This is a genomic window from Candidatus Omnitrophota bacterium, from assembly GCA_021735655.1.
GTDB lineage: Bacteria > Omnitrophota > Gorgyraeia > Duberdicusellales > 4484-171 > JAHKAJ01.
In genome coordinates, this window is record JAIPGM010000002.1 from 157,672 (window position 1) to 215,342 (window position 57,671).

Genomic DNA, 57,671 nt, shown 5'->3' on the forward strand with positions numbered 1-57,671 from the left:
GTTTTACGACAAGGAGATACCGAGAATAATTAGTGCTGTATTTGCAATTTTAGAACCTTTAATAATTGTTGGTTTGGGAGTAGCAGTTATGGCCCTTGCTTTTATTGTATTTTTACCATTGACGCAACTTTTATCAAAAGTAGGTTAAGATGAAGCAAATTATAGCCGTTGATATTGGTGCCTGTCTAACTAAGATTGCTATTGCTGAGCCAAAGCGCAATGTGTTAGAAGTTACTAGTTTAAAGCACTTTTCGACACCTTATCAAAGAGAAGATGAATTTGATGAGGAGGCTTTTTTTGAAAAACTTTTTTCACTCGTGCCGCAAAATAAAATTAAAGCGGCTCAACTAGCTATCGGGCTTCCCTCGCCAACTACTAATTTTGCCTTTTTTGAAATACCGGCCATGGCTCGTTCTGACTTGCAAAGAGCAATTATTAGCGAAGCCCAAAGAACCATTCGTCCGACCCCCACCGACACTGATATTTTAAGATACGTTGTTATTAAAAACCCAAAGTCTAAAGAAGCTCACCATACTAGCGTTTTGGCTGGGGCCGGAATTGAGGCTGATATTTTGCGTCATTATTCTTTATTTGAGCATCGAGGCATTGCTCCGAGTTTTGTTGGTTCCTCGGCTTCAAGTTTAATGGTCTATCCTTTAGGTTACTATTCGGATTTACCGGAGAACTGGTGTTTTGTGGATATTGGTTACACCAATACCACGATTGTTATTTTTTCCGGAGCGATACCGACTTTAGTACGGACAATTCTTTTTGCTAGTCGAGATTTTATTCGAGCAATTTCAACTGATAAAAAAATAGAAATGGAGGAAGCTCATCGGCTATTCTTGAAACGTGAAGCCCAGGAAGTGGTTAACACCAGCTGGGAATACCTTGTTTCAGAAATCAGGCGTTCCTTTGCTTACTATAAGGAAATTTCAGCCGGCAAGCCAATTGAGGGCGTGTATTTTACCGGAGGTATATTTTCGGTAGCGCCTTATATTGATGTTTTAAAAAAGAATGTTGGTGGAAAAGTTGAATTGTTCAATGTTTCTTCGGTAAAGAAGCTTTCACTGGAGGGGATTAATCCGGAAGAACGATCAGCGGCTAACTATTTCTTTGCAAATTCTTTGGGTTTAGCCTTATCAGTTGAGGAAAAAAAGCAAACCTTAAACTTTTTACCTTCGTCGGCCTTAAAGGAAAAACAGACTGAAACAGTTAAGTCATTGATTCAACAGGTTTTAACCTTTGTTGCTATAGGGTTAATCGTTATTCTTTGTCTTTTGCTATTTGGAGTTATAGCTGCCAAAAGTAAACAAAAGTTCGAGACTAAAACATTTTCTGAGGAAGAATATAACCAAGTTGTCGCAGCCGAGCAAGATATCTTAGCCCTTGAGAATGAGATTTCTGCTCAGAATGCTTTTGTTGAAGCGAAAAGTAAACTAAATCAATCACGGCGAAAAGTGTTTATGACTATTGCTAAATATATACCTACCAATGCTTATTTAACTACAAGTGAGATTACTAAAGGCAGTTCATCATCCGGAGGTGGCCGCGGGGCACAACGCGGAAGTCGAGGTAGTAGCTCAAGCTCGAATGAAGGGGAGTCTTTAAAGTGTGAGGGTTGGATTCAGGGAAGCTATGAAGATACTATCGAGCAGCTTAAACTTTTTATTAAAAAACTTTCAAAATCAGGTGTTTTTAGTAAGGTTGTGCTTAGCGAAGTTCCACCGCTTGAAGATGAGGTTTTCCAGCCTTTTGACAGTGATTTTACAGTCAAAGCAAGAAGGCCATTTAAATTTGAACTAGAGTTAAAAAATGAGTGAAAAAAAGCAGTTAAAAATACCCAAGTTGAACCTTGAGACATTAAAACAAAACTTTGTAATAGTTGTGGCTATTGTTATGGTTTTTGTTTTTGTTATTGATCTTTTTATTTTTAGCACTATTCGAAAAACCAATGCTCAGATTAAAGTTTTACAAGATAAAAAAGCAAAGGCAGAATCAGCAAGTGCGAAGATTGGAAAGTTTGCTAATGAAAAATTATATCTTAGCACTGAAAATTTCGAAAGAAAGGTCCCTTACAATGCTATTCCGCCGGTAGCAGCTATGCAGCAAGCCGGAATTATTATTAGTAGGGTTGGCGCTCGAGGCACATTAATCATCAGCAAAAAGAAAAGCGAGCCGTCTAGCTCTCAAGGTCAGTCTAGCTCTAATGAGGACCAGGACATAAGTGCTGTAGGTTCTAAAACGCTTAAGGAAACGGAGTTTTCTTATAAATTTAAAAGTAATTATGAAAATTTAATGAAAATTTTAGAGGAGCTATCAGTTGCTGAACCGTTATTAGTTATCCGAGGTTTTGTGATTAAGCGTATTGATTCCGACGCCCCACTCGGTGAGCCTATCGCCGGGACACCTTTTTTTAAAATACCGGAAGTTACCGGAGATGAGCGTAATTTAGAGGTAGAGCTGATTTTATCTTCTTTCTCAGAACTTTCACCCGATGGGGGGATATAGATGATAGAGTGGCGTTAATTTTAAATTTTTTCATACCTGCCTTTTTGGTTTACATTTTCCTAGAAAGATGAAATTAAAAACAAGCAAAACCCAAACTTTACTTTATGTCGGGTTTGTTCTTTTGGCTGTTGCTATGATTACGACAATAGTCATAACCGGTACAATAAGCAGCATAAAAACCGCCAATCAACAGGGCAAGGGGGCTGAAGCTTATCAATTGGCTATGGCTGGTATTGAACGAGCTAAGACCGAATTAACTGCTAATTGGGATACTTGGACTATGGATACTCTTTTGGATGAGGATCCACATCGCGGAGATACAACTGGTTTAGATGAAACCGAAGCTCTCGGAGAAGGACAATATTGGGTTCGGGTTTTAGACACTGTTCCGGCTGATCCTGATAAGTTATGGATTATTTCTCATGGCTGGGTGGATGATGCCCATCGGATTATTGAGGTCGAGTTCCAACGGCCTACGGTAGCTGCGCTTGATCCGAGCTTGGTTGCTCACTACCCCTTTGAAGGCGATGCAACTGACTTAAGCATTTATGAAAATCACGGAATTGAAGCTGGAAATATTGCCTATGGCGTTGGTAAATTTGGCCGAGCTAAAAGATTTGACGGAAACGGTGACTATGTTGATTGCGGCACTGATCCAAGTTTGGACTTAGGGGGTTCTTTTACCATTAGCGCTTGGGTTAATCCTACTGTTTTAGAAAGTTATGCTGGCATTGTTAGTAAAGATTCTAATAGATGGTCTCCCTACAGTTATATGGCTGTAACTCATGGTTCCTATATGGGTATTTTTGATAATGCCGCCTGGCGGTTCTCTGCCCCAGGGGTGATCAGCGCCAACACTTGGCATCATCTTGTTTGGGTTCATCAATCTGGTACGGTCACACTTTATGTAGACCGAGCACTTGTCGGCACAAGTCTTATGCTTGACACTGACGACCCCAATGATAATACTTATATCGGTAGTTGGTATTCAGGACACACGGCTTATGATTTTAATGGTTATATCGATGAAGTTAAGATTTGGAACCGGGCGCTGAATATAGCTGAGATTGAGGCAGAAAACCGGCGCACAGACCCGATCGCCCACTACCCCTTTGAAGGTAATGCCTTTGATGCTAGTGGTAATGGAAATAACGGAACCGAAGGCGGAGACATTGCCTATTCTACCGGTAAAATTGACCAGGCTAAAAATTTTGATGGTAGCGGAGATTATGCCTTAATACCGGCAACAAGCAATTTTGATCTTCAAGATATGACTATTTCTTGTTGGACCTATTCTGATAATTATGATGCTAATATGTTTATGTTTGAAAAAACTACCAATGACAGCGTTAATACTCAGTATTCGTTATTTTTTAATGGTGGTGGAAGCAGTAGTCAAATTTATTTTCGTACCTACGGCCTTTCTGCCGTAAATCTTGTAGCTACCGATCATGCTAACGGTCCAGTAGATGGTCAATACAATCATATTGCTGCTACCTATACTTCGGCAACTGGCACAAAGAAGATATATTGTAATGGTAACGAAATAGCCACGGTTAGCGGCCTTAGCGGAACAATCAATACAAATCCGGCTGGTACGTCTTGGATTGGAGCTTATGGCGGTGGAGCAGGATATCCTTTTAATGGCCAAATTGACGATCTTAAAATTTGGAACCGAGCATTGACTGCCGATGAAGTTAGGGCCGAATTTATCGAAGGAAATGATGGTTTGGTCGCTTACTATCCTTTTGAGGGGAATGCCAATGATCTAAGCGGCATCGGAAATCACGGAACTCAATTTGGAAACGTTTCTTATGGCACTGGAAAGTTCGGTCGAGCTAAATTTTTTGACGGAAGCGGTGATTATGTTGATTGCGGCAGCGATTCAAGTCTTGATTTTAGTAACGCTTTTACGATTAGCGCCTGGATTAATCCAACTACCTTAAAAAACTATGCTGGTGTTGTTTCTAAAGATTCTAATCGATGGTCACCTTATAGTTATATGGCGGTTTCTCATGGTTCCGGGTATATGGGGATTTATAGTGGTGGTTGGCTGTGGGCTGCAGCTAGTCCCGGATTAATTCAAGTTAATAACTGGTCTCATCTTACCTGGGTTTATCAGAATAACCTAATTTATTTTTATATTGATGGGGCACCGGTAGGCACAAGTGCTATGGCCTACACCGATGACCCCAATGATAATACTTATATCGGTAGTTGGTATTCCGGTGGTACTGGTTATGATTTTAGGGGTTACATCGATGAAGTTAAGATTTGGAACAAGGCTCTAAGTGCTGATGAAATTGCCGAGAATTATCGTGGTGGGGTGACTGCCCAATCAATAAGGCAGGGCTTAGTCGCTGACTATCCTTTTGAAAATAATAGCTGGGCTGATTTAAGCGGTTTAGGAAATGATGGTACAGCTCAAGGAGGTGCTTCTTTTGTCGCTGATGGACAAGTCGGCCAGGCTGCTAGTTTTGATGGTATTAATGATCGTGTAATTGTTGATGATGACCCGTCCATATCTGGATTAAATGCGGTGACAGTTTCAGCCTGGATTAGGGCTCAAGATTTTGGTGTCGGCGGTGATTATAATTTTGTTGCTACTAAATCTAATTGGGATGACAATCGGGAGTATAGGATAAGAATTGAGAATGGAAATACCCTTGTCTGGCATATAAGTAATGATGGTAATGATCCAGGAGGTGCAGAGAATTCGATCCCGGTCGCTGGAAACCTAAACCTTAATCAATGGCACCATCTAGTCGGAACTTATAGTGATACGGATTCTTTATGTAGACTTTATGTTGATGGTAGTCTTAAAGACACTGACACCTGTGAAGCTGGAGGTATTTTTAATGGTACGGCCAATCTTGCTATTGGTGGCTCCGGCGATAATGGGGCCAGCGGGAATCAAGATGACTTCCATGGTCGAGTCGATGAAGTTAAGATTTGGAACCGAGCTTTAGGGGTAGATGAAATTGAATGGCTTTATGCTAATGAGGTTGGAAATAACGGCTTAGTTGCTTATTATCCTCTTGAAAATAGCCTCGCTGATCTAAGCGGTAACGGAAATACCGCAACTACCAATGGCCTTAGCTTTACTTCTGGCAAATTCGGCCGGGGGGCCAGCTTTGACGGAAATGATTACATGCAAGTTCTTTCTTCAGCAAGCCTACCTTGGGGCGGGGCGTTACGGACTAACTATTCAATTGCTTATTGGTTTAAGACTAGTGATCCGTATTCTGGTTTGCATGGTGTATATTCATTAGCTGCCGGAAGTAACGGGCATGATCGGCATCTTTATCTTTGGGCTGGTAATACTTATCAAAGAGTTTGGAGCAATCAGGTTATCAATACCCTAGGGGAGAATTATGCTGATAGTAAGTGGCACCATGTTGTTCAGTGGCTTAAATCTGGTGTTGCCCAAAGGACTTATATTGATGGCAAAGCAGTAGCTGCCGGATCAAAACATACCTCAGATTTCACCTGGCCGGATCGAATTTGGTTTGGTCATTCGGCTGACCGGGGTTATTTTACCGGGCTTCTTGATGATATCCGAATTTACAATCGGCCTTTATTCGATTTTGAAATTAAAAACTTAGCTAGCGGTTTAGTCGCCTATTACCCTTTTGAGGGCAATGCAACTGATGCTAGCGGGAATGGAAATCATGGAACTGAAGAAGGTGGCGTTTCTTATAGTGAAGCTGAGCCTGATCGGGCTGCTGTTTTTGATGGTAGTAATGATTGCGTCAGCGTGAACAGTTTTGGTAATTTTGAAACAATGACCGTGTCAGCTATGGTTTACCGAACCGGCGCTACCAGCGCCCGAGAAAGCATAGTTTCCTACAAGGAAGGAGCTGGAGTAAATCAAGGTTTTGTGCTTTGTCTGAATGAAAACGGCTCTAGTCAATATCCACGAATTTATGTTCAGGTCAATGGTGTTTGGCGAGCAGTCGAGCAGACCGTAGCGATCCCTCTGAATACTTGGGTCCATTTGGCAGCTTCTTATGATGGTACAACCATAAGACTTTATCGAGACGGTGTTCAAGTTGCCTCTGGTAACTATGCCGGGAGTATGACTAATGATGGCTCACAGATGATCGGTATTGGTGCCCGGGCAAGTTTAAATACATATTGGTTTCCTGGGCAGATTGATGAGGTTAAAATTTGGAGCAGTGCTTTGGGTGCTGATGATATTAAAACTGAATATATTGAAGCAAATAATGGTCTAGTTGCTTACTACCCATTTGAGGGTGATGCGACTGATTTGAGTGGCTTGGGAAATCATGGAGTTGAAAGTGGGAATATTGCTTATCTTCCCGGTAAATTCAGCCAGGCTAAGAATTTTGACGGAAACAATGATTATGTTAATTGTGGTAGTGATTTAAGCCTTGATTTAGGCGATTCTTTTACGATTAGTGCTTGGATTAATCCCACGGTTTTAAAAAATTATGCTGGCATTGTTAGTAAAGATTCTAATCGAGGGGCACCCTACAGCTATCTGGCTGTTTCTCATGGTTTAGGGTATATGGGTATTTATAATAATGCTGTCTGGCAGTGGTCTCATCCAGGATTAATTAGTACTGGTAAATGGCAGAATGTTATTTGGTTGCATAAAAATGGTCAGCTTGGCTTTTTTGTCGATGGGGTATTATTTAATGTGATTTCGATGACTTATCCCGATGATCCTAGCGACAATACTTACATCGGCAGTTGGTCTCCCAGTTATGATTTTAATGGTTTAATTGATGACGTTAAAATTTGGAATCGAGCTATTTCCGATAAAGAAATCGGTGAGATAGTGGTGGATCCTTCATCAGTTTCTACGCCGGCAGAAGGCCTTAAACCAGTATCTGGTACTTGGGGGGAAAGGTAAGTTAAGCTAGTTTTATAAATTTCGGTTGTAAATTACTCCTGCCTATTATATAATCCCTTTGATTAGGTACAGGTTCTATTTTTTTAACTTTAAATATGGAAATTTCTTCACGCTACAACCACAAGGAAATTGAGCCAAAAATTCTAAAAAAATGGCTCGAGAGCACACTATTTAAGGCGACTAAGTCTAAACAGCCGGCCTATTCAATAGTCATTCCGCCACCGAATGTTACCGGAATTCTGCACATGGGCCATGCTTTAAATAACACTATTCAGGATATTCTAATTCGCTATAAGCGAATGCAGGGGTATCAGGCGCTCTGGATGCCAGGCACTGATCATGCTGGAATTGCTACTCAGAATGTAGTTGAAAAAAAATTAGCTAAACAAGGGCTAAAAAAAGAAGATATTGGCCGAGAAGAGTTTTTAAAGCAGCTTTGGGCCTGGAGAGATCAATACGGTTCAACGATTATTGATCAGCTTAAAAAGCTTGGTTCTAGTTGTGATTGGTCAAGAACCCGGTTTACTATGGATGAAGGTTATTCTAAAGCCGTAACTCGAGTTTTTGTTGAGCTTTGGAAGAAGAAGCTAATTTATCAAGGTGATTATATTATAAACTGGTGTCCGCGCTGTAAAACCGCACTCAGTGATGAAGAAGCTCCTCATCAGCAACGAGAAGGATCTTTGTATTATATAAAATATCCGATCAAAGGATCTGATGATTTTGTAGTTGTGGCTACAACTCGTCCGGAGACTATGCTTGGAGATACCGCGGTTGCGATAAATCCTAAAGATAAAAGATATAAGTCGATTTTAGGTCAAACCATAATTCTTCCTTTGACTGGTCGGGAAATTAAGGTAATCAGCGATGAATTTGTTGATCCGGGGTTTGGAACTGGAGCAGTCAAGGTAACCCCGGCCCATGATCCTAATGATTTTGAGATTGGTCAACGACATAAATTACCTTCAGTTTTAGTTATGAGCCCTGATGGATCGATGAATGAAAATGCTGCTGGTTATCAGGGTATGGACCGATTTGAGGCCAGAGAAGCGATATTACAGGAGTTAACTAAGCAAAAATTACTTGAAAAAACCGAGCCTCATTCTTATTCGGTCGGCCAATGTTATCGTTGTGATACTTTAGTTGAGCCATATTTGTCGCGTCAGTGGTTTGTTAAGATGAAACCTTTAGCCAAGCCAGCAATTAAGGCAGTCAAAAATGGTGAAATTAAATTCCACCCTTCTAGATGGACTAAAGTATACCTTAATTGGATGGAAAATATTCGTGATTGGTGTATCTCACGGCAAATTTGGTGGGGCCATAGGATTCCGATTTATTATTGTCGAGATTGCCAGAAGGAAGTGATCGCTGCCGAAGTAAAGCCAAAAAAATGTCGTCAGTGTGGATCAACGAATTTATGGCAAGATGAGAATGTTCTTGATACTTGGTTTTCATCCTGGCTTTGGCCGTTTGCTACTTTTGGCTGGCCGGAAAAATCGTCAAAAAAAGAATTAGACTATTTTTATCCGACTGATGTTTTAGTTACCGCGCCGGAAATAATTTTTTTCTGGGTAGCTCGGATGATTATGGCCGGGTTTGAATTCACCGGCAAAAAGCCGTTTAGTGATGTTTTTATTCACGGAACGGTTAGAGACAAGACTGGAAAAAAGATGTCTAAGTCTTTAGGTAATACTATTGATCCTTTAGGGGTTATTGATAATTTTGGCGCCGATGCTTTGCGCTTTTCTATAACTCTTTGTGCTGCAAGTGGTTCCGATGTTTATCTTTCTGATGAAAAATTTTTGGTTGGTCGAAATTTTTGTAATAAAATTTGGAATTCGGTTCGATTTATTTTCTTAAAAATTGAACAGGCAAATTTTAAAATTGATGATTTAGAAAATGTCGAAAAGGCAGCAGTTGATAAATGGATATTAGATAAATTATCTGAGGCGATCGATGAAATTTCTGCTAGTTTAGATAAGTATCGCTTAAATGATGCCGCTAAAAAGATATATGATTTTTTTTGGCATGATTTTTGTGATTGGTATATCGAAATAATAAAAGATGACTTTAACTTAACCCGGGCAAAAGTTTCTCTAAAAGTATTGCTTTCGGCAATGAAGCTGCTTCATCCGATTATGCCTTTTATAACTGAAGAGGTGTTCAGTTTAATTAAGCAAAATACTAACCTTAGTTTAGATGAGAGCATAGTGGTTTCTAGCTGGTCTAAACCGGATAAGAAAATCAGCCAAAAAGAAATTATTGAAATTCAGACTTTGGTCGCAACGATTAAGGAAATAAGAAATATCAAGGCGATTTTAGGTATCACTACTAAAAAAACAGTTTTAGAGGCGAGGGCTAGTGATAATCGACTTTCTTTTTTGAAGGAAAACCAAGCTTGGTTAAAGCGGTTAACTTTTTCAGAAAGCATTGAATTCAAGAATGCTGCTGGTGCGGAAAAATTATCGCGAGTTCTTTATGATTCTGGTTTGTGGGAGATTAATTTAGCAGTTAAGGATATTGAGAAGTCAAACTTTGTCGCTGCACTTAGTAAGAAAATTGAGTCAAAGACAGTGGTTTTAACTAAGATTCAAAAAAGACTTGCTAGTGAGCAATTTAGAAAAAATGCACCACTCGATAAAGTTCAGGAGGCAGAAACAGCAGTTACAGATTTATTAACTGAGGTTAACCGAATTAAGGATTTAAAAAATGCTTTTAACTAAAGAAATCAGAAAGACTATTGTTTTGGCTTTAAATGAAGATTCGGCGAGAAGAGATATTACTACTAGCTTAGCGATTCCAAAAGCCACTAGGATTAAGGTGGAGATCATTGCTAAAGAAAAGGGTTTACTCTGCGGCATCGAGGTAGCAAAAGCAGTTTTTAAGCAGATTAATAAAAAAGTAATTTTTAAAGCACTAAAGAAGGACGGTGCGACTTTAAAGCCTGGACAAAGAGTTGCAATAATTGCCGCCAGAGCTAGGGATATTTTAGCTGCTGAGAGAGTAGCTTTAAACTTCCTTTCGTTTTTATCGGCTGTAGCAACTAACACTGAAAAATTTGTTCATCAATCAAAGGGTAATAAAGCGATAATTATGGATACCCGTAAAACCATACCTAACTTGCGCCAGTTGCAAAGATATGCAGTTTTAGTAGGTGGAGGCCGCAATCATCGTAGTTGTTTATCGGGAGCGGTTTTAATTAAAGATAATCACTTAAGAATTGGCCGATATCTAAATAAGGGTAAATTAGACGATAAAAAGATTGCTAAGTTAGTTAAAAATTTTAGAAAGAAATCTTCTGGCAAAATTGAAATTGAAATTGAAGAATTATCTGAATTCCGCCAGGTTGCTCAAGCTAAGCCGGATATTATTATGCTTGATAACTTCTCTTTAGCTGATTTAAAAAAAGCGGTAAGTATGCGCAATGAAAGTTTCCCGAGACTAAAGCTAGAGGCTTCAGGCGGAATAACCTTAAAGAATGTCCGGGCGGTTGCTCGTAGCGGAGTAGACCGGATATCTATTGGTTGCCTAACGCACTCCCTAAAATCTATCGATTTCTCATTAGAAGTAATATAGTTTAGATGGACCGATTTAAGCTGGTCAGTAAATTCAAGCCTACCGGAGATCAACCTCAGGCAATAAAGAAGCTCATTCAGCGGATAAAGTCTGAGAAGCGTTTTTCTACTCTTTTGGGTGTAACCGGATCAGGGAAAACCTTTACTTTGGCTTGTGCAATCGAGAAGTTGAATCGTCCGGTTTTAGTGATTTCTCACAATAAAACCCTAGCTAGTCAGCTTTATGCTGAGTTTCGCGAGTTTTTTCCTCAAAATGCGGTTGAATATTTTGTTAGTTATTACGATTATTATCAACCGGAAAGCTATATTCCTCAAACTGATACCTATATTGAAAAGGATGCATCAATTAATGATCGTCTTGATCGCTTAAGGCTTTCATCGACAAGTTCACTTATTGCTCGCCAAGATGTTATAGTAGTCGCATCGGTATCTTGCATTTATAACTTAGGTTCTCCAGAAGATTATCAGAATTTAACGTTAAATTTAGTCTCGGGTCAGGCTTTACAAACTGAAAGTGTTATTAAGCAGCTTACCGAGCTTCAGTATGAGCGCAATGACTTTGATTTTCAAAGAGGAACCTTTCGCTTGAAAGGTGATACTTTAGATATTTTCCCATCTTACAAGGAGCGGCCACTGCGAGTAGAGTTTTTTAATCAGGAGTTAGAGAAAATTTATGAGTTTGATCAGGCCAGTGGAAAAAAGATTAGCGACTTGGAGAGAGTAAGTATCTATCCGGCAAAACATTTTATCATCGAGAAGGATAAAATTGAGGCAGCTTCAAGAACGATTTCTTTAGAGCTTGAGGATCGTTGCGATTTTTTTAAAAAAGAAGGAAAACTCCTTGAAGCTCAGCGTTTGAGGCAGCGAACTCTTTTTGATCTTGAAATGTTGAATGAGTGCGGATATTGTCATGGCATTGAAAACTATTCTCGCCATTTAACTGGTCGCCCGACTGGATCAAGGCCATTTTGTCTTTTAGACTACTTTTCTAAAGACTTTATTACTATTATTGATGAAAGCCATGTGACTGTACCTCAGGTACGGGGAATGTATGAGGGCGATAAGTCGCGAAAAAAAACCTTAGTTAACTATGGCTTTAGGTTGCCGTCTTGCTTAGACAACCGGCCGCTTCGTTTTGATGAGTTTACCAAATTAATTAACAAAGCAGTTCATGTTTCCGCAACTCCGGCAGAGTATGAATTAAAACTTTCTGACTACAAGGTTGTCGAACAAATTATTAGACCCACTGGGCTACCTGACCCGGAAATAGAAGTTCGCCCAAGTGAAAATCAAATCGAAGATATAATCGCGGAAGTTAAAAACCGGATTAAGAGCAAAGAACGAACCTTGATTACTACTTTGACTAAACGGATGGCTGAGGAACTTTCACGATATTTGGCTGATGAAGGATTAAAAGTCAGCTATGTCCATTCAGAGGTCAATACTTTTGAGAGGACAAAGATTTTGAAAGATCTCCGGATGAAAAAAATTGACCTTTTGGTTGGAGTAAATCTTTTACGGGAAGGGTTAGACTTACCGGAAGTATCTTTAGTGATAATCCTTGATGCTGACAAAGAAGGATTCTTGCGTTCAGCAACGTCATTAATCCAGGTGGCCGGAAGATGCGCCCGCAATATTAACGGACACGTTATCATGTATGCAGATAGGGTTACTAAATCAATGCAGAAAGCAATCAATGAAAGTTCGCGTCGCCGGAAGGTGCAACTTGAGCATAATCGAATCAATAATATTACCCCTAGGAGTATTCAGAAGGCAATCAATGAAGGTATTGAAATATACTTAAAAGAAGCGAATAAGCTTAATCAGCGACTTGATCTTAAAGAAGAAGTTGGTAGCTTACATGAAGTTATTGGCCAGCTTGAAAAGGAGATGTTTTTGGCGGCTAAGCATTTACATTTTGAAAAAGCCGCTAGTTTACGTGATAAAATAGAAGAGCTGCGCAAAGTTATTGCCAAAAAGGTTAAATAGTCTATAATTATTTAAGTTATGATTGTAGTTGACGTTGGAAACACTAGTATAAGTTTATTTCAGTTCAAAGGAAAAAAAATTACCAAAATTGTATCTTTGTCTACTCGCCAAGTTACTAAAAAGGCAGTTAAGGACGCTTTGGTTAATTTCTCTTCGGGGCCGATTTTGCTTTGTTCGGTCGTGCCTAAGGTGAGCAAGTTGTTTCAATCTTTGAATCGGAAGGTCTACCTCATCGGCAAGGAAATTAAAGTTCCTATCGGTTGTAAATATAAACGTAGTGATGTTGGTTCAGATCGATTAGTCGCCGCTTTAGCAGCTAAAAATTTATTTCCTAAGGTGAGGATAGTGCTTGATTTTGGCACAGCGATTACTTTTGATTTTTTATCGGTTAAGGGTGATTATCAAGGGGGGATTATTTTGCCTGGAGCCGGCTCAACTCTTTCGGTATTTTCTAGCTGCGCCCTTCTTCCCAAGAAAATAAAGATAACTAAAACAAAACGAATTATACCTAAAGATACCGCCGAAAGCATAAGCAAGGGGTTGACTGAAGGGTTTTCAGTGATGATTAATTCTTTAGTTAAAAAATATTGTAAGCTTTTAAAAATTCCTCGTTCAGCAACTATTGTTGTTACCGGAGGCGAAGCTGCTTGGGTTAAGTCTAAGCTCGACTTCAGTTATTCCTATGAGCCATACCTAGTGGCAAAAGGTCTTCAAAGTTTGGCTGCCCAATATCTTTCCCAGTAAAAAAATTTAAAAATTTTCTTGACAAGGTTGTCTACTTAAGTATAATTAGCACTCTTGGGTAGAGATTGCTAAGTTAGTTAATTGCAGTTTTTTCGTTATTTTAGTCAAAAAAGGTTAGGTTTAATTAAAGGAGGTGCTTAGATGAAGTTTAAGCCATTATCTGATCGAATTTTGGTGAAACCGCTTGAGGCCAAGGAGCAGACTAAGGGGGGTATTGTTATTCCCGATTCTGCCAAGGAAAAACCTCAGGAAGGTGAGATCGTCGCTGTGGGTGAAGGTAAAAAATCTGACGACGGCAAGGTAATCGCCGTATCTTTGAAGGTAGGCGATAAAGTGCTTTATGGTAAATATTCAGGAACTGAGATCACCTTAGATGGTGAAGAGTGTCTGATTATTCGTGAAGACGATGTTTTAGGAATTGTAGGATAGGAGGTTATTTATGGCAAAACAGTTAATATTCAGTGAAGAAGCCCGTCGGGCAATTTTAAGAGGCGTTGAGCTTTTGGCCAGGGCAGTTAAAGTTACCTTAGGTCCTAAGGGAAGAAACGCAATTCTCGATAAGAAGTTTGGCTCACCGACCATAACTAAAGATGGAGTAAGCGTAGCTAAAGAGATCGACCTAGAAGATCCTTACGAGAATATTGGCGCTCAATTAGTTAAAGAGGTGGCCGAGAAAACTTCGGATGAAGCTGGCGATGGAACAACTACCGCAACAGTTTTGGCCGAAGCAATTTTTAAAGAAGGAATCAAGAATGTTGCTGCCGGTGCAAACCCGATGGCATTAAAAAGAGGAATCGACAAAGCAGTGGTAGTGGTGATTGAAGAGCTAAAAAAACTATCTAAGCCAGTTAAGGATAAAAAAGAAATTGCCCAAGTTGCAACGATAGCCGCTAACGGTGACTCTCATGTTGGTGAGTTAATTGCTGATGCTATGGAAAGTGTTGGTCAAGACGGGGTAATTACCGTTGAAGAAGCTAAGTCTATGGTAACTGACAAAAAGGTAGTTGAGGGTATGCAATTTGATCAAGGCTATTTGTCCCCTTATTTTGCTACTGATGCTGAGAAGATGGAAACTCTTCTAGAAGACCCTTATATCTTACTTTATGAAAAGAAAATATCCAACCTCAAAGATATGCTCCCCTTATTAGAAAAGATTGCTCGTTCCGGAAAGCCGTTAATGATTATTGCTGAAGATGTTGATGGCGAAGCCTTGGCAACTTTGGTAGTTAACAAGATTCGGGGAACTTTTATTTGTTGTGCTGCTAAAGCTCCCGGGTATGGCGATCGTCGCAAAGCAATGCTTGATGATATTGCTATGCTTACTGGCGGAAAGTCAATAACTGAGGATTTGGGTTTAAAATTAGAGAATGTTTCTTTAGAGGATTTGGGTCGAGCTAAGAAAGTAAAAGTTGACAAAGAAAATACAACTATAGTTGAAGGCGCCGGGAAAACTACAGCTATCCAGGGAAGAATTAAACAAATTAGAGCCCAGATTGAAAAAAGTGATTCTGATTACGATAAAGAGAAGCTCCAGGAGCGGTTAGCTAAACTTGCCGGTGGAGTTGCCGTAATAAACGTTGGAGCAGCTACTGAGACTGAAATGAAAGAAAAAAAAGCCAGGGTTGAAGATGCACTTCATGCAACCAGGGCAGCAGTTGAAGAAGGGATTATTCCCGGTGGGGAAATTGGACTTCTTCGCAGCATCCCAGCGCTAGACAAGATAAAAGTTGAAGGCGACGAGCAGATTGGTGTGAATACTGTGCGTCGGGCGCTTGAAGAGCCTTTACGGCAATTGGTAACTAATGCTGGTTTAGAAGGTTCGGTAATGGTAGAAAAAATCAGGAATGAGAAAGCTAATGTTGGTTTTGATGCTGAAAACAATAGAATAATTGACATGTTTGAAGCTGGCATCATTGATCCAACCAAAGTTGCTCGAACTGCTATTCAAAATGCAGCTTCGATTTCAGGATTGTTGATTACAACTGAAGTAGTCATTGCTGACAAACCAGAAAAAGAAGATAAAGCTCCAATGCCTGGCGGTATGCCTGGCATGGGTGGTGGTATGCCTGGTATGGGCTACTAATTTTATCAAAATTTGACCATAAAATCCCCGTCTTCCTAAAAGAGACGGGGATTTTTTTATGGATTTTTACTTTCGATAGTGTTATAATAAACAATAGTTTTAAAAATTTATAATTTATGCGAGAAGCACCTTTTTCTTTAAGCACAGTTGGCGCCGACAATCTCGAGTTGGGTTTATTTCGTTACTCACTCCTGCCGCGTGAGGGATTTGTTGCTGCAAATAGCACGCTTTTTGGAATGTTGGGCTATCTTAGTCGAAAGTATTTCTTACAGGAAAAGATAGATAAATTGTTTTTTGATTCTAAGGATTGTGAGATTTTTTTTGAAATATTAAATCGTAATCAAAAGATTAAATTTTTCGAGGTTCCGTTTAAGAAAAAGGATGGGAGTCGAATCTGGGTGGCGATAACTGCTTCTTATATCTTTTCTAAGGATAAAACGAAATGCCTAGAAGGGATAATTCAAGATATCTCTTATCAAAAGCGAATGCAAGACCGGTTAATTTTGGAGAAGGATTTTCTCCAGGCGTTATTTGATAATATTCCGGATGCTGTTTATTTCAAAGATCGAAGCAACCGGATAATTAAAGTTAATAAGTTTTATGTTGACGGTACTGGACTTAACGAAAAGGAGATAGTTGGAAAGACTGACTTTCATTTTTTTCCTTATAGCCAGGCTAAAGAAATGTTTGAAGACGACAATCATGTTTTAAATACCGGAAAGCCAATAGTTGGCAAAATTGAGAAGACTAAACTTCCCGATGGTAGTTGGAATCAAGTGATTACGACTAAAATTCCGATGCACGATAGGGGTGGTAAAATCATTGGTAGTATCGGTACCACTCGTGACATGACCGCTCATGGTAATCTGGAAGAGAATCGTCTTTCAATGGCCATAAATGCACTCGAAATTTTAGGAAAGGCTCTAGAAATGCGAGATCCTTATACTTTTAGTCACACCCGACATGTTGCTAAGATAGGCGCTGAGATTGCTAAAGCTTTAGGCTGGGACGATAATCAAATTTTAGCTATGAAGTTAGCTGGAGAGCTTCATGACTTAGGAAAGATAAGTATCCCTTTGGATATTTTAAATAAACCCGGGGTTTTAAGCAGTTTAGAATATAGTTTAATAAAGGAGCACACTACTAATTGTTATAATTTAATAAAAGATGTAGATTTTCCGTTTCCTTTGGCTGAAATTATTTATCAGCACCATGAACGAATTGATGGTTCTGGCTACCCGCGTCAACTAAGCGGTGATAAAATTATGACTGAAGCCCGTATTTTAGCGGTTAGTGATGTCTTGGAGGCCATGACTCATCATCGTCCGTATCGGGCTGCTCTTGGCTTAAAAGATGCCTGCAGTGAGCTGTCAGACAACAAAGGTACTAAATATGACCCAGTGATCGTCGAAGTGTTATTGAGTCTAGTTAAGGATAGCGGCGACAAAGAGTTTTGGCTGGGAAATTAAGACAATGAATCTATCTGCTAGCTAATCCGCTCGTGAATTTATTAAGATTAGATAATTTGTTTGCATAGTTTTAGGTTTTGTGTTATAAAATATATTCCTTTTATTATTACTTAAAAAAGCACTAAAATTGAGGAGGATACCATAATGAAGCGTCGAAAAATTCCCATAGATGGAAATACCGCAGCAGCTCATGTTGCTCATGCTACCAATGAAGTTATTGCGATTTATCCGATAACCCCTTCCTCTGGTGTTGGGGAGATGGCTGACGAAAAGTCAGCTAAAGGCGAGACTAATATTTGGGGTCAGATACCAGTAGTCTCAGAACTTCAATCAGAAGGTGGAGCTTCTGGGGCCGTTCACGGAGCACTTTCAGCCGGCAGCCTTACAACTACTTTTACCGCATCTCAGGGCTTGTTGTTAATGGTTCCGAATATGTTTAAGATCGCCGGCGAGTTAACGCCAACCGTTTTTTATGTAACTGCTCGCACTGTAGCAACTCATGCGCTTTCGATATTTTGTGACCATTCTGATGTTATGGCGGCACGTTCTACGGGCTTTGGAATTTTATTTGCAAACAGCGTTCAGGAAGTTATGGATTTAGCTTTGATTGCCCAGAGTTCAACTCTAAAAACTCGAGTTCCCTTGCTGATGGTTTATGATGGTTTTCGTACTTCTCATGAAATTCAAAAGGTAGAGGAGCTAGCTAAAGAAGATATGTTAGCTTTAATTGATTTTGGAGATATTACTGCTCATCGCAGACGAGCGCTTACCCCAGATTGTCCGACCATAAAAGGTACATCACAGAATCCTGATGTTTTTTTTCAAGAAAGAGAAACTGTAAATGCTTTTTATGAAAATGCACCGGATATTGTTCAAACGGCAATGGATAAATTTTCTAAGCAAGTTGGCAGGAGTTATAGTCTTTTTGAGTATGTTGGAGCGCCCGATGCCGAAAGAATCGTTGTGATTATGGGTTCTGGCGCTGAAACCGTTCATGAGACTGTTGATTATCTAACTAAACAGGGCGAAAAGGTAGGCCTGGTTAAGGTTAGACTTTATCGTCCATTCTCGGTTGATGCTTTTGTTGATAGTTTTCCTAAGACTACTAAAGCAATAGCTGTTTTAGACAGAACTAAAGAGCCGGGGGCAATTGGTGAGCCACTTTATCTAGATGTGCGTTCAGCTATCGGTGAAGCTTTGGAGAATAAAGTTGCCCCTTTTAAAGAGTGGCCTAAAATCATTGGTGGCCGGTATGGTTTAGGTTCGAAAGAATTTACCCCTTGCATGGTTAAGGCAGTTTTTGATAATTTAGCTAAGAGTGAAGTTAAAAACCATTTTACCGTCGGCATTGAAGACGATTTAACCAACCACAGTTTAGAGACTAATAGTTGTTTTTCATCTGAGAATACGCAAAACTTTAGAGGTGTTTTTTACGGTCTCGGTTCTGACGGAACCGTTGGTGCTAATAAGAATTCAATTAAAATAATTGGTGAATTGACTGATAATTATGTTCAGGCTTATTTTGTTTATGATTCAAAGAAGGCTGGAGCTCGCACCGCTTCTCATCTTCGTTTTGGAAAAGATCCAATCCGTAGCACCTACCTTATTCAGCAGGCGAACTTTGTCGCTTGTCATAATTTTTCTTTTGTCGAGAAGTTTGACTTGCTTTCAGTTGCTGAGGAAGGCGCAACCTTTCTTTTGATTAGTCCTTACGGTAAGGATCAAGTTTGGGATCGTCTTCCAATCGAAGTCCAGAAGGAAATAATTCAAAAGAAACTTAAATTTTATGTGATTAATGCAACTAAACTTGCTGAAAGTTTGGGCTTAGGGGCAAGAATTAACACGATTATGCAGACAGCCTTTTTTACAATCAGTAATATTTTACCGATTGATCAGGCAATAACAGCCATAAAAGATGCGATTAAGAAAACTTACGGCAGTAAGGGTGATAAAGTGGTACAGATGAATATGGCTGCGGTTGATAAAGCGGCTGGGGCTATTGAAGAGGTGTTGGTGCCTAGTGAGGCTACTAGTAAAATTTCTATACCTTTGGTTGTCCCTGATAATTCGCCAGAGTTTGTGAAAAAAGTAACTGCTAAAATTATTGAAGGCAAGGGCGATGAATTACCGGTGTCGGCCTTCCCTAATGACGGAACTTACCCGACTGCGACCACTCAAGTTGAAAAACGTAATATTGCCACTCAGATTCCTGAGTGGGATCCATTAGTTTGCATTCAGTGCGGACAGTGTTGTTTGATGTGTCCGCACGGAGTTATCCGAATGAAGATATATAATAAGGACCAATTGACTAAGGCTCCAGCTGAATTTAAGCATACTCAGGCCAAAGGTAAGGATTTGGAAAGTAAGGCCTTTACGCTTCAAGTTGCCCCTGAGGATTGCACTGGTTGTGGAGTCTGCGTTAATAGTTGTCCGGTGTTCAAAAAGGATGATAATAGTAAGCCTACCGACAAAAAGGCAATTAATATGGTTGCTCAAATTCCAGTACGTGAGCGTGAACGGAAAAGCTTCGAGTATTTTCTCTCTTTGCCGGATATGAAGATTGAGGATTTACCGATCCCAATCAGCACTGTTAAAGGTTCTCAACTCATGCGACCGTTATTTGAATTTTCCGGTGCTTGTGCTGGATGTGGAGAAACCGCTTATGTTAAATTGATGACTCAGCTTTTCGGAGATCGAGCCTTAATCGCCAACGCGACAGGGTGTTCGTCTATTTACGGTGGTAACTTGCCGACCACTCCTTATTGTGTTAATAGTGATCAACGTGGTCCAGCTTGGTCTAATTCTCTTTTTGAGGATAATGCTGAGTTTGGCTTCGGTATGCGTTTGAGTTTGGATCAGATTAATGATCGGGCCAAGCAGTTACTTAAAGAATTACTTAGCAAGAAAGCCCTAGGGGATAATTCTACCTTAGCTAATGAAATACTTAATGGCAATCAGGATACTCATCAGGATATCGAAAATCAACGCTTAAGAGTGGCAAAGCTTAAAGATGTTTTGAAGAAACTTTCTAATGATAAGCTGGCTCAAGAGTTATTGTCATTTGCTGATCAACTGGTTAAAAAATCGGTATGGATTTTAGGTGGTGACGGGTGGGCTTATGATATTGGTTACGGTGGTCTGGATCACGTTTTGGCTTCAGGTAAAAATATTAATGTTTTAGTTTTGGACACTGGGGTTTATTCAAATACCGGCGGCCAGATGTCTAAAGCGACTCCGATGGGCGCGATAGCTAAATTTGCTGCCGCTGGTAAGCCATTACCGCGCAAAGATTTAGCAATGCTTGCTATGAGTTACGGTAATGTGTACGTTGCTCGTATTGCCATGGGTGCAAATTCAGCTCAGACCCTCAAAGCATTTTTAGAAGCTGAAAGCTATCCTGGCCCCTCAATAATTATTGCTTATTCTCAATGCATTGCTCACGGTATCAATATGACTAAAGGTGTGGATGCACAAAAAAAGGCTGTTGCTTCTGGTGATTGGCCTTTGGTAAGATTTAATCCTCAGTTATTAAAAGAGAAGAAAAATCCTTTGCAGCTTGACAGCAAGTCGCCGAGCATACCTTTAGAAGAATATATCTACAGTGAAAATAGATTTAAAGCTTTAAAAACTGCAGCGCCGGAAAGAGCAGAGATGCTATTGAAGTTGTCACAGGAAGAAATTATTAGAAGATTTAAGATTTATGAATATCTATCAAAGATGGATTGTTGCAATTCGGACGAATAAAGGAGGGAGTAATGGCAAAGGTTAAAGTTGATGAGAATGCTTGTGTTGGATGTGGGCTATGCGTTAATATGTGTGAGGCTGTGTTTGAATTAGATGGTAACGGTATGGCCAAGGTAAAAACAGATGAATGTGGAAGTTGTGATTTGCATGATATTGCTTCGCAATGTCCGGTTAACGCAATCGTAATAGAAAGCTAAGCGTTAGCTAGAGATTAACTTTAGAAGTTTATAGTTGCCTCGTTTGAAATATTAAATTTTTCAGGCGAGGCAATTTTTTATTTGCGTCTTAGCGAAGCGGGTTTAGGTTTAAATTAGCTTCTTGCTTTACTCTTTGAAGAAATTGTATTCGTTTTGAAAATGCTTTATTTTTTGCAAGTAGTTCTCGGTAGGTATCTTTCTTTTTTTGAAAGTCTGCATCATTGATTTCAGTCAATTCTTTTAGTTGAACGATATAAATTGCCTTTTCTCGAATAAATAACCTAGGTTCAACTTCACCATTTTTGAGTGAGAATATAGAATTACTTATTTCCGGATCGAGTCCAAGACCCTCAATGTAATCATAAAATTTAAATGGCTCAGGTTCTTTATATGTAATATTTTCTTGGCCGGCCAATTTCTTTAGATTTTTTAAGCTTTGATTGTTTATTTTGTCTAAAAGTTCTTGAGAAAAGCTTTTAGCTTGCTTTTTTGCTTCTTCAAGAATTAGTTTTTCCTTAACTTCTGATTCAATTTCTGAAAGGACTGGAATAAAAGCTGATTCTTGGTCAGTTTTTTCAATGAGTAAAATACCTTTTTCGGTTTCTAGCGGGGGGCCTAAGGTATTTTTGTCTAATGAAAAAGCTACTTCGGTAATTTTATATTGCCAGCCGATGTCTTCGATTGGATCGGAGAGTTTGATTAATCCGGTCTCTTTAATTTTTAGGGAAAATTTACTGGCTAGTTCGGCCAAGGTCCTTATTTCTTTGAGGTTGTTAATGATAGCTGAAATTTTCGGATTATCGTTTTCGATTAACACATAAGCTATATTTATTTTTGCTTCTTTTTCGAATAAGGCTTTATTTTCTTCATAGAATGTCTCAATTTCGCTAGGCGCTATCCCAATATCAACTTTAAATTTATTGTAATTAATAGCTAAGTAGGCTATGGTTGCTTTTTGTGTATCGCGCAGATATAGTTCTTTTATTTCTTCAGGTTTCACTTCGACAGTAGCGTGTTCTTGAAATAACTTATCAATTTTAATGAAAGAGCGGATGTGCTCTTCAAACATACGAGCATTTAGGTTTAAATTGTAGCGTCGAGAAATTGCTTGTAGGAAATTTTGATATGTTTCTTGATTGAATCTTTTTTGACCAAAGATGTTGTTTATTACGTAATTTTTAACTTCTTCGTTGGTAACTTTAATTTTTTCTTGATTGGCCTTCCAAATTAGAGTTAAAAAGTCTAAGCCGATGCGCTCAAAATCAAGTGGAGTGAGCGATTGAGAATCGCCTCCGGAAAGTAGTGCTTGTAGCTTAGCCATTCGGATGGCTTCTTGCAGCTCGGAGATAGTTATTTTTTCACCACCGATTTTACCAAGTATATTTTTATCTCTTCCCGAAAGGTAAAAGCCGGCCCCTGAAAGGCCGAAAGCAGCAATGATTACGATTGCCAATATCCAAATTATACGTTTTGTATGGTGGCTGCGAAAGTTATTAAGCATAGAAGTATAGTAACGGGTATTAAAAATTTTTCAAGTAATTTTTTAATCAAGCTTGCAGAGTCGAGCTATTTATGGTATGTATAAAGCGGTATGAGTTATCTTTGCTATTTTCGATCTAGACGAGATTAACTTAATCTATATAATTTTTTTTTAAAAAATTAACGTTTTATTGAAAATTGGGGGTGAACAGGCTTCGACGTAATGGCTAGATGATCGGTTGCATGTCGCGAGGGTAAGTCTCCCGCGTTAACGGAGCTTACAAAACACAAACGCAACACCTTACGTTGCAACATCTCCTGTTGGCTTAGGCTAAGGAGGGCACCGATATTTTTTGCCTCAGGAATTATTGGTGCACACTTATGGGGCTAGAATTAGGCTCTTTTGCTTTGAGGGTTTAGTTTGAAACTAATAAAGCTGCTTTTTGGAAGATCCCGCCTTTTGGAGCTTTCAAGACTAAGATAAATATAAGGCTAAACATGTAGTAACTTTTCGTTGAACCTTTGCGGACCGGGGTTCGATTCCCCGCACCTCCACCAAGATAAAGATTTTTTTAAAAGCTTAGTTTAAATCCTACCTTTATAATTTTTTATTTTTAGGTTTAAAGATATTTTTGCAAACTGAAATTTGCTGTGATAAAATAGGTCGCGTAGTTAAAATAGTATAAAGAGGAGGTGTTCTGTGGCAAAGCAAAACGATACTTTAAAATATATGAAAGAAGAAGTTTGGCCAAAGACAAAGAAGGAAGTCGAAAGGGGGATAAAGGAAGCAAAAAAAATACTCAACAAGAGTGAAAAATATCTTAAAACTGTCTCTGAAAAGGGGGTTAAGCAAACTAAAAAAGTTTCCTTAGCTATAAAGAAAGAGAAATTGTATTATGATTTAGGCAAAACTGTTGCTTGCGTCAAGCTTGAGAATTGGTCAAGCAATAAAAAGATTGAAGCTATTCTTGGAGAAATTAAAGCTTTAGATAGAAAAACTGCTAGAATTAAATAGCTATCAGCATAATGAATAAATAAATGTAGTTCTACGTCAAAGGGAGGTTTCGGATCATGGAAGTCACAATTACAACTAATAATTTTGAGAAAGAGGTGCTTAATTCTGCTACGCCGGTTTTACTGGATTTTTGGGCTCCTTGGTGCGGGCCGTGCAAGATGATTGCTCCCTACTTGGAGGAACTGGCGAAAGAATACTCAGGTAAATTAAAGGTTTGTAAACTAAATGTTGATGAGGCTCCGGCCTTAGCAACAAAATATTCGATTATGAGCATACCAGCGCTTCTTCTTTTTAAGGGTGGTAAAATAATGGAGAAGCGAGTAGGGGCGATGAGCAAAAAAGATCTTGAAAAAATTAGTCAAGCCTATTTGTAATTTTTTTCCTATCCTTGATGAAGCTCAAGCCAATGGCCTAAAGGTTGAGCAAAATCCGCCTAAACAGTATAGAAATTTACCTAAATAATGCTTGCGAATAAATCGATATCTTGCTATAATTTTACGACTTTTTGCGGGCCCGTAGCTCAGTTGGTTAGAGCAGCCGACTCATAATCTGCTGGTCCGGGGTTCGAGTCCCTGCGGGCCCATTATTAGGAACGAGGATAGCCGAGAAGGCAAATATCTTTATGAATTTAAAAGAAGAAATTAGAAAATTAGTGGATTTACAGGAAATCGATTTAGAGATTCATCGTTTAAAAAAAGAAAAAGATATAATAAAACCGGCCTTTTTAAAAGAAATAAAAGATGCTTTTGAAGAGAGTAAAAAGAATCTTGTCGAATTTGAGGAACAGCTAAAGAATTCACAACTTCAAAAGAAGGATCGAGAGGTAGAGCTTGCTTCCAAAGAAGAAAGCCTGAGAAAGTCACAAGGCCAGCTTCTTCAGCTAAAAACTAACAAAGAGTATCACGCTAAGCTTACTGAGATTGGTTCTTGTAAGGCTGACATTTCGGTTGCTGAAGAAGAAGTAATAAAAATTCTTGACGAAATAGAGTCAAAAAAAGATAAACTGGACCAAGCTAAAAAAGTCCTAGCTGAAGAAGAATCTAAATTTAAACAAAACGAGAAAAAAATAATCGAGGAAATCAAGGAAGTGGAAACTGAACTCCTCACTTTAGAAAATAAACGCAGAGTTATTGTTAATGAGATCGATAAAAATATTGTAAGTCGCTATGAGAGTTTGCTTAAAACCCGTAATGGTTCGGCTATCGTTGCGGTTAAAAGTAACAGTTGCAGTGCTTGTTACCTCTCACTTACTCATCAAAAAGTTAATGCGATAAAAATGTATGAAGATTTAGTTTCTTGTGAGAGTTGTGTAAGGTTACTGTACTTGCCCGAGGATATATTTTAAATGATAGTTTATGTTGATGGCGCTTCAGTTGGCAATCCCGGAAAAAGTGGGATTGGTTATTTAATCTATAAGGATGGCAAGTGTATAAAAAAAGAAAGTATTTATTTGGGTATCCAGTCAAACAATTTTGCTGAATACATGGCTTTAATTTTTTCTTTGACTGATCTTGTTGATATGAAGGCGAGTGAAGTCCAGGTATTTTCAGATAGTAAATTAGTTTGCGAGCAAATCAAGGGTAATTTTAAAGTAAAGAATCAGAATATTTATTCGCTCTATGTTTTAGCTAAAAATTTAATCGAAAAACTTGATAAATTTACGATTACTCACATTGATAGAGAAAAAAACCATGAGGCCGATAAGCTAGCAAAGAAAGCAACCGGATTTTTGGTATGATTGTAAAAAAGGTTTGTCCGGCCGCCTGTATATCGGGAAAATTTCTACGATATTTTCCCGAAGCGGCTCGGACATAATTCGTTATTGACATCTTTGATGTCAATAACTCATTTAGGAGGTAATAATGAGTGGTCATTCAAAATGGGCGAGTATAAAACATAAAAAAGGTGCTGCCGATGCAAAAAGGGGCCGCCTTTTTACTAAATTCATAAGAGAAATTACAGTTGCCGCTAAAGCCGGCGGTGGAAGCGTTGATACTAATCCAAGATTGCGAACCGCAATTGGTAGGGCTCAGGCTGCCAATATGCCTAAGGATAATATCGAGAAGGCAATTAAAAAGGGTACTGGTGAATTACCGGGTGTAACTTATGAAAGCTGTACTTTTGAAGGTTACGGTCCAGGCGGTGTGGCCATAATTGTTGATACACTTACCGACAACAAAAACCGAACTTCAGCCGAGGTGCGAAATATTTTTACTAAACGTGGTGCGAATATGGCTGGGGCTGGTAGTGTAGCTTGGATTTTTACGGCTAAAGGTTATGCTGAAATCGACAAAAGCGTAACCACTGAAGATGAACTATTTTCGATATGTATCGACGCCGGCGCAGAAGATATCAAGGCTGGCGATAAAAGCTTTGAGGTTTTTTGTGACCCTAAGGATTTCGAAAATGTAAAGGCTGCTCTCGAGGCTAAGAATATTAATATCGATACAGCTGATTTGACTAAGGTGCCTAACTCTACAGTAAAAATTGGCGGGCCGGAGGCTAAACAGCTTCTTTCCTTGATTGAAACTTTGGAGGACCACGACGATGTCCAGAAAGTCTATGCTAATTTTGATATTCCCGATGAAGTTTTAGAGAAGATAGCTCAGGAGATTTAGGTTGATAGTCTTGGGCGTTGATGTGGGCTTGCGAGTTTGTGGATATGTTCTTTGTCAAGTTAAAGGCCTAGAGGTTGAATTGCTAAAGGAAGGTCAGATAAAGCCTAACCCCAAAGAAGCCTTGCCGGATAAATTAGGTTATATTTATCGAGAGCTGTTTAAAGAAGCAACTCAACACAAACCAAAAGCAATAGTAGTTGAAAAGCTCTATTCTCATTACCGACATCCAACTACCTTAGGAGTTTTAGCCCAGGTACGGGGTATAGTAGCTCTTTTTGCTAATCAAGAGGGCTTAGGTTTTTTTGAATATTCACCAACACGAGCCCGAAAAGCATTCTTAGGTAAGGGGAACGCTAACTCACGGCAAGTACGAAAGATGGCTGAAAACATTACCGGAAAAAACTTTATCTCCGACCATACTGCTGATGCTTTTTCTTTGGTGGTTGCGTTTTCTCATGCTCAGAAGTTAGAGAGTCTCGTTAACGGTTCACGTCTTAAGTCAAGCTAGAATACTTATGATTTATAAGATCAGAGGCCAATTAATAAAGAAAGAAGATAATAGGGCTATTATTGATGTTAGCGGTATTTTTTATGAAATAAATATACCGAAAACCGTATTTAATCGTCTTAAGCCAGATGAAAATAATTTTGTAGAGTTGATTACCTATCAGTACTTAACTATTGATGGCAATCGTGGCATTCCGGCTATGGTTGGGTTTATTGATGAATTAGAAAAAGATTTTTTCGAAAAGTTTATTAGTGTTTCTGGAGTGGGCCCTAAGGCAGCCCTTCGTGCCCTTGATCAGCCGATATCAACCATTGCTCAGGCAATTGAAAAAGGAGATTTAACTTTTCTGGTTGGGTTGGTAGGTATTGGGAACCAACGGGCTAAGCAGATAGTTGCTCATCTTCAAGGTAAGGTTGGTCGGTTTGCTTTAATTCGCGATGAAGGGCAGGCTAGCGGACCAGAGAAAAATGAAGTTGTTGAAGAGGCTAAGCAGATACTAAGGCGTTTACAATACAGCAATAAAGAAGTAGAAGCAATGATCAAAAAAGCAATTGAAGCTAAACCTTCAATTGACAGCAGCGAAGAGCTGCTTAATGAAATCTATCGCCAAAAGAAATAAACTTATGGATAAGCAGAAAGTAAAATCAATTATTGAGTCTTTGCTTTTTATTAATGAACGGCCAATCGAAATGAATGAGTTACTTCAAGTAGTTGAGGCAACCAAGAAAGAGGTCGAATTGGCCTTAGATGAACTTAAAGAAGAGTATGCTCAGCGTCAGAGTGGCATATGTATTGTTAAGGTTGCTGGAGGCTATCAGATGTGTTCTTGTCCGGAGAATGAAACTTGGGTTAAAAAAATGTACCAGGAGCGGACAAAGCAAAAACTTTCAGTGGCTTCCTTGGAAACTCTAGCCATTATTGCTTATAAGCAGCCAATTACTCGTGTTGAAGTTGAGGCTATTCGTGGAGTTAATGTTGATGGTGTAGCCAAGAAGCTTACCGATAGCGGATTAATTAAAATTGGCGGTCGCAAAGATGTGGTTGGCAGGCCCTTTCTTTATATTACTACTCGGAAATTTTTAGAATACTTTGGAATTAACAGTTTAAAAGATCTACCGAAATTAGAAGATTTTGTTGCCTTAGCCGGTAAAGATACGGCAATTGTTGAAGATAAGGAAAAAGTTGAAAGTAATAACGAGGTTTCAGAGCCGATAGTCGATCCTGCAAATTAAAGGAGAAAAGAGAAATGAAAAGTTATTTTGCATCTGAATCAGTGACCGAGGGGCACCCGGATAAAGTTTGCGATCAAATATCCGATACGGTATTGGATGCGGTTTTATCTAACGATCCTAATGGTAGAGTTGCTTGCGAAGCATTAGTAACTAGAGGATTTGTAATGGTAGCCGGAGAAATTACCACTGACTGTTATGTCGGCGTTCCAAAGTTAGTTAGAAATTTACTAAAAGATATTGGTTATGATGATCCAGCGGTAGGCTTTGATTATGAGAGTTGCGGGGTAGTAACTGCAATTCAGGAACAGTCACCAGATATTGCCTTAGGGGTTGATACCGGCGGTGCCGGCGATCAAGGGTTAATGTTTGGGTTTGCAAATTCTGAAACACCAGAGTTAATGCCGTTACCGATTATGCTCTCGCATAAGTTGGTGCGGAGACTTTCAGAGTTACGTAAAGACGGACTTCTGCGTTACTTACGACCAGATGGAAAGTCTCAAGTTTCAATAGAGTATGATAAAGGTGTACCTAAAAGAGTAGATGCTATTGTTATTGGTGCGCATCACACTAAGGATGTAAAAACTGAAGACCTTAGAGCTGATATTAAAAAGCTAGTAATTGACCACATAGTTCCTAAAGATATGATTGATAATGACTCAAAGATTTTTATTAATGGTACTGGTAGGTTTGAAGTTGGCGGTCCAGTTTCTGATACTGGTGTTACTGGCCGAAAAATTATCGTTGACACTTATGGTGGGTTTGCCCGTCATGGCGGAGGTGCTTTTTCAGGAAAGGATCCGACGAAAGTAGATAGATCTGCTTCTTATATGTCTCGATATATTGCTAAAAATATTGTTAAGGCTGGCATTGCTTCGGCATGTGAAGTTCAGCTTTCTTATTGTATCGGTATTGCTGAGCCGGTATCGGTAAATGTAAATACTTTCGGAACCTCACAGGTTGATGATAAGAAAATTGCCAAGGGAGTTAGAGAGGTATTCAAGCTTACTCCGGGTGGGATTATTGATGAGTTAAAGCTGCTTCGACCAATTTACACTAAAACTGCCGCTTACGGTCATTTTGGAAGAGAGGGAGAGGGTTTTACTTGGGAAAACACCGATAGAGTTGACGATCTAAAGCGGGTGGTAAAATGAACTACGATGTAAAGGATAAAAAATTAGCCTCCGAAGGTAAGAAAAGAATTGAATGGGCTATTCAAAGAATGCCGGTTTTAGAACAAATACGCCGACGGTTTTCTAAAGAGAAAACTCTTAAAGGTTTAACTATTGGTGCTTGCCTGCATATAACTACCGAGACTGCGGCTTTAGCAGTTACCCTAAAGGCTGCCGGAGCTCGAGCTTTGTTTTGCGCCTCGAATCCTTTATCGACCCAGGATGATACCGCGGCTTCCTTGGTTTTTGATTATGGAATAGAGGTATTTGCAATTAACGCCGAAGATACAAAGACTTATTATAGCCATATTAATTCAGTCTTAGCGGCTAAACCTCAGATTACTCTTGATGACGGGGCAGATTTAGTTTCAACGATTCATAAACGGGCGGCTAGCTCTAAAAAAATAGACTACTTGCCTTGGGCAAGTACCGAAGAGACGACCACCGGGGTAATTCGTTTAAAGGCCTTGGAGAAAGAGGGTCGGTTGCTTTATCCAGTGGTTGCCGTTAATGATGCCTATACTAAACATTTATTTGATAATCGTTACGGAACTGGACAATCAACCATTGACGGGATAATTCGAGCCACTAACAAATTAATTGCTGGGACAACTCTAGTTGTTTGTGGCTATGGTTGGTGTGGAAAAGGTGCTGCCCAACGTGCTCGTGGTTTGGGAGCAAGAGTGGTTGTTTGTGAGGTAGACCACCTAAAGGCGCTTGAAGCAGTTATGGATGGTTTTTCAGTGATGCCGATGAAAGAAGCTGCAAAGATTGGCAATATATTTATTACGGTAACTGGAGATATAAATGTTATTGCTCGCGATCATTTTCCTTTAATGCAAGATGCGACTTTAGTTTGTAATTCTGGTCATTTTGATGTGGAGATTGAGATTAAAGCTCTTGCTAAAATGGCAGTTAAGCAAAGAGAAGCCAAACCTTTAGTGCGCGAATTTACCCTTAAAAATGGAAAGCGAATCTATCTTTTGGGAGAAGGTCGGCTAGTAAACCTTGCTTGTGCCGAAGGACATCCGGCTGAAGTTATGGACTTAAGTTTTGCGAACCAGGCTTTAAGCTGTGAATTTATCGCAAAAAATAAAGGTAAACTTAAAAAACAAGTTTATAAAGTTCCTGATAGAATAGATTTAAAAGTTGCTGAGCTTAAATTAAAGTCAATGGGCATAAAAATTGATAAGTTGACTAAAGAACAAAAAGCCTATTTGAGTGCTTGGCAAGAAGGAACCTAAAGCAGGAGGCACTTATGCGCTATCTGGTTGGTTTTATTCTGTTTTCGTTTGTTTTGATTCCGGTGGGGTTTTGTCAGCAAGTAGTTAATTCTGAAATTACTGAAGTGGTTACTTTTTCCGACCAAGCCCTAGTTACTCGTCAAGCTGAAACTAATGTTATTAAAGGGTTAAACGAGCTGCAAATTGACGTTGACGCTTATCAGGTAGATTCGGATTCAATTCAGTTGAGTATTTACGGAAAAGGGGAGATTAACAGTGTTCAGCTTAGGCAAATTTATTTAAAAATCGAGCCTCAGGAAAAAGTAAATATTTTAACCAAAAAGCTTGAAGATTTAAATGATAAAAAATTATCCTGGCTTAAGGAAAGTGATGTTCTAGGCAAGCAAGAGAAGTTTTTAAACTCATTGATTGATTTTGCTCAAACCCAAGTTCCGGAAGACATAAAAACAAGCTTTCCTAATTCTAAGGATTTAAAAGAGGCGCTTAGCTTTTTATCTGATGGTTATAGTGAAATTAATCAGCGGGCGATAGTTTTGGCTCAAGAGTTAAGGGAGTTAGAAAAAGAGATAAAGGTTGTTGAAAAAGAATTAGCTTCTTTGCGTCGGCCAAATCAAAAAACCAAGAAAGTTATTGAAGTTGCGTTTAATAGTCTCGTAAATCAAAAAATAACTATTGATGCAACCTATCTAGTTCAAGGTGCCTACTGGCAGCCATTTTATAAGGTAAATGTGCCGCTTGAGTTAAAAAAGATAAACTTAACGATGTTTTCACAAATTATACAGAAGACCGGCGAAGATTGGAAAGATGTAAAGTTGGCAATTTCGAATGTTATGCCGCTTAAAGGATCTGATATTCCTTCATTAGGCAGTTGGTTACTTGATCTAACGTCCTATAAGAAGCAGGATGTGCTTAGTCTAGCAAGGACAACTAATTTTCAATTTGAGGGACTTGCAGAGAAAGGTTTTGCTGGCGATGAAATGGGTGCCGCTCCTTATGAAAGAGAAGAGGAAGCTAAATTTGTTCAAGCGGTTCAAAAAGAGCTGCCACTTTCTTTTGAGTATCAGCTTCCGCAAAAGGTTTCGATTGATTCACAGAACAAAGAAACTACTTTGCCGCTTTTTTCAAAAACGCTTAAGGGTGATTTTTTTCATTATTCTGTACCCAAAGTTTCTTCTTTAGTTTTTCTGACCAGTCGTATTACTCCTGACAAGGAGCTCTTGCCGGGATTGTTAAATGTTTATTTTGCCGGAAGATTTGTTGGAAAGACTCAATTGGCTGAGAAAAAAGCCGGAGAGAAATTTGATATTAATCTTGGGGCAGACCGTCAGGTAATCGTAAAGCGCGAAAAGTTAAAGGATAAAATCCAAGAAACTTTTTTTAAAAAAATTCAGCGACAAACAATCATCCGTAACCTAGCCTTTAAAATAACTGTCGAAAACAGAAAAGATAAGGCAGTTAAGCTGCATTTAGTTGATGCAATCCCAGTATCAAAGACTGATCGGATAGAAGTAAAGGATATTAAGATTTCACTTAAGCCAAATAAAGAAAACTATCAAGATCAAGAAGGGCTTAAATTGTGGATTATTGATCTTAAACCGGGCGAGAAAAAGGATATTGATATAGATTTTACCGTGACTTATCCTAAGGATGCCCCAGTTAGTGGATTATGAAACGAATAGCCGTATTAACTAGAGATTGTGCCGGAGTAAATGCCGCCCTCAGGTCTTTAGTGCGCAGTGCAGCCGCTAAAAATGTAGAGGTTATTGGTGTTATGCGTGGTTATGAGGGTTTAATTGAAGGCGATATTAAGCTTCTTGATCGTCGGTCGGTTTCCGGGATCATTAATCGCGGTGGAACAATTCTTAAGACTGCTCGTTCTAAACGTTTTAAAACTATCTCTGGACAACGTCAGGCAGCTCGAACCCTAAAAGATCATGATATCGAGGGATTGATTGTTATTGGTGGAAATGGTTCATTAACCGGAGCCCATATTCTTGCCAGCCGCCATTCTATACCAGTCATTGGTATCCCGGCAACCATTGATAATGATGTTAATGGTGTGACTATGACAATTGGTTCTGACACGGCAACCAATGTTGCCTTAGAGGCATTGGATAAGGTACGTGATACAGCGACGTCCCTAGAGCGAATATTTGTGGTTGAGGTTATGGGTAGAGACTGTGGTTATATTGCTTTGAGAGTTGCTTTAGCTGCTGGTTGCGAAGAGGCAATACTTCCGGAATTGAAATTTAACATAAAAAATATTTGTGAAAATATAGTTGAAGGTAATATTCGCGGAAAGCGCAGCTGGATAATTATTGTGGCTGAAGGGAAAGCAAAAGCTTCTAAAATTGCTTCTGAGATCACTAAGATAACTAGTCTTGAAACCAGAGAAGTTGTGCTTGGTCATGTCCAGCGGGGAGGTTCTCCTACAGCATTTGACCGAATGCTTGCTGCTCGCTATGGGCATTATGCAGTTGAGGTTTTATTAAAAGGAAAAACCGACCGTTGCGTAGCCTTAAAGGATGAACAACTAATAACTATTCCTTTAGCTAAGGCGATTAAGAAAAAAGATATAGAAGTGGAAAAATATTACAAATTAATTAAAATTCTTACATAATTTTAATGAGATTGTAATTTTTATTATTGAGTGAGAAAAATTAGATAGTCGAATTATCCTTAAGGAGGTTAAAATGATTTACAAAAGCGAGGCAGAGTTACTTAGTAATAATGGCATTAAAGAGGAAGATGGTCGCATCGAAATCGTAGATGAAGCAAAGTTTCGCGATAGTGGAATTGATAGTCTTTTAGATACTATTATTTTAAGTAATGATGCGCACCTACGAAGGCTTTCATATTGGGTAGTTTATAGTGCTGGTCTCAGATTGGGGGTAGTTCCTTCTTCAATTCAGGGGCTCTATAACGCGATGGGACAGAAAAAAGTAAGTGGTTTTACGGTTCCGGCGATGAATATTCGGACCCTTACCTTTGATTTGGCTCGGGCAGTTTTCCGTGCAGCTAATAAAATTAACGCGGGAGCTTTTATTTTTGAGATTGCTAAAAGTGAAATTGGTTACACTGACCAAAGACCATTAGAATACACAGCAGTGATCACCTTAGCGGCACTTAAAGAAAATTATCAGGGGCCAATTTTTATTCAGGGTGACCATTTTCAACTTAAGGCAGCTAATTACTTAAAAGATCCAAAAAAGGAAATTTCTCAGTTAAAAGAGTTACTTGAGGAAGCAATTGGTGGTCATTTTTACAATATTGATATTGATTCATCAACTTTGGTTGATTTAGAAAAAGATAATCTGGATGAGCAACAGAAAAATAATTATGAAGTTTGTTCTGAAATTACCCATCGCATAAGACAATTACAACCAGAAGGAGTTGAAGTTTCGATTGGCGGTGAGATTGGAGAAGTTGGCGGAAAAAATTCAACCTCTGAGGAGCTTAATGCTTTTATGCAAGGATATGTAAAATCTGTTGGCGATAAGCTTGGCATATCTAAAATAAGTATTCAGACCGGAACCAGCCATGGAGGGGTGGTGCTACCTGACGGTTCGATTGCTAAAGTCAGTATTGATTTCGATACTTTGGCTAAACTTTCTGAGATAGCTAGAGAAAAGTATGGTTTAGCCGGAGCTGTCCAGCACGGAGCTTCAACCTTACCTAATGAGGCTTTTCATCGGTTTCCCGAAGTTGGCTGCGCCGAGATTCATTTGGCAACTCAATTTCAAAATATGGTTTATGACTATTTACCACTTCCTTTAAAGGAAAAGATTTATACTTGGTTACACGATAATTGTTCTGGTGAAAAAAAGCCGGACTGGACCGAAGATCAGTTTATCTATAAAACACGTAAGAAAGCTTTCGGCCCTTTTAAAACGCAAATCCACTCTTTACCGGGAGAGCTAAAAGACAAGATATCTTCAGTGCTCGAGGAAGAGTTTACTTTTCTTTTTGAGCAACTAAAGATAAAAGGTACCAAGGAGCATGTCGATAATTACGTTAAAGTGGTGAGCTTCGATAAAGAAAAAGATTATTTTTTAGCCGAAGAAAAAGATTTAGGTGAACTAGAAGGGGCTGACTAATTAAAATGGAGGCAACTAATGCGTTCAGATAAAATAAAAAAAGGTATTGAAAGAATGCCTAACCGGGCATTGCTTTACGGAACTGGTGTTCATTCGAGCCATCTGAGTCGGCCTTTTATTGCAATTGCATCAAGCTTTAGCGATTTAATACCTGGTCATATTAACATGCGTACTTTAGAGCGTTACATTGAACGGGGTATCGAGAATGCTGGTGGAGCCCCTTTCATTTTCGGCGTTCCAGGAATCTGTGACGGTATTGCTATGGGTCATGAAGGAATGAAACAATCGCTACCTTCTCGAGAATTAATTTCTGACATTATTGAAAGTATGGCTTCCGCCTATGCCTTAGATGGACTAGTTCTTCTTACCAACTGTGATAAAATTACTCCGGGTATGATTATGGGTTCCTTAAGGATGAACATACCTACGATTGTAGTTACAGCTGGGCCAATGCTTTCGGGAAATTTTAAAAATCAACGACTTTCTTTAGTTCGTGATACCTTCGAGGCGGTTGGGCGCTATAAGGCCGGTAAGATTGGCGATAGCGAACAAAAAAAATTAGAAATTGAAGCTTGTCCGTCTTGTGGTTCTTGCCAAGGGCTTTATACGGCAAATACTATGGCTTGCCTTACTGAGACCATTGGACTCTCACTTACCGGCTGCGCAACTGCCCCCGCAGTTTTAAATAAAAAGATACGCATTGCCTACGAAAGTGGACAAAAAATTGTAGAGTTAGTTAAACAGGATATAAAGCCTCGTGATATTGTAAATAAAAAGTCTCTTGAAAATGCAATTAGGGTTGATGTGGCTTTGGGAGGGTCAACCAACACAGTTTTACATCTTATGGCCATTGCTAATGAGGCTAAGGTGAAGCTAACCTTGAATGATTTTGATCGGATAAGCCTTGATACACCTCACATTACCAATTTACGGCCTGCTGGCGACCATTTTATGGAGGATTTGGATAGAGCTGGAGGCATACCAGCAGTTTTAAAACGTCTAACGAATAAACTGAATCAAAATCCAACAGTTTCTTTAAAACCAGTTAAAGAAATTGCTAAGAACGCAGTTGTTTATGACCATGATGTGATTCGATCACTAGATAAGTCCTATCATAAGGAAGGTGGTATTGCTATTCTTTTTGGTAACTTAGCGCCTGAAGGAGCAGTAGTTAAACAGTCAGCCGTAGATCCAGAGATGCTAAAATTTTCCGGCAAGGCTCATATTTTTGACTCTGAAGAAGAAGCAATGGCAGCTATCTTAAACAAAAAAATTAAAAAAGGACAAGTTGTAGTTATCCGCTATGAAGGTCCTAGCGGTGGTCCTGGCATGCGTGAAATGCTTTCACCTACCTCAGCTATAGTCGGATTAAATCTCCATAAGCATGTGGCTTTGATTACTGATGGGCGTTTTTCCGGAGGAACCCGAGGTCCTTGCATTGGTCATATTTCTCCCGAGGCAGCTCAAGGTGGTTTATTGGCCTATTTAAAAGATGGTGATTTAATCACGATCGATATAGCTAAGCGAAAAATAGAAGTTAAGCTTTCAGAGAGTGAAATAAAAATTAGAAAAAAAGTAATGAAAATTAAGGCTCCCAAGGCTAGCAAAGGGTATTTAAGTCGCTATGCTAGGCTGGTAAGCTCGGCTTCTGACGGAGCGGTGCTTAAGGAGTCTTAAAAGGTTGATGTCTGGGCCTCAGTTGACATAAATGCGAAACCTATTGACAGGGGTATGACTCTTTGTTATTATTAAAATTACTATGAATAAAGCAATGAAACTGATTAATTCAATAGTGAAAAAGGCTCAGGATCTATTAGGTACTTTTTCTAGCGATATTGGTATAGATTTAGGTACAGCTACGACCCTAGTTTATGTACGTGGTGAAGGAATTGTTTTGTGTGAGCCTTCAGTTGTTGCTATTTATAAGGATACGGGAGTGCCCTTAGCTGTTGGCGATGAAGCTAAGCGTATGCTTGGGAAAACTCCTGGAAGTATTGTTGCTATCCGACCGATGAAGGATGGCGTTATTGCTGACTTCGGTGTGACCGAAGAGATGCTGCGTTATTTTATTAAAAAAGCTTATCCGCGTAAATTTATTATTGGACCAAGAATCGTTGTTGCTGTTCCTTCGGGGATTACTGAAGTAGAGCAGCGAGCAGTTAAGGATTCTGCTCATCGAGCCGGAGCGCGAGAGGTAATACCGGTTGAAGAGCCAATTGCTGCTGCCATTGGTGTGGGCTTACCGATCGCTGAACCTCAAGGCAACATGATAATTGATATCGGAGGCGGAACTACCGAGATTGCTGTTATTTCGCTGGGCGGAATAGTTTTCGCTCGTTCAATTCGCATTGGCGGCGATGAGATGGATGCAGCGATAATTGAACATATGAAGAAAAATTATAATTTAATGATTGGTGAGCGAACAGCTGAAGAGATAAAGATTAAGGTTGGTTCAGCATGGCCAATCGAAGAGGAAATGACGATTGAGGTCAGAGGACGTGATCTTATTACCGGTCTTCCTAAATTTATCAAGGCCCATTCGGATGAAATTCGTAAAGCCTTGGAGTCTCCGCTAAGAGAGATTTTAGAAGCAACGAAAGTTACCTTAGAGCGTACACCTCCGGAATTAGCAGCTGATCTTATTGAAAGAGGAATTGTTCTTTGCGGCGGCGGAGCATTGTTAAGGGGGATGGATAAGTTAATTTCTGAAGAAACCGGCTTGGCTTGTTTTGTGGCCGACGATCCTTTAACCGCAGTAGCCTTAGGTACTGGAAAAATCCTAGAAGAACCAAAATTTCTAAAGAAGCTTTCCCTTGTATCTTCCTTCTAAATTAAAAGTTAAGTCTTTTGTTCTAATTTTCATATCTCTTTTTCTGCTTTTTTTTACCTTTCGTGGTTTCGTCCGTTACTTAATTTTTTTTAGTGCTAACCAATTTTTGCATTATCCAACAAGGAATAAGCAGCATTTAGTTGAACTTAAACAAAAAAATTTAGAATTAATTTTAAAACTAGCTAGATATGAGTCTCTTTACCAAGAGAACCAAAATTTAAAGAAAGCGCTAAATTTTAAAACTAATACTCAATATCACTTGATTGGTGCAGAAGTTTTAGCATTTTCTCCTTCAGCTTGGCAGCGATTGATAGTTGTTAATGTTGGTGAGGATCAAGGCGTCACAAAGGGTCTTTTCGCTATTGATCAGGACGGCAATCTTTTAGGGAGGATTGTTGAGGCCGATAAAAAATTTGCCTACCTAATGTTGGTTGGTGATCCTGACTTTACCGCATCGGTATTTATTGGTCAAGGTGCCCTAGGACTTTTAAAGGGAGGAGTAACCGGAGCTCAGGTTCTCTATGTTGAAGACAGCGATAATATAAAATTAGGGGATAAGGTTTGGCTCAAAGTTGCTCAGTTATCTTCAGCAATAGAAATTGGTAAAGTAAAAAGCCTAAGCAAAACTGATGATAGTTTATTTTGGAATGTTGGAGTAGAAATGTTTCAAGAAGATGTAACTTTCAATCAAATATATATCGTCAAATGATTAAACCCTCCCTAAGAGCTTTCATTATTATTTCAGTTTTTTTCCTTTTGGACTTAATAAAGCCTTTTGGTTATTTTTTATCGGTTGAATTCATTTTTTTGGGGCTTATTATCATTGCGCTTAATGAATCGCTAGCAATAGCCTTGGTTGCTAGTTTTTTGTCAGCGTGCTTTCGCAATTTTTTTATTCTCAATGGATCTGCGGTTACTTTATTTGAATTTTTGTTTATCTGTTTACTTATTCAATATATACGCTCGCGCCGTATTTTTTTAGCTAAGCCACAACAACTATTTATTGTTAAAGGGGTCATTGTGTTTTTGAGCCTTTGTGTACATATTTTAGTTAATTCAGTGCAATTGGGATTGTTTATTTCGTTTTTTTCATTCCAGTTCCTCATTCAATCAATTTGCGTTTATTATTTTATTGATTATTTACTTAACCAAAAAGCGCTCCCAGCTTATCATTAGGGTATGTTTAAATGAGCTAACTCCATAACTTTTTATTTTTTAAAAAGTTAGGTTACTTTTTAACTATGTTAAGAAAATTTTTTCAGAAAATCAACAATCTTTTTTCCCTTTCAACCTTAGAAAAAGTATATTTTATAGGTTTTTGCGTATTGCTCGGAACCTTAAGTTGGTACCAGCTCTTTCGTGGCGAGTATTATTTTCAACGCGCAAAAAATAATTATCTTAAAGTGCTTCCTTTGTCGTCTATGCGCGGGGAAATTTTGGATCGAAATGGAATTTCTATTGCATATGATCGGGCTGAATTTAACCTAGGTGTGATTCCTTATCAGGTTAAAACGATTAAGGACTCATTATTTCAAGAATTAAGTGACTATTCAAGCTTAAGTGTCGGATCTTTAAATAAAAATTATCGTAGAAACTTAAGTAGTTTTTTTAGTCCAGTAGATATAATTACTAATGTTGATAAGACTAAAGCCTTGGAATTGAATGAAAAATTTAGCGATTCTTTAGTTATTACTACTCGGCCACAGCGTTATTATTCTAACCCTTACGCTTTTGCTCATATTTTAGGTTATGTTAAACAGGCCAAATCATTTTACGAACAGTTAAAAAGTTATGGCTATAGTCCGATGGAACGTGTTGGTTTCGGTGGCATTGAGCAGTTCTATGATACTTACCTTAAGGGTTCCGACGGTGGAGAGCTTGTTGAGGTTGATTCTCATGGAAGAATTATGGGTTATTTGGGTCAACAACGCCCACAAAAAGGTAAAGATATCTATCTAACTGTCGACAGTCTTGTCCAGCAAGCTGCTTATGAATCGTTGGGCGATAGACCTGGTGCTGTTATTTTAATGAATGCCGACAATGGTGAATTGATTTCTCTTTGTTCGAGGCCGGCTTTTAATCCTAATAGTTTTATAGAGGGCAAAAATACCAGCAGCTTTTTGAATAATTCGAAAAGCCCCTTGCTTAATCGAGCTCTTCAGGCTAAGTATCCAATGGGCTCGACCTTTAAGCCAATTGTTGCAGTTGCTGCCTTAGAAGAGGATAAATCTAAATCCTCAACAACTTTTGATTGCAATGGAGAATTACGCCTAGGGATTGCAAAATTTAGATGTTCACATGTGCATGGACGACAGAATCTTTTTGAAGCGATAGCCCACTCTTGCAATGTTTATTTTTACAATTTAGGGCTTAAAATTGGACCAGATGCACTTTCAAGATGGGCTCGAAAGTTTGGCCTTGATTCCCTAACCGATGTAGATTTACCTTTTGAGGCTAGGGGTTTTGTGCCTGATGTGCGTTGGAAACAAAAAAAACTTAAAAGTAATTGGTTTGCCGGTGATACGGTTAATTTTTCGATTGGTCAGGGTTTCATGACCGCGACACCTTTGGCGACTATGCGAGCGATGAATGTTTTTGCCAGTAAAGGGTATTTAGTTAAACCTCAACTAATTAAAAAAATCGACTCAGTTGAGTCTGGAGCAATAGATAAGACTTATCTTGGTATTTCCGAAAGAACTCTTGAAAAAGTAAGTCAAGGTTTGCGTGAAACAATACTGAGAGAAGACGGAACAGCTAGGATTCTTAATCGTTTAAACCTCAAGTTCAGCGGTAAAACCGGAACTGCTCAAAATTCCGGTAGACCCCACGGTTGGTTTATTGGTTTTTTTTCCTATCAAGAGAAAACTTATACTATTTGCGTATTACTTGAACATGGCGGATCTAGTTATGAAGCGGTAAAGATAGCCTATTACTTTGTTAAAAAAATAACCGAAAACAAGATTTTATGAGATCTCATTCATTAAGAGCAACAGTAGTTAATCTTAAAGGGCTAAAAACAGTTGCTATTTGCTTACTAATTTTTAATGCTTTAAGTTTAATTTCAATATATAGTAGCTTGCATCAGGCGGGAGAGTTTGTAGGTCAGCAAATCCTTTATCGACAGTTACTTTGGATAGCAGTATCTTGGCTTGCCTTGCTAATTTTTGCTAATATTAATTACCGTATTTATTTCGATTTAGCTCATTTAATTTATGGGTTTAACTTGTTATTACTTTTTTGGGTGTTATTTTTTGGCAAAAAAGTAATGGGAGCCCAACGTTGGATTGAAATTTTTGGGTTTACCTTTCAGCCTTCCGAGTTATCAAAAATAGCGACTATTATTATTTTAGCGAAGTTTTTTTCTTCACGTCAGGAATCGATTCATGCTTTTTTGCTGCCGTTGGGTTTTACTGCTTTTAATGCCCTGGTTATACTTATTCAACCAGATTTAGGCACAGCTTTAATTATTGTTTTTCTTTTTCTCGCTTTAGGATTATTTTCACGAATTCCTAAGCGGTACTTTTTTGGTTTAATTGCTATTGGTCTTTTAATATCGCCATTTTTAATTGGTTCATTAAAGGATTATCAAAAGCGGCGTTTGCTTGTATTTATGAATTCGGATCTTGACCCTTTAGGTGCTGGCTACACAATTATTCAGTCAAAGATTGCAGTTGGCTCTGGTAAGTTTACTGGTCGGGGATTTCTTTCCGGAACTCAAAATCAATTTAATTTTCTTCCTGAACGCCATACCGATTTTATATTTACGGTTATTGCTGAAGAGTGGGGTTTTTTTGGCTCACTTTTTTTAATTATTCTTTATTGGTTAATTTTAAGTAAAGTTCTTCAACGGGCCAAAGAAACTCAAGATCAATTTGCTTGTTTTTTGTGCTTGGGGATAAGTTTACTTTTTTTCCTGCATATATTTATTAATATCGGTATGACTTTAGGTATTTTACCGGTAGTAGGGCTGCCGCTTATTTTTTTAAGCTATGGAGGAAGCAGCTTGTTGGTTTCCTTTATCCTTTTAGGTATTTTTTTCAACATTTCCCGAAGTCGTAAATAATTCCCAAAAATAGTTATTCTAATTGTGTCAAAGTAACTTAATATGAATTTTGCAAATTTTCGGAAACCTCAGCGTTACATCGGCAATGAATGGAATGTCATAAAAAAATCACCTTCAGGAAAAATTTCTTTTTGCCTCTGTTATCCTGATTTGTATGAGCTTGGGATGAGCAATTTAGGCATGCACATCGTCTATGGCTTGCTTAACCAACACCCTGATTTATTTTGTGAACGTACTTTTATGCCGGCTGAAGATTTATCAACTTATCTTCGCGAAAAAAATAAACCTTTATTTTCACTTGAAACAAAAAAACCCCTAAATGAATTTGAAATTATTGGTTTTCATCTTGGTTGTGAGCTTAATTTCACCAATGTTTTGCATATTTTAACTCTCGGATTAATACCAGCTAAAGCCAAAGATCGTAAACAACAAATCGTTGTTGGCGGCGGGGTTGCTAACCCTGAACCATTATCTGAATTCATCGATGTTTTTTATTTGGGTGAATTTGAGGAGGTTGCTGATGATTTCGTTAAGGTAATAAGAAAATACAAAGATAAAGAATCGCGTTTAAGGGCTTTGGCTGAAATTGAAGGGTTTTATGTGCCTAAATTCTACGAAGTTAACTTTGTCGATGGTGGATATGATTTTCGACGAAAATACGAATATGCTCGGCTTCCTTTGAAACGAGTTTACGTAAAGGATTTAGATCGTGCCTTTGTTCCTCAAAGTTGGCTGACTCCTCACACCGAAATCATTCATGATCGTATCCCGATAGAAATTGCCAGAGGTTGCCCTAATCGTTGCAGTTTTTGCCAAGCTCAAGCACTTTATGCTCCCTATCGTGAGCGAAAAATAGCAACTATCCAAAATATATTAAAAGTAGCCTATGAGAAAAGTGGCTATGAGAATTTTTCATTCCTTGGGCTTTCGGCTTCTGACTATTCCCAAATTGAGGAGCTTATTGATTTATGCTCTGATTATTGTCAGAATCGTCGAATTGGTTTGTCTTTGCCGTCTTTACGGGCTAGTGACATTGTCGGACGCCTTTATAGAAAACTATCGAAACTTAAAAAAGCTTCATTAACTATTGCTATTGAAGCGGCACGAGCCCCCTTGAGGGAAAGTCTTAATAAAAGAATCGGTACCAAAATTTTGTTTGAGGCAGCAAAAATACTTAAAAGTGTAGGCGCTAAGTCGATAAAGATTTACTTTATGTATGGTTTTCCTCAAGAAAACGAAGAAGACCTGTTGGCTATTGGTGAATTTTTAAAATCTTTATCAAGAAGTAGTCATATTAAATTAAATGTAAGCATCAATGCTTTTATACCTAAGCCTTTTTCTTTAGCTGAGGGATTTTTGATGCAAAGTGAAACGGTCTTAAACAAAAAACGAGAAGTAATTATTAAAAATCTTCCCCAGCGATCGCGAGTGAGTGTTACTTTTTCTTCCATCCAGCGTAGCATTTTCGAAGCTATTGTTTCAGGCAGTGATCGGGAATTTGGTAAAGTTATTTATCGCGCTTACTCTAAGGGGGTTTGCTTTGATGGCAATAGAGAGAATTTTTCCTGGCCGACATGGCAAGAGTCGATGGTTCAAGAAAAAGTTGACCCTAAGGATTACCTTAACCGACAAGCTAAAAATTTTCCTTGGTCGTTCATTAATTCCAAACCATAAGTTATGATTAATAAAAAGTTTCCCTTAGAAGTAATTTTAGAAAAGAGTCAGGAAATGATTTATTTTTCGCAGTTAGACTTAATTCATCTCCTGGAGCGAGCTTTGAGGAGGACTAGATTACCACTTTATTTCACTCAAGGCTTTAGTCCAAGAGTTAAGATAAGTTTTAAAAGTGGTTTAAAACTAGGTTTAGCCGGTAGAATAACAACCATTTTTTATTTCACTGAAGACATTCCTTTTGTAGTTTTAAAAGAGAATCTCCAGCCACAGTTACCTCAAGGATTAGTAATAATAAAATAAGGATCTAGCGAACAAGGAAAGTGCTTTTGATACTTGTAGCCTTAAAAAATTCCTTAGTGAAATTTTTAGCTAATTCGTGGTCATACTTTTTGCAGGAAAAAATATTAATATAGGACTTTTGCCAATGTTCGGAAAAATGCCCGGTAATTGAGCTAGTTTCGATAAATTGTAGCAAGGAATAGCCTTTGGTGAAGGGTTTATCTAGACCAAAATAAGGCAGCTGAGCTTTACCGTACTTCTTCATTTTAATCAACTTACATAAGGTATTAACATATTCGGTAAGCTTCTTTTTTGAACTCATGATTGATAAGTCACATCCTGAAAGATCGAGGATTAATTCGTAACCAAAGATTGGTTTTTTAATTTTGGAGGAAGAAAGAGTAGTGTCGTTGGTCGAAAGGGGCCTGCTGGCAAGGCCAACCCCAGAGTAATTTTCTTGACTGCTAATCAGGTAGTGTTTGGTTCCCATCCCCTTTAAGTATTTCTTTTTGATATAACATAAAAACTAAACGCCTTAGTGAACTATCTTTTTATATCATAAATTTTATCGCTTGGCAAGATTTTTTTTCACTTTTTTTAATGAGACTTACCCAGAACCAGAACGAAGTTCAGTTCTGGGTTTAGTCGAATTAATCCCGAGGAGCGAAGCGACGAGGGATAACCGTTTTATTCCGCTTTAACCGGGCTTTCTTCTCGTATCTTTGTTGGCAATCCAATCTTGTTTAACAAATCAATAAATGGATCAGGGTTTAACTCTTCGACATTTACCATTGTTTTTATATCCCAAATGCCTTGAGCAATCAGCATGGCCGTGGCAACTGGGGGGACTCCAGCAGTGTAGGAAATAGCTTGAGACTCAACTTCCTTATAACATTCGGCGTGGTCACAGTTGTTATAAATAAAAATTTCCTTGTCTTTGCCGTCTTTTTTTCCTTTAATTAGATTTCCGATACAGGTTTTTCCGGTGTAGTTAGGTGCAAGTGATAAGGGATCTGGCAAAACGGCCTTTAATACTTTTAATGGCACCACTTCGACTCCTTCTGCGGTTGTGACCGGTTTCACTGAGGTTAAACCCAATCTAGTGAGGACAGTAAAGATATTGATATAATGGTCGCTAAAACCCATCCAGAAGCGGATACTATTAGCATCGATATTCTTTGACAATGAATGGATTTCGTCGTGACCGCTTAAGTAAATAGTTTGTTTTCCAACTTCCGGAAAATCATAGGTTTTTTTAACTGAGTGGACAGGTAGACATTCCCATTTTCGGTCAATCCAGGTCCAGACTTTTATAAATTCACGAAGGTTTATCTCCGGATCAAAGTTGGTAGCAAAATATTTTCCGTGGTCTCCGGCATTAACATCCATCATATCAATAGTGTCGATTGTGTCAAAGTGGTGCTTTACAGCATAGGCGCAGTAGGCGTTGACCACTCCTGGATCAAAGCCTGCTCCGAGGATTGCGGTGATTTGTTTTTCCGAGCATTCATCCTTTCGTTTCCATTCATAATTAGCGTACCAAGGTGGATTCTCGCAAACCTTATTTGGATCTTCATATATGGCAGTGTCTATATAGGATACGCCAGCCTGGATGCAAGATTCAAGCAGTGCTTTATTTATATAGGTGGTGGCAAGGTTAATTATTATTTCTGAATTAGTTTCTTTAATTAGTTTTACCGTAGCCGAAACATCATAGGCATCTATTTGACGAGAGTGAAGTTTTTTGCTTTTATCTTTTAGGCTATTTTTTCTTTTAATGCTTTCTATGATTTTTTCACACTTATCTTGTGTGCGAGATGCAATACAAATATCACCTAAAATATCGTTATTTTGAGCGCACTTATGCGCAGCTACATGGGCAACTCCACCAGCACCGACAATCATTACGTTTTTTTTCATCGTAGTATTCTCCTTGTTTATTGCTTTATTTTTAAGCTATGACAGATTGTTTAAAAAGTCTTTATATTCAAAATGACGAACGACCTTTAAACCCCCGGTTTTCTTTTTTATGACGATTGATGGCATTGGTAATCCATTAAACCAGTTTTTTTTAACCATGGTATATCCGGCAACATCATTAATTTTAATTATGCTGCCTATCTTTAATCGAGATTTAAATTTATAGGTTCCAAATATATCTCCGGCTAAACAGGAGCGACCAGCAATCATATATTCAAATTGTCCCTTAGCGGAAGTTTTAATTTTAGCCTCGGTTCGATAAACTAAAAGATCCAATAAATGCGCTTCGATTGAGGAGTCGACAATGGCAATATTTAGCTTGTTATGGACTATATCCAGTACGCTGGTTATTAGTTCGGCTGACTGAGTGATAACCGCTTCTCCAGGTTCCAAATAAATTTGGACCGCAAATTTATCGCTAAAGTTCTTTAGTAATCTCGAAAATTTATCTACCGGATAACCGGGCTTGGTAAAGTATATTCCGCCGCCTAAGCTTACCCAGCTTACTTTATGCAATAAATCTCGGTAGTTTCGGGCGATAATATTTAGATTGTTAGAAAAATTTTTAAAATTATCATTTTCGCAGTTAAAATGAAACATGAGGCCGCTTATTAAATGAACTACGTTTTGAACAGCTTTTTTGTCAACCACACCAAGACGTGAGTACTTACGAGCCGGATTGGCTAAATCAAAGTGTGAATAACTGATTTCGGGGTTAATTCTTAAACCAATTTTTAAACCAGAGGTGTTCCCATGGAATTTTTTTAGTTGCCCGATTGAATTAAAAATAATCTTATCGGCATAGCGACGAATAGTTTTTATTTCCTTTTCAGAGAAAGCAACACTGTAAATTTGGACTTCTTTTTGAAACTTTTCGTATCCTAGGCGAGCTTCGTGGAGAGAGCTGCTGGTCGTACCATCAAGGTATTTTTTCATTAAACCAAAGACGCTCCAGGTAGAAAAACACTTTAAAGCTAAAACGAACTTTGCTCCAGAAGATTTTTTAATCCGTTCGATTAGCTTGAGGTTTTTTAATAATTTATCCTCGTGAATTAAATAATAAGGGGTTGCTAGTTTCATATTTTATTTAAATTTGGTCTATATTAACAATATTTAATTATTCTGGCAAGCCTTTTATTGAACTTTCCTTTTTGCTTGTTAACCGAGACAATTTCTGTTAAAATCGATTACTAATTTGAATATTGCCGAGATAGCTCAGTTGGCAGAGCAGGGGCTTCGTAAGTCTCAGGTCGAGAGTTCGAATCTCTCTCTCGGCTTAGAATAAGGAAGATCACTTTAATGCGGTACTTAAAAATACTCAAGAAACGGAATTTTTTCCTTCTTTGGTTTGGCCAAATAATTTCTCAATTTGGCGATCGGCTCACTCAGATTGCTCTGGTTGGTTTAGTATCGGCGGCTTCAAAATCTTCGGCCCAGTTGGCGGTTGTAATGAGCATGGCGATTGTGCCAGTTTTTATTATTTCACCAATATCTGGTGTGTATATTGACCGTTGGGATAAGCGTAAAACACTCTACCTTTGCGATTCAATAAGGGTTATTCTTATGTTGTTAATACCGTTTGTTTTCCTTAAATCGCATTCACTTATTCCGATATATGCTTTAATTTTCCTTTCTTTTAGTGCTGGTCGGTTTTTCATTCCGGCTAAGATGGCCTTCTTACCCCGAGTGGTTGAAAAAAAAGATATATTTATGGCTAACTCATTAATATCTAATACCGCAACCATTGCTGCCGTATTAGGAATTGGTTTGGGTGGGGTATTGGTCGAAAGATATGGGCTAGTCGTTGGCTTTAATCTCGACGCGGCAACTTTTTTTATTTCGGGTATGTCAATTTTTTTAATTTCGGTTCAAGGCAAAGGTGAGTTCTTAGCTAAAGACATTTTAGATATTGGAAAAAATGTTGTCGCTAGCGTAAAGAAATCATTTTTGTATGAATTAAAAGAAGGGATTGGCTATATTTTTAAATCAAAAGAAACAAAGTACGCTTTTAAAATATTTTTCTTTCTTTTTTCATATATCGGAGCTTTGTACGTCGTGTTCATTCGATTTATTCAAAATACCTTATCTTCAGTTACCAAGGATGTAGGCTTTGCTGCAGTTGGTTTAGGGGCAGGAATTTTTTTGGGAACCTTAGCTTATGGTCGAATTGCCCATAAGTTTTCAATTAAAAAAGTTATTAACTGGTCAGTATTGCTTTCATCTTTTTTTATTGTATTTTTTGCAGTATTCTTAAGGGGATATCCCTATACTATTTGTTTAATTTTGCTGGCTTTCGGGCTAGGAATTATGATTTCTCCGGCTTTTGTTGGGGTCAATGCTTTAATTCATCGAGAGAGTGACGAGAATCTGCTAGGCAGAATTTTTAGCGGCTTAGAGTTTACTTCCCATTTAGGATTTTTAGTTGCAATGCTTTGTGCTTCAATACTAGCTGATATTATGACTCCCTTTACAATTGTAGTTTCGGTCGGTATAATCGGATCATTTTTTTCCTTATGTTTTATTTTTTGTGATGATTACAGTAGCTGAATGTAAAAAACCTCAGTCTAAGCTTCGAAGCGAAAAATTTTTGACTCCAAAGAAGCTCTATCTACCACTTTCTCAACATACCGGAAAACCTTCCAGTTGTTGTGTTAAGGTTGGTGATTTTATTGAAGAGTCGCAAGTAATCGCCAATCAAGATGGCTACATCTCTTCCTATTTGCATGCCCCAGCTAGTGGCAAGGTAATAGCAATTAATGCTTGGAACAATCCGGTTTTAGGGAGATCTGAAGCAATTATTTTAGAACCACAAGGAGTTAGTAAAAAATATTTACCGAGAGAGGGCATTGAGAACCTTACTAAGGAAAAGCTTATTGAAATTATTGCTGCTAGCGGTATCGTTGGCATGGGTGGAGCAGCCTTTCCTACTCAAGTTAAACTCAAAAGTCCCAAACCGATCGACACCTTAATTATTAACGGCTGTGAATGCGAACCTTATCTCACTACCGATCATCGTTTAATGGTTGAGAATTTAAAAGAAATCTTTCTCGGTATCGAAATTATTTGCCGGATAATTAAACCCAAAGTGGTAATTTTTGCTGTCGAAGAAAACAAATCGGATGCAATAAAGCAGATAAATCTATTAATACATACGAAGAAGTTTTCCTTGCTAGCAGCTCGCACAGCGGTTTTGCCTTCTTATTATCCCCAGGGCGGCGAAAAGCAATTAATTTACAGTACTACTAGACGTAAGGTTCCTGGCGGAAAGTTGCCTTTGGATCTTGGCTGTTTGGTGCATAATGTTGCAACCTGTTTTGCTATTTACGAAGCAGTTTATTATAGTAAGCCCTTAATCGAGCGTTTAGTGAGTTTTTGTGGCGAGGCCTTGACTGCCCCAAAAAACATTTGGGTTAAAATCGGAACTTCACTCAAAGAACTGTTTGACCAAAAAATTATAGAATTTAGAACTGAACCGGAGAAGATAATTTCCGGAGGCCCAATGATGGGGACGAGTTTGGACAGTTTGGATTACCCAATCCTTAAATCAACTGGAGGGTTTTTGTTTCTAACTAAAGGGCCAAAAGAACTGACAGAAGGTTCTTGTTTGCGTTGTGCGCGTTGTGTCGACGCTTGTCCGATGGAACTTTTACCTTTAGAGTACTATAAACGAGCAAAAAAAGGCGAGTATCAGGATTTAAGCACTTTTAATATAAATGATTGCATTGAATGCGGTTGCTGTGCTTTTAGCTGTCCGGCTAAAATTCCGCTTGTGCATTATATAAAAGCAGGAAAACGTTATGCCCCTAAAAATAAGTAGTTCACCACATTTTTTATCAAAAGTCGATACTCAGCATTTAATGACTCAAGTGCTTGTAGGCTTAATCCCGGTAATTTGCGCTTCAGTATACTTTTTCGGCCTAAGGGCAGGATTGCTTATTTTGAACTGTATGGTGACCGCAATAGCCACTGAGGCGGTTATTCTATACTTACGTAAGAAAGCTTTAGCGATAACTGATGGTAGTGCCGCAGTTACTGGGTTGCTTTTAGCCTTGATTTTGCCTCCGACGACTAAGTGGTATGCCGCTACTATGGGTTCAGTTTTTGCAATTTTTATTGGAAAACATATTTTCGGTGGCCTAGGTGCTAATATATTTAATCCGGCCTTAATTGCCAGGGCCTTTTTGATGGCTGCTTACCCTAAAATGCTGACCACTTTTAGCGCGCCGATTCGTTGGTTAATTGTGAAGCCTCAACAATGGGATTCTATAAGTCAAGCTACACCTTTAGTATTAAAAAAATTTAGTCAGGAAATTACACCTAATCTTGATTTATTTATTGGCAATATTTCCGGCAGCCTCGGTGAGACATCAGCTATTTGCATAATTATTGGCGGATTGTATCTTTTGATTCGAAAAATTGCTGATTGGCGAATTCCTTTGTCGCTGATTGTGACTGTGGTCATAATTTCAGAGATTGGTTTTATTTTAAGGCCAACTAACGCCGACGTGTTGTTTCATCTTTTTAGTGGAGGGTTGTTGTTGGGGGCGCTGTTTATGGCTACCGATCCAGCTACGACCCCGATTACTAAAAAAGGACGATATATTTTCGGTATAGCTTGTGGTGCATTGATTATGGTAATTCGCTATTTTGGTGGTTTACCGGAGGCGGTCATGTATTCGATTCTTTTCATGAATGCCTTGACGCCTTTAATTAATCGCTATACGCTCCCAAAGGCATTTGGAAGATGAAAGAAATAATTAAAATTATTGTAGTTTTAACTTTAGTCTGCATTATTTGTGCGTTTTTTTTAGCTTTAGTTCAAGGCTTAGCTGAGAAAAAAATTGAGTTTAATGCTGCTAAAAGAATAAAGGACGCGATATCTAATCTTGCTCCTGGTTATTCAGATATTGAAGAAATTGTTGTAGAGGAAGATGTCATTTATAAGTTAAAAGATAAATCAGGAAAGTCAATCGGCTATGCTTTCTCAGCTCAAGGCCAAGGCTACCAGGGAAAGATAAAAATCTTAGCGGTAGCCAACCCTTCCTTGAATCGCCTTGAGGGAATTGAAATAGTCGACTCTTTAGAGACTCCTGGTTTAGGAGCAAAGATACAGGAAGAACCTTTTAGTGGTCAGTTTAAGGGACTTAATTTAGGCGAATCAATCCAGTGTGTTAAGGGTGCTTCGACTGATGACGATAAGGTCCCGGCTGTTAGTCAAGCGACAAAAGTCTACTCAAAGAGTCAAATTGAAGCAATTACTGGAGCAACCGTTTCCTCAAGGGCAGTGGTTAATATCTTAAATGAACGTATTAAAATATTACATAAGCAGTTAAAGAAAGATAACTAGGGTTTGTTAGAAAATGAAAAAAGAATTTATTAAAGGCCTTTGGAAAGAGCATCCGGTATTTCGTCAACTTCTTGGTATGTGCCCGACCTTAGCCGTAACTACTTCGGCGATTAACGGTCTTTCTATGGGGCTGGCGGTAATTTTTGTTTTGTTTTTTTCATCCTTAGTGGTTGCTTTGATTAAAAAATTAATTCCCCATCAAGTAAGAATTGCTGTTTATACTGTGATTATTGCTACCTTTGTTACTATCGTTGATCTGTTCTTCAAGGCTCAATTTCCTGAGATTAGTCGTGCTCTCGGGCCTTATATTCCTTTAATTATTGTTAACTGCATTATTTTAGGAAGGTGTGAAGCCTTTGCTTCAAAGCACTCAGTTTCATCATCTTTATTTGATGCTTTGGGGATGGGTTTAGGCTTTACTTGGGGGGTATTTTTGCTCGGTTCAATTCGAGAGCTATTTGGTGCCGGAACAATTCTCGGATTTCGTTTATTTCCTTTAAGCTATAATCCGTTGATCGTAATGATTCTTCCGGCTGGAGCATTTCTAGTCCTAGGTTTTTTAGTCGCAACAATGAATAAATTAGAACAAAAATGAACGAATTATTATTAATTTTTATTTCAGCGATTTTAGTCAACAATTTGGTGCTTTCTTACTTTCTCGGAATTTGTCCTTTCTTGGGCGTTTCAGGAAAGGTTGAATCAGCCTTTGGGATGGGGTTGGCGGTTACTTTTGTGATGGTTTTGGCAACTAGCATTAGTTGGTTAATTTATCATTTAGTTTTAGTAAAGTTTGGATTGCTTTTTTTGCAATACGTAATCTTTATCTTAGTGATCGCATCTTTAGTTCAGATGGTCGAAATGTTTATTCGCAAATTTTCAAATTCGCTTTATCAAGCTCTAGGTATATATTTACCATTAATCACCACTAATTGTGCCATTTTGGGTGCGGCTCTTTTTATGGTAACTAGAAACTACTCATTTTTAGAATCAGTAGTTTTTGGATTTTCTGGTGGTTTGGGTTTTTCTTTAGTTCTTTTGGTTATGGCTGGAATTCGCCAAGAACTTGATTATGCTGATATTCCTGAGGTATTTAAAGGTGCACCAATAACTTTAATTATTGCTGGTTTACTAGCATTAATTTTTATGGGATTTTCTGGTTTGTTTAGCAGTATATAAAATGATTATTAGCGCAGTGGTAACTTTAGGTTTGGTTGGTTTTCTTTTTGCGTTACTTTTAGCTTTTTTGAGTAAAAAGTTACAGGTTGAAGAAGACCCAAAAGTTAAAACGGTTCTTGAGATCGTTCCTGGCTTGAACTGCGGAGCTTGTGGCTTTTCCGGTTGTCGCCCATTTGCTGAAGCAGTAGCTAGAGAATCTAAAATTTTTAATGGTTGTCTTCCTGGTGGTCAGGAAATTAACGATAAGATATCACAAATTCTCGGCATTACCGGTTGTTCGGGATTAAAAAGTCAGGTTGTTATCTGTTGTTGTGGTGCTGATGAGACTGCGAAAAAAATATCAACCAAATATATTGGGCCGCAAACCTGCCAAGCAGCCCAGATTACTGGTGGGGCCTTAGATTGCCGATATGGATGTTTTGGTTTTGGTGATTGTTTAGGAATTTGTCCGGTCGGCGCCTTAACTTTGGATAAAAAGAAAATTAAGGTTGATATTGCTAAATGCATTGGTTGTGGCCAATGTGTTGAGATTTGTCCGCGCAATCTATTTAAAATAACTCCCTTGCCTGAAATTACTGGTTTTTATTCGGTTGCTTGCAGCAATAAGGAGAAAGCAATGAATGTAAAGAAGGTTTGCGCTCAAGGGTGTATTGCTTGCACAATTTGCACTCGAGTGCCTGAATCACCTTACTACATGAAAGATAATCTTTCTTATATTGATTATTCCAAATCAAACAACACTGAACCGCTTCAGGCAGGAATGGACAAATGCCCAACTAAATGTATAGTAAAACTTGATGGATAAAGAAGTCGTCAGGGTTGAAAAAGTTATTGGGGATAAAGTAAGAGTTCAATTTGAAAGAAAAGTTAGTTGCTCTTGTTGTCGTTTAGAATCCGTTTGCGCTCAGAGAAAGGGAAATTTTGATATTGAGCGAAGAGGTTTTTCTTTAAAGGCGGGCGATAAAGTAGAGGTTGCTATTGATGGAAATAAAGGGCTACTTGCTGTGGTTTTAACTTTTTTCTTTCCGGCAGCCGTATTTATGGCTAGCGTAATCATTTTTCAAGACAAAGGCGAGCTGATAAGTTTTTTTATTGCTTTGGTGATTGTCTGCTTATATTATTTAATCCTTAAACTGATAGTCAAAAGATTTAAAAACAAATTTGAGTTAAAAATTTTAAAAAAGCTATGAATATAGCAATATTAGCCTCTGGTAATGGCAGTAATTTTGAAGCAATTGCTAAAGCGATAAGGCGCGGCCAGATTAGGGCAGAAGTGAAACTTTTAATTACTGATAAGCCACAAGCCTTTGCTCGATTCAGAGCGAAGAAGTTAAAAATAAAAGATATTTTTATTAATCCTGATAATTATCCATCGAGACTTCTGTTTGATAAAAAACTAGTAGAGGTTTTAAAGATTGATAAAATTGATTTAGTAGTTTTGGCCGGATATATGAGAATTCTCTCACCGTACTTTGTAAAAAAATATAAAAATAAAATTTTAAATATTCATCCTTCTCTACTTCCGCGTTTTAAGGGTGTTAACGCTATCGCTCGAGCTTTTAACCATGGATCTAAATTAACTGGGGTTACTGTACATTTTGTGGATAGTAAAGTTGATCATGGACCAGTAATTCTACAAAGTTCAATTTTAATAAAAAAAAGCATGAAGCTAAAAAGCTTAGAGAAAGAAATTCATAAACTGGAACATAAGTTATACCCCTTAGCGATTAAGTTGTTTGCTGAAAAAAAGTTAAAAGTAAGGGGGAGGAAAGTTGCGATTAACTAAGCTTGTTATCTTGGTTTTTGGTTTATTCTTGTTGTTAGGGGCTGGAGAGTCAGGCCAAATAGTTAAGGCCACGGTCAATAAGAATAAGGTCTCAACAGGAGAATTGTTAATTTATACTGTAACTATTGAGGGTATTTTTAAAGATCCTCAAGTAACCCCACCAGAATTTAAGGACTTTAAAGTTAGTTCGCAAAGCAATTCGCAAAACTACTATTTTTCTGGATCCGGAACTAAAATAAACATAACGTTAATTTATACATTACTTGCTCTCAAGGCTGGTAATTTTAGTCTTGGCCCAACAGTCATTAAAGATGAGGGGGAAGAGTACAAAAGTAACGTTGTTGATATTGCTGTAGAGGGTAAGCCTTTTAAGGAAAAAAAGAAAATCCTACCGTATATTGATGAAGGCCTAGAAATTTAAGGAATTCTACGTATATTTTCCTCGGCCTTTCGGGCATTAAGATAATCCCCATACTCATAAAATAAGTCATGAGCTTTTAGGAAATTTTCTTTAGCTTTTTGGTTTTCTCCTAAAGCGGAGTAGGTTCTGCCCATGCCGAAGTATACCTGCGGAGAATCAGGTTTTATTATTAAAGCTTTACGGAAGTGCTGAATTGCTTTTTTGTATTGAACTAAGTTGGTATAAGTTTCCCCTAGGCTATAATGTATTTGAAAGTTGTCAGGGTCAAGGCGCAATGCCTTCTCAAGGTAGTTTAGGGCTTTTTGTTGTTCTGAGGCGTTTTTATTTTTTAGGCCTAGTTCATTATGGGCCTTAGACAGGCTAACATATATATCGGGAGATTCCGGAATTGAAGCAAGGACTTTTTCATATTTAGTAATTGCTCTTTCGTATTGACCTAAAGTTAAATAAGTATTCGCTAATCCGAGTTCCGCTGAGATAGAGGTTGGGTCTAATCTTAGGGCCTTTTCGAAATTATCTATTGCCTTTTGAGAATCGCCTAAAAGTCTATAGACATCGCCCAAAGATAAATAGGTTAGAAAATAATCATCTTTTAGTTTTTGTGACCTTAGAAGATACTGTAATGCTTTTTGATATTGGCCAAGCCTTAGGTACACACTTCCAATGCTGCGGTAAATCTCTGGGTCTTTAGAATTTTTGGCTTCGGCATTTTCAATTGCTCGTTCAAGATATTGCAATGCTTCTTCAGGAATTCCTAAATCAGCGTAAATCTTGCTTAAAGCCTCGATGATGCCCGGGTAGTCAGGCTGTGCGAGAAAGACCTGTTTGAATTCTTCAAGAGCTTCCTTGGGCCTATCAAGAATGCGGTAACATTCACCTAAAGGAAAATGAATTGTTGGGTTTCTAGGATCCAGTTTTAGCGCATAATTAAAAGCAGCCAGGGCTTGTTTGTGGCGACCCAAATTCATGTAGGTTTCACCGAGCAGCACTTGTGCGTAGATATAACCTGGTGAAATTTCAAGAGTTTTTCTACAGAAGGCTATTACTTTGTCGAAATTTTTGTTTTCACCTTGAGAATACCGATAGGCTTGACTTAGATAAAAGTTTGCTTTATAGAGTTTAAATAGTGTTTTATTACTGTCAGCTTCGGGTGGGTACAAGAAAACTTTGTTAACTTCACCAGTTGATGATTTGAATAAAACTGTTTTTGTTTTTTTATTAAAGTTATCGTTTATTGTAGCGCGTTTGATTTGGATAAAAGAAGAGTAGTTTTCGACTATTTCTCTAGTTATTCTTTCAACTTCTTTATCGGGCGTTGGGATATCCGGACTATACTTTTTAATTCGGACATTAAAATCGACTATTATCCGAGAGCTTTGGTAGCGAACATCAATATCGTTAACTTCAAAGTTATCGTTTAAGCTCGGGGCCAAAAAGGTTCTAGAAATTCTTTCTTGAATTAGCATAGGAATAAACTCAGCTAAGCCAACATTATATTTGCGGAGGTAACGACCACGATCATCTTCTAGTATGTTTTTATCGATAAAGGGAGTTTGAAAAGAAATAATTCGTTTTTCAAATTCATAGGCGGATATGTTAGTCGCTAAACCATAAGTGGCTAAGGTTAGTCTTATCTGATCAGGAATAAATATCAGTTCGTATTGGTTCATCCTGATTAAATTTATTCCTTTTAGACGTTGGATATCGGATTTAACAAAACAATAAAATATTGGCGGAGCATCCATATTGAGAAGGGCTCGTTGTATTGATTGAGAAATTTTTCTGACAGTTTCAGACAAGTCTTCATCAACTTTTCCTTCTTCGTTTACTTTAAATTTGCCAGCTTCATCAAAAAATTCAACCGGGGCATAAACCCAAAGAGTCTCTCCAACCAGCCAAGTGCTTACTTCGATTTTATGCTCTTCCCTACAGATTTTTTTTATTATTTCGGCAATATCTTTACGTGAATAGGTTGGTGGGACAGAACAGGAAATTAGTAGAAGAGCGCAAAAACTAAGCAGGAGGTTTTTGAGAGGTATTTTTTGCATACTTTTTAAAAATTAGTTCTAGTTCAGATTGGGTAAGCTCTTCTTTTTTTAACAATTCACTTGTTAAATGTTCGAATAAATCTTTTTCTTTTTCTAATAAAGCAACGGTTGATTTAAGGCAATCCTGAAGTAATTCTTGAGTTTCCATATCTAACTTTGATTTCATTTCTTCAGACAGTAGATTGTTTTCGTTTTGTTCAAATAAAAAGTCACCAATGTATCCTGAACGACCCATGCCCCAACGCCAAACCATTGATCTAGCATACCACATCGAAGTTTTAAAATCCTGAGAAACACCATTGGTAGTGCTGGCAGTAATTTTCTCAGCAGCATATCCACCAAGAAAAATCTTGATAGTGGACAATAGTTCTTCCTTGGTGCCGGCGGAACGATCTCCTTTGGTAGCATACCAAGCTACACCTAAAGTTTTGTCTCTTGGAATAATAGATAACTTAAAGGGGAAATTTCCTTTTCCAAAAAAATACTCAGCTAAACAATGTCCGGCTTCATGGTAGGCGGTGGCCTTAAGCTCCTCGGGGGTTAATTTTAATTTCTTTTTTAAGCCTAATTCTATTCTTTCTCGAGCTTCATCGAGCTCTTTCATACCCAGAATAGTTTTTTTCATTTTAGCAGTTAGAAGAGTGCCTTCTTTAATTAAATTAGCTATATCAGCCGGGGAATAACCCGGAGTAATACCGGCAAACATTTCAGGGTCAATCTCATCTTTGTTATACTTAGTTTTAGAAAGATAAAACTGAAATAACTGCTTTCTTTCGTCAAAGGTTGGTAAAGAAACATGGAGTTTTCGATCAAACCTTCCCGGCCTAAGAACCGCTTTATCCAAGTTACTTTCATCGGTATTGGTAGCGCCAATAATAACAATATTATATTCAGCATCCTTTTCCTTTAAACCGTCCATTTCAACTAAAAATTGGTTTAAAGTTTGATTATGTTCTTGAGTACCGCCGAAACCTTTGTCCATAGCCCTTTTGGCGCATAAAGCATCAATTTCATCAATAAAAATTATACAGCCACCTTTGGCTAATGCTTGCTCTCTAGCTTCCCTGAACATTTGGCGCACTCGGCTTGCGCCCACACCGACAAACATTTCTACGAATTCTGAACCAGCCTTAGCGATAAAAGGGATCCCTGCCTCATTAGCGATAGCAGAGGCAAGATAAGTTTTTCCGCATCCAGGAGGGCCAAGCATTAACAAACCCTTAATAATTTGTCCACCCATTTGTTTTAGGTTGGCTCGGTCTTTTATTAAGCTGACAATTTCTTTGGCTTCGTCTTTTGCGCCTTCCATACCAATGATATCATCCCAACCTATAGAATCTTTTTTTGACTTTTTCATTCCTTCCATTATATAAGTAAGCCTAGTTTTCCCATGTTTTTTGAAGGTTTCTTCTATTTGATCGTAATCTAACTCTTCTTCTTTTAATAAACGGTTAGCAATTTCATCTAAAATTACTTTTTCTCGACGTAATATTTCATTGACTTCATCCAAACAT

49 protein-coding genes, 2 tRNA genes and 1 other RNA gene (2 of these 52 only partly in view) are annotated in these 57,671 nt (G+C 38.3%); 46 read left to right on the forward strand and 6 right to left on the reverse strand.

Going from position 1 to position 57,671, the window contains the following annotated elements; genetic code table 11:
* From K9L86_01850 to K9L86_01910, 13 genes are all read left to right on the forward strand, one after another.
* A protein-coding gene (locus K9L86_01850) for a type II secretion system F family protein (protein ID MCF7907605.1) crosses the window boundary here: on the forward strand, positions 1 to 148 show its 3' end. Its footprint begins 1,052 nt before the window's first position; 148 of the gene's 1,200 nt are visible here — the last part of the coding sequence; its start codon lies off the left edge, out of view; the stop codon is at positions 146 to 148.
* A gap of 1 nt (position 149) precedes the next feature.
* A complete protein-coding gene (pilM, locus tag K9L86_01855; protein ID MCF7907606.1) occupies positions 150 to 1,823 on the forward strand; it encodes a pilus assembly protein PilM in 1,674 nt (557 codons plus the stop codon).
* Entirely contained in the window at positions 1,816 to 2,511 is a 696-nt protein-coding gene (locus K9L86_01860) for a hypothetical protein (GenBank protein ID MCF7907607.1), read from the forward strand. The genes pilM and K9L86_01860 overlap by 8 nt, the downstream gene beginning before the upstream one ends.
* A 67-nt stretch (positions 2,512 to 2,578) precedes the next feature.
* Positions 2,579 to 7,390, forward strand: a complete 4,812-nt coding sequence (locus K9L86_01865) for a LamG domain-containing protein (protein ID MCF7907608.1) — start codon at positions 2,579 to 2,581, stop codon at positions 7,388 to 7,390.
* A 95-nt stretch (positions 7,391 to 7,485) separates the two neighbouring features.
* On the forward strand, positions 7,486 to 10,113 hold the full coding sequence (locus K9L86_01870; GenBank protein ID MCF7907609.1) for a valine--tRNA ligase: 2,628 nt from the start codon (positions 7,486 to 7,488) through the stop codon (positions 10,111 to 10,113).
* Complete coding sequence (gene nadC / locus K9L86_01875) at positions 10,100 to 10,966, forward strand: carboxylating nicotinate-nucleotide diphosphorylase (GenBank protein ID MCF7907610.1); 867 nt, start codon at positions 10,100 to 10,102, stop codon at positions 10,964 to 10,966. Before K9L86_01870 ends, nadC begins: the two co-directional genes overlap by 14 nt.
* 5 nt (positions 10,967 to 10,971) lie before the next feature.
* Entirely contained in the window at positions 10,972 to 12,954 is a 1,983-nt protein-coding gene (gene uvrB, locus K9L86_01880) for an excinuclease ABC subunit UvrB (protein MCF7907611.1), read from the forward strand.
* 18 nt (positions 12,955 to 12,972) lie between these two features.
* A complete protein-coding gene (locus K9L86_01885) occupies positions 12,973 to 13,698 on the forward strand; it encodes a type III pantothenate kinase (GenBank protein MCF7907612.1) in 726 nt (241 codons plus the stop codon).
* 141 nt (positions 13,699 to 13,839) lie between these two features.
* Entirely contained in the window at positions 13,840 to 14,127 is a 288-nt protein-coding gene (groES, locus tag K9L86_01890) for a co-chaperone GroES (protein ID MCF7907613.1), read from the forward strand.
* A 10-nt stretch (positions 14,128 to 14,137) separates the two neighbouring features.
* A complete protein-coding gene (groL, locus tag K9L86_01895; protein MCF7907614.1) occupies positions 14,138 to 15,781 on the forward strand; it encodes a chaperonin GroEL in 1,644 nt (547 codons plus the stop codon).
* Between the two features lie 116 nt (positions 15,782 to 15,897).
* Entirely contained in the window at positions 15,898 to 17,250 is a 1,353-nt protein-coding gene (locus tag K9L86_01900) for a PAS domain S-box protein (protein ID MCF7907615.1), read from the forward strand.
* A gap of 144 nt (positions 17,251 to 17,394) precedes the next feature.
* Positions 17,395 to 20,994: a pyruvate:ferredoxin (flavodoxin) oxidoreductase gene (gene nifJ / locus K9L86_01905; protein ID MCF7907616.1), complete on the forward strand. Its 3,600-nt coding sequence runs from the start codon at positions 17,395 to 17,397 to the stop codon at positions 20,992 to 20,994.
* A gap of 11 nt (positions 20,995 to 21,005) precedes the next feature.
* Positions 21,006 to 21,191: a ferredoxin gene (locus tag K9L86_01910; GenBank protein MCF7907617.1), complete on the forward strand. Its 186-nt coding sequence runs from the start codon at positions 21,006 to 21,008 to the stop codon at positions 21,189 to 21,191.
* 88 nt (positions 21,192 to 21,279) lie between these two features.
* Here the strand turns inward: K9L86_01910 and K9L86_01915 are convergent, their stop codons facing one another.
* On the reverse strand, positions 21,280 to 22,692 hold the full coding sequence (locus K9L86_01915; GenBank protein MCF7907618.1) for a SurA N-terminal domain-containing protein: 1,413 nt from the start codon (positions 22,690 to 22,692) through the stop codon (positions 21,280 to 21,282).
* A gap of 178 nt (positions 22,693 to 22,870) precedes the next feature.
* Here K9L86_01915 and ssrA point away from each other — a divergent pair.
* The 22 genes from ssrA (at position 22,871) to K9L86_02025 (ending at position 43,420) form a co-directional block, all read left to right on the forward strand.
* Positions 22,871 to 23,228, forward strand: a transfer-messenger RNA (tmRNA) gene (ssrA, locus tag K9L86_01920).
* Between the two features lie 142 nt (positions 23,229 to 23,370).
* Complete coding sequence (locus K9L86_01925; GenBank protein MCF7907619.1) at positions 23,371 to 23,685, forward strand: hypothetical protein; 315 nt, start codon at positions 23,371 to 23,373, stop codon at positions 23,683 to 23,685.
* Positions 23,686 to 23,741: 56 nt separating this feature from the next.
* Positions 23,742 to 24,059, forward strand: a complete 318-nt coding sequence (gene trxA, locus K9L86_01930) for a thioredoxin (protein MCF7907620.1) — start codon at positions 23,742 to 23,744, stop codon at positions 24,057 to 24,059.
* A gap of 135 nt (positions 24,060 to 24,194) precedes the next feature.
* Positions 24,195 to 24,268: transfer RNA gene (locus K9L86_01935), tRNA-Ile, on the forward strand.
* 39 nt (positions 24,269 to 24,307) lie between these two features.
* Positions 24,308 to 25,030 (forward strand): hypothetical protein, encoded by a 723-nt coding sequence (locus K9L86_01940; GenBank protein MCF7907621.1) that lies wholly within the window; start codon positions 24,308 to 24,310, stop codon positions 25,028 to 25,030.
* Entirely contained in the window at positions 25,031 to 25,423 is a 393-nt protein-coding gene (locus K9L86_01945) for a ribonuclease HI family protein (GenBank protein MCF7907622.1), read from the forward strand.
* A 124-nt stretch (positions 25,424 to 25,547) separates the two neighbouring features.
* A complete protein-coding gene (locus K9L86_01950) occupies positions 25,548 to 26,303 on the forward strand; it encodes a YebC/PmpR family DNA-binding transcriptional regulator (protein ID MCF7907623.1) in 756 nt (251 codons plus the stop codon).
* A gap of 1 nt (position 26,304) precedes the next feature.
* A complete protein-coding gene (locus K9L86_01955; protein ID MCF7907624.1) occupies positions 26,305 to 26,811 on the forward strand; it encodes a crossover junction endodeoxyribonuclease RuvC in 507 nt (168 codons plus the stop codon).
* A 7-nt stretch (positions 26,812 to 26,818) separates the two neighbouring features.
* Positions 26,819 to 27,430: a hypothetical protein gene (locus K9L86_01960; GenBank protein ID MCF7907625.1), complete on the forward strand. Its 612-nt coding sequence runs from the start codon at positions 26,819 to 26,821 to the stop codon at positions 27,428 to 27,430.
* Positions 27,405 to 28,043, forward strand: a complete 639-nt coding sequence (gene scpB, locus K9L86_01965) for an SMC-Scp complex subunit ScpB (GenBank protein MCF7907626.1) — start codon at positions 27,405 to 27,407, stop codon at positions 28,041 to 28,043. The genes K9L86_01960 and scpB overlap by 26 nt, the downstream gene beginning before the upstream one ends.
* 14 nt (positions 28,044 to 28,057) lie before the next feature.
* Positions 28,058 to 29,194, forward strand: a complete 1,137-nt coding sequence (gene metK, locus K9L86_01970; protein MCF7907627.1) for a methionine adenosyltransferase — start codon at positions 28,058 to 28,060, stop codon at positions 29,192 to 29,194.
* On the forward strand, positions 29,191 to 30,456 hold the full coding sequence (ahcY, locus tag K9L86_01975) for an adenosylhomocysteinase (GenBank protein ID MCF7907628.1): 1,266 nt from the start codon (positions 29,191 to 29,193) through the stop codon (positions 30,454 to 30,456). Before metK ends, ahcY begins: the two co-directional genes overlap by 4 nt.
* Before the next feature lie 14 nt (positions 30,457 to 30,470).
* The gene (locus K9L86_01980) at positions 30,471 to 32,126 is read left to right on the forward strand and encodes a DUF4139 domain-containing protein (protein ID MCF7907629.1); all 1,656 of its coding nucleotides are present in this window, start codon (positions 30,471 to 30,473) and stop codon (positions 32,124 to 32,126) included.
* On the forward strand, positions 32,123 to 33,076 hold the full coding sequence (locus K9L86_01985) for a 6-phosphofructokinase (protein MCF7907630.1): 954 nt from the start codon (positions 32,123 to 32,125) through the stop codon (positions 33,074 to 33,076). The genes K9L86_01980 and K9L86_01985 overlap by 4 nt, the downstream gene beginning before the upstream one ends.
* Before the next feature lie 73 nt (positions 33,077 to 33,149).
* The gene (locus K9L86_01990) at positions 33,150 to 34,553 is read left to right on the forward strand and encodes a class II fructose-bisphosphate aldolase (GenBank protein MCF7907631.1); all 1,404 of its coding nucleotides are present in this window, start codon (positions 33,150 to 33,152) and stop codon (positions 34,551 to 34,553) included.
* An 18-nt stretch (positions 34,554 to 34,571) separates the two neighbouring features.
* The gene (ilvD, locus tag K9L86_01995; GenBank protein ID MCF7907632.1) at positions 34,572 to 36,230 is read left to right on the forward strand and encodes a dihydroxy-acid dehydratase; all 1,659 of its coding nucleotides are present in this window, start codon (positions 34,572 to 34,574) and stop codon (positions 36,228 to 36,230) included.
* A 112-nt stretch (positions 36,231 to 36,342) separates the two neighbouring features.
* Positions 36,343 to 37,383, forward strand: a complete 1,041-nt coding sequence (locus K9L86_02000; GenBank protein MCF7907633.1) for a rod shape-determining protein — start codon at positions 36,343 to 36,345, stop codon at positions 37,381 to 37,383.
* 106 nt (positions 37,384 to 37,489) lie between these two features.
* Positions 37,490 to 38,092 (forward strand): rod shape-determining protein MreC, encoded by a 603-nt coding sequence (locus tag K9L86_02005; GenBank protein MCF7907634.1) that lies wholly within the window; start codon positions 37,490 to 37,492, stop codon positions 38,090 to 38,092.
* Positions 38,093 to 38,624: 532 nt separating this feature from the next.
* Positions 38,625 to 40,352 (forward strand): penicillin-binding protein 2, encoded by a 1,728-nt coding sequence (gene mrdA, locus K9L86_02010; GenBank protein ID MCF7907635.1) that lies wholly within the window; start codon positions 38,625 to 38,627, stop codon positions 40,350 to 40,352.
* Entirely contained in the window at positions 40,349 to 41,446 is a 1,098-nt protein-coding gene (rodA, locus tag K9L86_02015; GenBank protein ID MCF7907636.1) for a rod shape-determining protein RodA, read from the forward strand. Before mrdA ends, rodA begins: the two co-directional genes overlap by 4 nt.
* Before the next feature lie 42 nt (positions 41,447 to 41,488).
* Positions 41,489 to 43,120 carry a TIGR03960 family B12-binding radical SAM protein gene (locus K9L86_02020; protein MCF7907637.1) on the forward strand — a complete coding sequence of 544 codons (1,632 nt, stop codon included), beginning with the start codon at positions 41,489 to 41,491 and terminating at the stop codon, positions 43,118 to 43,120.
* Positions 43,121 to 43,123: 3 nt separating this feature from the next.
* Positions 43,124 to 43,420, forward strand: a complete 297-nt coding sequence (locus tag K9L86_02025; GenBank protein MCF7907638.1) for a TIGR03936 family radical SAM-associated protein — start codon at positions 43,124 to 43,126, stop codon at positions 43,418 to 43,420.
* A gap of 4 nt (positions 43,421 to 43,424) precedes the next feature.
* Here K9L86_02025 and K9L86_02030 read toward each other — a convergent pair whose 3' ends face one another.
* The 3 genes from K9L86_02030 to nspC form a co-directional block, all read right to left on the reverse strand.
* Positions 43,425 to 43,889 carry an S-adenosylmethionine decarboxylase gene (locus tag K9L86_02030; GenBank protein MCF7907639.1) on the reverse strand — a complete coding sequence of 155 codons (465 nt, stop codon included), beginning with the start codon at positions 43,887 to 43,889 and terminating at the stop codon, positions 43,425 to 43,427.
* 197 nt (positions 43,890 to 44,086) lie between these two features.
* The gene (locus K9L86_02035; GenBank protein MCF7907640.1) at positions 44,087 to 45,319 is read right to left on the reverse strand and encodes a saccharopine dehydrogenase family protein; all 1,233 of its coding nucleotides are present in this window, start codon (positions 45,317 to 45,319) and stop codon (positions 44,087 to 44,089) included.
* 36 nt (positions 45,320 to 45,355) lie between these two features.
* Positions 45,356 to 46,459, reverse strand: a complete 1,104-nt coding sequence (nspC, locus tag K9L86_02040; GenBank protein ID MCF7907641.1) for a carboxynorspermidine decarboxylase — start codon at positions 46,457 to 46,459, stop codon at positions 45,356 to 45,358.
* 124 nt (positions 46,460 to 46,583) lie between these two features.
* Here nspC and K9L86_02045 point away from each other — a divergent pair.
* The 11 genes from K9L86_02045 to K9L86_02095 all read left to right on the forward strand — a co-directional run bounded on the left by K9L86_02045 (position 46,584) and on the right by K9L86_02095 (position 54,109).
* Positions 46,584 to 46,656: transfer RNA gene (locus K9L86_02045), tRNA-Thr, on the forward strand.
* A gap of 22 nt (positions 46,657 to 46,678) precedes the next feature.
* Positions 46,679 to 47,926, forward strand: a complete 1,248-nt coding sequence (locus tag K9L86_02050) for an MFS transporter (protein MCF7907642.1) — start codon at positions 46,679 to 46,681, stop codon at positions 47,924 to 47,926.
* The gene (gene rsxC, locus K9L86_02055) at positions 47,910 to 49,196 is read left to right on the forward strand and encodes an electron transport complex subunit RsxC (protein MCF7907643.1); all 1,287 of its coding nucleotides are present in this window, start codon (positions 47,910 to 47,912) and stop codon (positions 49,194 to 49,196) included. The genes K9L86_02050 and rsxC overlap by 17 nt, the downstream gene beginning before the upstream one ends.
* Complete coding sequence (locus tag K9L86_02060; protein ID MCF7907644.1) at positions 49,177 to 50,127, forward strand: RnfABCDGE type electron transport complex subunit D; 951 nt, start codon at positions 49,177 to 49,179, stop codon at positions 50,125 to 50,127. Before rsxC ends, K9L86_02060 begins: the two co-directional genes overlap by 20 nt.
* Positions 50,124 to 50,726, forward strand: coding sequence for an RnfABCDGE type electron transport complex subunit G (locus tag K9L86_02065; GenBank protein MCF7907645.1), 603 nt, complete (start codon positions 50,124 to 50,126; stop codon positions 50,724 to 50,726). The genes K9L86_02060 and K9L86_02065 overlap by 4 nt, the downstream gene beginning before the upstream one ends.
* Positions 50,727 to 50,739: 13 nt before the next feature.
* Entirely contained in the window at positions 50,740 to 51,321 is a 582-nt protein-coding gene (locus K9L86_02070; GenBank protein MCF7907646.1) for an electron transport complex subunit E, read from the forward strand.
* On the forward strand, positions 51,318 to 51,902 hold the full coding sequence (locus K9L86_02075; protein ID MCF7907647.1) for an RnfABCDGE type electron transport complex subunit A: 585 nt from the start codon (positions 51,318 to 51,320) through the stop codon (positions 51,900 to 51,902). The genes K9L86_02070 and K9L86_02075 overlap by 4 nt, the downstream gene beginning before the upstream one ends.
* 1 nt (position 51,903) lies before the next feature.
* Entirely contained in the window at positions 51,904 to 52,707 is an 804-nt protein-coding gene (locus K9L86_02080) for an RnfABCDGE type electron transport complex subunit B (protein MCF7907648.1), read from the forward strand.
* Positions 52,700 to 53,092, forward strand: coding sequence for a SoxR reducing system RseC family protein (locus K9L86_02085; protein MCF7907649.1), 393 nt, complete (start codon positions 52,700 to 52,702; stop codon positions 53,090 to 53,092). Before K9L86_02080 ends, K9L86_02085 begins: the two co-directional genes overlap by 8 nt.
* Complete coding sequence (gene purN, locus K9L86_02090) at positions 53,089 to 53,688, forward strand: phosphoribosylglycinamide formyltransferase (GenBank protein MCF7907650.1); 600 nt, start codon at positions 53,089 to 53,091, stop codon at positions 53,686 to 53,688. The genes K9L86_02085 and purN overlap by 4 nt, the downstream gene beginning before the upstream one ends.
* Complete coding sequence (locus K9L86_02095) at positions 53,675 to 54,109, forward strand: BatD family protein (protein ID MCF7907651.1); 435 nt, start codon at positions 53,675 to 53,677, stop codon at positions 54,107 to 54,109. Before purN ends, K9L86_02095 begins: the two co-directional genes overlap by 14 nt.
* On the opposite strand, the gene K9L86_02100 is transcribed toward K9L86_02095, so the two are convergent.
* Together K9L86_02100 and K9L86_02105 are read right to left on the reverse strand one after the other, a co-directional pair.
* Positions 54,106 to 56,157: a tetratricopeptide repeat protein gene (locus K9L86_02100; GenBank protein MCF7907652.1), complete on the reverse strand. Its 2,052-nt coding sequence runs from the start codon at positions 56,155 to 56,157 to the stop codon at positions 54,106 to 54,108. The two genes, K9L86_02095 and K9L86_02100, sit on opposite strands and share 4 nt — an antisense overlap.
* Positions 56,123 to 57,671: the 3' portion of an AAA family ATPase gene (locus K9L86_02105; protein ID MCF7907653.1), read on the reverse strand. It continues 1,499 nt past the right edge of the window; only the last 1,549 of its 3,048 coding nucleotides appear in the window; the start codon falls outside the window, past its right edge — the gene reads right to left on this strand; it ends in the stop codon at positions 56,123 to 56,125. Before K9L86_02105 ends, K9L86_02100 begins: the two co-directional genes overlap by 35 nt.

Coding starts and splice junctions, on each gene's coding strand:
- pilM (MCF7907606.1), top strand. CDS start 150: ATGAAGCAAATTATAGCCGTTGATATTGGTGCCTGTCTAACTAAGATT.
- K9L86_01860 (MCF7907607.1), top strand. CDS start 1,816: ATGAGTGAAAAAAAGCAGTTAAAAATACCCAAGTTGAACCTTGAGACA.
- K9L86_01865 (MCF7907608.1), top strand. CDS start 2,579: ATGAAATTAAAAACAAGCAAAACCCAAACTTTACTTTATGTCGGGTTT.
- K9L86_01870 (MCF7907609.1), top strand. CDS start 7,486: ATGGAAATTTCTTCACGCTACAACCACAAGGAAATTGAGCCAAAAATT.
- nadC (MCF7907610.1), top strand. CDS start 10,100: ATGCTTTTAACTAAAGAAATCAGAAAGACTATTGTTTTGGCTTTAAAT.
- uvrB (MCF7907611.1), top strand. CDS start 10,972: ATGGACCGATTTAAGCTGGTCAGTAAATTCAAGCCTACCGGAGATCAA.
- K9L86_01885 (MCF7907612.1), top strand. CDS start 12,973: ATGATTGTAGTTGACGTTGGAAACACTAGTATAAGTTTATTTCAGTTC.
- groES (MCF7907613.1), top strand. CDS start 13,840: ATGAAGTTTAAGCCATTATCTGATCGAATTTTGGTGAAACCGCTTGAG.
- groL (MCF7907614.1), top strand. CDS start 14,138: ATGGCAAAACAGTTAATATTCAGTGAAGAAGCCCGTCGGGCAATTTTA.
- K9L86_01900 (MCF7907615.1), top strand. CDS start 15,898: ATGCGAGAAGCACCTTTTTCTTTAAGCACAGTTGGCGCCGACAATCTC.
- nifJ (MCF7907616.1), top strand. CDS start 17,395: ATGAAGCGTCGAAAAATTCCCATAGATGGAAATACCGCAGCAGCTCAT.
- K9L86_01910 (MCF7907617.1), top strand. CDS start 21,006: ATGGCAAAGGTTAAAGTTGATGAGAATGCTTGTGTTGGATGTGGGCTA.
- K9L86_01915 (MCF7907618.1), bottom strand. CDS start 22,692: ATGCTTAATAACTTTCGCAGCCACCATACAAAACGTATAATTTGGATA.
- trxA (MCF7907620.1), top strand. CDS start 23,742: ATGGAAGTCACAATTACAACTAATAATTTTGAGAAAGAGGTGCTTAAT.
- K9L86_01940 (MCF7907621.1), top strand. CDS start 24,308: ATGAATTTAAAAGAAGAAATTAGAAAATTAGTGGATTTACAGGAAATC.
- K9L86_01945 (MCF7907622.1), top strand. CDS start 25,031: ATGATAGTTTATGTTGATGGCGCTTCAGTTGGCAATCCCGGAAAAAGT.
- K9L86_01950 (MCF7907623.1), top strand. CDS start 25,548: ATGAGTGGTCATTCAAAATGGGCGAGTATAAAACATAAAAAAGGTGCT.
- K9L86_01960 (MCF7907625.1), top strand. CDS start 26,819: ATGATTTATAAGATCAGAGGCCAATTAATAAAGAAAGAAGATAATAGG.
- scpB (MCF7907626.1), top strand. CDS start 27,405: ATGAAATCTATCGCCAAAAGAAATAAACTTATGGATAAGCAGAAAGTA.
- metK (MCF7907627.1), top strand. CDS start 28,058: ATGAAAAGTTATTTTGCATCTGAATCAGTGACCGAGGGGCACCCGGAT.
- ahcY (MCF7907628.1), top strand. CDS start 29,191: ATGAACTACGATGTAAAGGATAAAAAATTAGCCTCCGAAGGTAAGAAA.
- K9L86_01980 (MCF7907629.1), top strand. CDS start 30,471: ATGCGCTATCTGGTTGGTTTTATTCTGTTTTCGTTTGTTTTGATTCCG.
- K9L86_01985 (MCF7907630.1), top strand. CDS start 32,123: ATGAAACGAATAGCCGTATTAACTAGAGATTGTGCCGGAGTAAATGCC.
- K9L86_01990 (MCF7907631.1), top strand. CDS start 33,150: ATGATTTACAAAAGCGAGGCAGAGTTACTTAGTAATAATGGCATTAAA.
- ilvD (MCF7907632.1), top strand. CDS start 34,572: ATGCGTTCAGATAAAATAAAAAAAGGTATTGAAAGAATGCCTAACCGG.
- mrdA (MCF7907635.1), top strand. CDS start 38,625: ATGTTAAGAAAATTTTTTCAGAAAATCAACAATCTTTTTTCCCTTTCA.
- rodA (MCF7907636.1), top strand. CDS start 40,349: ATGAGATCTCATTCATTAAGAGCAACAGTAGTTAATCTTAAAGGGCTA.
- K9L86_02020 (MCF7907637.1), top strand. CDS start 41,489: ATGAATTTTGCAAATTTTCGGAAACCTCAGCGTTACATCGGCAATGAA.
- K9L86_02025 (MCF7907638.1), top strand. CDS start 43,124: ATGATTAATAAAAAGTTTCCCTTAGAAGTAATTTTAGAAAAGAGTCAG.
- K9L86_02030 (MCF7907639.1), bottom strand. CDS start 43,889: ATGGGAACCAAACACTACCTGATTAGCAGTCAAGAAAATTACTCTGGG.
- K9L86_02035 (MCF7907640.1), bottom strand. CDS start 45,319: ATGAAAAAAAACGTAATGATTGTCGGTGCTGGTGGAGTTGCCCATGTA.
- nspC (MCF7907641.1), bottom strand. CDS start 46,459: ATGAAACTAGCAACCCCTTATTATTTAATTCACGAGGATAAATTATTA.
- K9L86_02050 (MCF7907642.1), top strand. CDS start 46,679: ATGCGGTACTTAAAAATACTCAAGAAACGGAATTTTTTCCTTCTTTGG.
- rsxC (MCF7907643.1), top strand. CDS start 47,910: ATGATTACAGTAGCTGAATGTAAAAAACCTCAGTCTAAGCTTCGAAGC.
- K9L86_02060 (MCF7907644.1), top strand. CDS start 49,177: ATGCCCCTAAAAATAAGTAGTTCACCACATTTTTTATCAAAAGTCGAT.
- K9L86_02065 (MCF7907645.1), top strand. CDS start 50,124: ATGAAAGAAATAATTAAAATTATTGTAGTTTTAACTTTAGTCTGCATT.
- K9L86_02070 (MCF7907646.1), top strand. CDS start 50,740: ATGAAAAAAGAATTTATTAAAGGCCTTTGGAAAGAGCATCCGGTATTT.
- K9L86_02075 (MCF7907647.1), top strand. CDS start 51,318: ATGAACGAATTATTATTAATTTTTATTTCAGCGATTTTAGTCAACAAT.
- K9L86_02080 (MCF7907648.1), top strand. CDS start 51,904: ATGATTATTAGCGCAGTGGTAACTTTAGGTTTGGTTGGTTTTCTTTTT.
- K9L86_02085 (MCF7907649.1), top strand. CDS start 52,700: ATGGATAAAGAAGTCGTCAGGGTTGAAAAAGTTATTGGGGATAAAGTA.
- purN (MCF7907650.1), top strand. CDS start 53,089: ATGAATATAGCAATATTAGCCTCTGGTAATGGCAGTAATTTTGAAGCA.
- K9L86_02100 (MCF7907652.1), bottom strand. CDS start 56,157: ATGCAAAAAATACCTCTCAAAAACCTCCTGCTTAGTTTTTGCGCTCTT.